The organism is Candidatus Chlorohelix sp., from assembly GCF_037138995.1.
In the GTDB taxonomy this organism is placed as follows: domain Bacteria; phylum Chloroflexota; class Chloroflexia; order Chloroheliales; family Chloroheliaceae; genus Chlorohelix.
Genome location: NZ_JBAXHI010000024.1, coordinates 1 through 57,671, shown reverse-complemented (window position 1 = coordinate 57,671; position 57,671 = coordinate 1). Strand labels below are relative to the sequence as shown.

General features: G+C 46.2%; 53 protein-coding genes (1 of these 53 running past the window's edge). 36 read left to right on the top strand and 17 right to left on the bottom strand.

Annotated features, from left to right (window positions below; genetic code table 11):
• Nucleotides 1–108, top strand: the 3' end of a protein-coding gene (rplL, locus tag WCK19_RS11930) for a 50S ribosomal protein L7/L12 (RefSeq protein ID WP_342397611.1). The gene continues 285 nt to the left of window position 1, outside the view; 108 of the gene's 393 nt are visible here — the last part of the coding sequence; its start codon lies off the left edge, out of view; its stop codon occupies nt 106–108.
• A 63-nt stretch (nt 109–171) separates the two neighbouring features.
• Here rplL and WCK19_RS11925 read toward each other — a convergent pair whose 3' ends face one another.
• Together WCK19_RS11925 and WCK19_RS11920 are read right to left on the bottom strand one after the other, a co-directional pair.
• Nucleotides 172–681 (bottom strand): hypothetical protein, encoded by a 510-nt coding sequence (locus WCK19_RS11925; RefSeq protein ID WP_342397610.1) that lies wholly within the window; start codon nt 679–681, stop codon nt 172–174.
• A 199-nt stretch (nt 682–880) separates the two neighbouring features.
• A complete protein-coding gene (locus WCK19_RS11920) occupies nt 881–1,183 on the bottom strand; it encodes a hypothetical protein (RefSeq protein ID WP_342397609.1) in 303 nt (100 codons plus the stop codon).
• Nucleotides 1,184–1,577: 394 nt separating this feature from the next.
• On the opposite strand from WCK19_RS11920, the gene WCK19_RS11915 reads away from it, so the two are divergent.
• The 3 genes from WCK19_RS11915 (at nt 1,578) to WCK19_RS11905 (ending at nt 4,960) form a co-directional block, all read left to right on the top strand.
• Nucleotides 1,578–2,690: a BMP family ABC transporter substrate-binding protein gene (locus WCK19_RS11915; protein ID WP_342397608.1), complete on the top strand. Its 1,113-nt coding sequence runs from the start codon at nt 1,578–1,580 to the stop codon at nt 2,688–2,690.
• Nucleotides 2,691–2,776: 86 nt separating this feature from the next.
• Nucleotides 2,777–3,925 (top strand): ABC transporter permease, encoded by a 1,149-nt coding sequence (locus WCK19_RS11910; protein ID WP_342397607.1) that lies wholly within the window; start codon nt 2,777–2,779, stop codon nt 3,923–3,925.
• Between the two features lie 3 nt (nt 3,926–3,928).
• The gene (locus WCK19_RS11905) at nt 3,929–4,960 is read left to right on the top strand and encodes an ABC transporter permease (RefSeq protein ID WP_342397606.1); all 1,032 of its coding nucleotides are present in this window, start codon (nt 3,929–3,931) and stop codon (nt 4,958–4,960) included.
• On the opposite strand, the gene WCK19_RS11900 is transcribed toward WCK19_RS11905, so the two are convergent.
• Nucleotides 4,950–5,348: a zinc ribbon domain-containing protein gene (locus WCK19_RS11900; RefSeq protein ID WP_342397605.1), complete on the bottom strand. Its 399-nt coding sequence runs from the start codon at nt 5,346–5,348 to the stop codon at nt 4,950–4,952. The two genes, WCK19_RS11905 and WCK19_RS11900, sit on opposite strands and share 11 nt — an antisense overlap.
• A 105-nt stretch (nt 5,349–5,453) precedes the next feature.
• Here WCK19_RS11900 and WCK19_RS11895 point away from each other — a divergent pair, with 105 nt between their 5' ends.
• The 3 genes from WCK19_RS11895 (at nt 5,454) to WCK19_RS11885 (ending at nt 7,535) form a co-directional block, all read left to right on the top strand.
• Entirely contained in the window at nt 5,454–5,831 is a 378-nt protein-coding gene (locus WCK19_RS11895) for a response regulator (protein ID WP_342397604.1), read from the top strand.
• Between the two features lie 77 nt (nt 5,832–5,908).
• Complete coding sequence (locus WCK19_RS11890) at nt 5,909–6,970, top strand: DMT family transporter (protein WP_342397603.1); 1,062 nt, start codon at nt 5,909–5,911, stop codon at nt 6,968–6,970.
• 145 nt (nt 6,971–7,115) lie between these two features.
• Nucleotides 7,116–7,535 carry a CoA-binding protein gene (locus WCK19_RS11885; RefSeq protein WP_342397602.1) on the top strand — a complete coding sequence of 140 codons (420 nt, stop codon included), beginning with the start codon at nt 7,116–7,118 and terminating at the stop codon, nt 7,533–7,535.
• A gap of 92 nt (nt 7,536–7,627) precedes the next feature.
• Here the strand turns inward: WCK19_RS11885 and WCK19_RS11880 are convergent, their stop codons facing one another.
• Both WCK19_RS11880 and bchG read right to left on the bottom strand, forming a co-directional pair.
• Nucleotides 7,628–8,185, bottom strand: coding sequence for a DUF1997 domain-containing protein (locus WCK19_RS11880; RefSeq protein ID WP_342397601.1), 558 nt, complete (start codon nt 8,183–8,185; stop codon nt 7,628–7,630).
• Between the two features lie 528 nt (nt 8,186–8,713).
• Nucleotides 8,714–9,670: a (bacterio)chlorophyll synthase gene (gene bchG / locus WCK19_RS11875; protein ID WP_342397600.1), complete on the bottom strand. Its 957-nt coding sequence runs from the start codon at nt 9,668–9,670 to the stop codon at nt 8,714–8,716.
• 511 nt (nt 9,671–10,181) lie between these two features.
• Between bchG and WCK19_RS11870 the strand changes: the two genes are divergently transcribed.
• The 3 genes from WCK19_RS11870 to WCK19_RS11860 are packed head-to-tail and all read left to right on the top strand — an operon-like array spanning nt 10,182 to nt 14,573.
• Nucleotides 10,182–11,750 (top strand): IS701 family transposase, encoded by a 1,569-nt coding sequence (locus tag WCK19_RS11870; RefSeq protein ID WP_342397599.1) that lies wholly within the window; start codon nt 10,182–10,184, stop codon nt 11,748–11,750.
• A gap of 44 nt (nt 11,751–11,794) precedes the next feature.
• Entirely contained in the window at nt 11,795–14,101 is a 2,307-nt protein-coding gene (locus tag WCK19_RS11865; RefSeq protein ID WP_342397598.1) for an ATP-binding protein, read from the top strand.
• A 4-nt stretch (nt 14,102–14,105) separates the two neighbouring features.
• Entirely contained in the window at nt 14,106–14,573 is a 468-nt protein-coding gene (locus WCK19_RS11860; RefSeq protein WP_342397597.1) for a response regulator, read from the top strand.
• 250 nt (nt 14,574–14,823) lie between these two features.
• On the opposite strand, the gene WCK19_RS11855 is transcribed toward WCK19_RS11860, so the two are convergent.
• From WCK19_RS11855 to WCK19_RS11840, 4 genes are read right to left on the bottom strand one after another with little or no spacing between them, the layout of a single operon-like run.
• On the bottom strand, nt 14,824–15,843 hold the full coding sequence (locus tag WCK19_RS11855; protein WP_342397596.1) for an efflux RND transporter periplasmic adaptor subunit: 1,020 nt from the start codon (nt 15,841–15,843) through the stop codon (nt 14,824–14,826).
• Nucleotides 15,840–17,123 (bottom strand): glycosyltransferase family 4 protein, encoded by a 1,284-nt coding sequence (locus tag WCK19_RS11850; protein WP_342397595.1) that lies wholly within the window; start codon nt 17,121–17,123, stop codon nt 15,840–15,842. Before WCK19_RS11850 ends, WCK19_RS11855 begins: the two co-directional genes overlap by 4 nt.
• 5 nt (nt 17,124–17,128) lie before the next feature.
• Nucleotides 17,129–17,758, bottom strand: coding sequence for a DUF2085 domain-containing protein (locus WCK19_RS11845; protein WP_342397594.1), 630 nt, complete (start codon nt 17,756–17,758; stop codon nt 17,129–17,131).
• A 5-nt stretch (nt 17,759–17,763) separates the two neighbouring features.
• On the bottom strand, nt 17,764–18,447 hold the full coding sequence (locus WCK19_RS11840) for a TlpA disulfide reductase family protein (protein WP_342397593.1): 684 nt from the start codon (nt 18,445–18,447) through the stop codon (nt 17,764–17,766).
• Nucleotides 18,448–18,565: 118 nt separating this feature from the next.
• Here WCK19_RS11840 and selA point away from each other — a divergent pair, with 118 nt between their 5' ends.
• The 17 genes from selA (at nt 18,566) to WCK19_RS11755 (ending at nt 37,886) form a co-directional block, all read left to right on the top strand.
• The gene (selA, locus tag WCK19_RS11835) at nt 18,566–19,975 is read left to right on the top strand and encodes an L-seryl-tRNA(Sec) selenium transferase (RefSeq protein WP_342397592.1); all 1,410 of its coding nucleotides are present in this window, start codon (nt 18,566–18,568) and stop codon (nt 19,973–19,975) included.
• Nucleotides 19,976–20,181: 206 nt separating this feature from the next.
• Entirely contained in the window at nt 20,182–20,346 is a 165-nt protein-coding gene (locus WCK19_RS11830) for a hypothetical protein (protein ID WP_342397591.1), read from the top strand.
• Nucleotides 20,347–20,510: 164 nt separating this feature from the next.
• Entirely contained in the window at nt 20,511–20,708 is a 198-nt protein-coding gene (locus WCK19_RS11825) for a hypothetical protein (RefSeq protein WP_342397590.1), read from the top strand.
• A 255-nt stretch (nt 20,709–20,963) separates the two neighbouring features.
• Complete coding sequence (ilvB, locus tag WCK19_RS11820; protein ID WP_342397589.1) at nt 20,964–22,700, top strand: biosynthetic-type acetolactate synthase large subunit; 1,737 nt, start codon at nt 20,964–20,966, stop codon at nt 22,698–22,700.
• A 61-nt stretch (nt 22,701–22,761) separates the two neighbouring features.
• The gene (gene ilvN, locus WCK19_RS11815) at nt 22,762–23,286 is read left to right on the top strand and encodes an acetolactate synthase small subunit (RefSeq protein WP_342397588.1); all 525 of its coding nucleotides are present in this window, start codon (nt 22,762–22,764) and stop codon (nt 23,284–23,286) included.
• An 84-nt stretch (nt 23,287–23,370) separates the two neighbouring features.
• Nucleotides 23,371–23,757, top strand: coding sequence for a hypothetical protein (locus WCK19_RS11810; RefSeq protein ID WP_342397587.1), 387 nt, complete (start codon nt 23,371–23,373; stop codon nt 23,755–23,757).
• 108 nt (nt 23,758–23,865) lie between these two features.
• Nucleotides 23,866–24,858, top strand: coding sequence for a ketol-acid reductoisomerase (gene ilvC, locus WCK19_RS11805; RefSeq protein ID WP_342397586.1), 993 nt, complete (start codon nt 23,866–23,868; stop codon nt 24,856–24,858).
• A 68-nt stretch (nt 24,859–24,926) separates the two neighbouring features.
• Nucleotides 24,927–26,567, top strand: a complete 1,641-nt coding sequence (locus WCK19_RS11800; RefSeq protein WP_342397585.1) for a 2-isopropylmalate synthase — start codon at nt 24,927–24,929, stop codon at nt 26,565–26,567.
• Between the two features lie 85 nt (nt 26,568–26,652).
• Complete coding sequence (gene leuB / locus WCK19_RS11795) at nt 26,653–27,765, top strand: 3-isopropylmalate dehydrogenase (protein WP_342397584.1); 1,113 nt, start codon at nt 26,653–26,655, stop codon at nt 27,763–27,765.
• A gap of 279 nt (nt 27,766–28,044) precedes the next feature.
• Nucleotides 28,045–29,673: a citramalate synthase gene (gene cimA / locus WCK19_RS11790; protein WP_342397583.1), complete on the top strand. Its 1,629-nt coding sequence runs from the start codon at nt 28,045–28,047 to the stop codon at nt 29,671–29,673.
• Nucleotides 29,674–29,833: 160 nt separating this feature from the next.
• A complete protein-coding gene (locus WCK19_RS11785) occupies nt 29,834–32,383 on the top strand; it encodes an HDIG domain-containing metalloprotein (protein ID WP_342397582.1) in 2,550 nt (849 codons plus the stop codon).
• Nucleotides 32,384–32,387: 4 nt separating this feature from the next.
• Complete coding sequence (gene ybeY / locus WCK19_RS11780; RefSeq protein WP_342397581.1) at nt 32,388–32,879, top strand: rRNA maturation RNase YbeY; 492 nt, start codon at nt 32,388–32,390, stop codon at nt 32,877–32,879.
• A 2-nt stretch (nt 32,880–32,881) separates the two neighbouring features.
• Nucleotides 32,882–33,286 carry a diacylglycerol kinase family protein gene (locus WCK19_RS11775; RefSeq protein WP_342397580.1) on the top strand — a complete coding sequence of 135 codons (405 nt, stop codon included), beginning with the start codon at nt 32,882–32,884 and terminating at the stop codon, nt 33,284–33,286.
• A 3-nt stretch (nt 33,287–33,289) separates the two neighbouring features.
• Complete coding sequence (locus WCK19_RS11770; protein WP_342397579.1) at nt 33,290–34,522, top strand: glycosyltransferase; 1,233 nt, start codon at nt 33,290–33,292, stop codon at nt 34,520–34,522.
• 236 nt (nt 34,523–34,758) lie between these two features.
• On the top strand, nt 34,759–35,394 hold the full coding sequence (locus WCK19_RS11765; RefSeq protein ID WP_342397578.1) for a zinc ribbon domain-containing protein: 636 nt from the start codon (nt 34,759–34,761) through the stop codon (nt 35,392–35,394).
• A 12-nt stretch (nt 35,395–35,406) separates the two neighbouring features.
• Nucleotides 35,407–36,093 carry a YggS family pyridoxal phosphate-dependent enzyme gene (locus WCK19_RS11760; RefSeq protein WP_342397577.1) on the top strand — a complete coding sequence of 229 codons (687 nt, stop codon included), beginning with the start codon at nt 35,407–35,409 and terminating at the stop codon, nt 36,091–36,093.
• Between the two features lie 32 nt (nt 36,094–36,125).
• Nucleotides 36,126–37,886, top strand: a complete 1,761-nt coding sequence (locus WCK19_RS11755) for a GAF domain-containing sensor histidine kinase (RefSeq protein WP_342397576.1) — start codon at nt 36,126–36,128, stop codon at nt 37,884–37,886.
• Nucleotides 37,887–37,948: 62 nt separating this feature from the next.
• Here WCK19_RS11755 and WCK19_RS11750 read toward each other — a convergent pair whose 3' ends face one another.
• Complete coding sequence (locus WCK19_RS11750; RefSeq protein WP_342397575.1) at nt 37,949–39,532, bottom strand: hypothetical protein; 1,584 nt, start codon at nt 39,530–39,532, stop codon at nt 37,949–37,951.
• Nucleotides 39,533–40,435: 903 nt separating this feature from the next.
• Between WCK19_RS11750 and fabF the strand changes: the two genes are divergently transcribed.
• From fabF to WCK19_RS11715, 7 genes are all read left to right on the top strand, one after another.
• Entirely contained in the window at nt 40,436–41,944 is a 1,509-nt protein-coding gene (gene fabF, locus WCK19_RS11745; protein WP_342397574.1) for a beta-ketoacyl-ACP synthase II, read from the top strand.
• A gap of 6 nt (nt 41,945–41,950) precedes the next feature.
• Nucleotides 41,951–42,337 (top strand): antibiotic biosynthesis monooxygenase, encoded by a 387-nt coding sequence (locus tag WCK19_RS11740; protein WP_342397573.1) that lies wholly within the window; start codon nt 41,951–41,953, stop codon nt 42,335–42,337.
• A gap of 52 nt (nt 42,338–42,389) precedes the next feature.
• The gene (locus WCK19_RS11735; RefSeq protein WP_342397572.1) at nt 42,390–43,430 is read left to right on the top strand and encodes a nuclease-related domain-containing protein; all 1,041 of its coding nucleotides are present in this window, start codon (nt 42,390–42,392) and stop codon (nt 43,428–43,430) included.
• A 5-nt stretch (nt 43,431–43,435) separates the two neighbouring features.
• A complete protein-coding gene (locus WCK19_RS11730) occupies nt 43,436–43,942 on the top strand; it encodes a PaaI family thioesterase (RefSeq protein ID WP_342397571.1) in 507 nt (168 codons plus the stop codon).
• 1 nt (nt 43,943) lies between these two features.
• Nucleotides 43,944–44,987, top strand: coding sequence for a DNA polymerase III subunit delta' (gene holB, locus WCK19_RS11725; protein ID WP_342397570.1), 1,044 nt, complete (start codon nt 43,944–43,946; stop codon nt 44,985–44,987).
• Between the two features lie 143 nt (nt 44,988–45,130).
• Nucleotides 45,131–46,063 carry a stage 0 sporulation family protein gene (locus WCK19_RS11720; protein WP_342397569.1) on the top strand — a complete coding sequence of 311 codons (933 nt, stop codon included), beginning with the start codon at nt 45,131–45,133 and terminating at the stop codon, nt 46,061–46,063.
• 2 nt (nt 46,064–46,065) lie between these two features.
• On the top strand, nt 46,066–46,602 hold the full coding sequence (locus tag WCK19_RS11715; protein ID WP_342397568.1) for an NUDIX hydrolase: 537 nt from the start codon (nt 46,066–46,068) through the stop codon (nt 46,600–46,602).
• A gap of 66 nt (nt 46,603–46,668) precedes the next feature.
• Here WCK19_RS11715 and WCK19_RS11710 read toward each other — a convergent pair whose 3' ends face one another.
• The 7 genes from WCK19_RS11710 to WCK19_RS11680 all read right to left on the bottom strand — a co-directional run bounded on the left by WCK19_RS11710 (nt 46,669) and on the right by WCK19_RS11680 (nt 54,469).
• Nucleotides 46,669–48,711, bottom strand: coding sequence for a hypothetical protein (locus tag WCK19_RS11710; RefSeq protein WP_342397567.1), 2,043 nt, complete (start codon nt 48,709–48,711; stop codon nt 46,669–46,671).
• Between the two features lie 124 nt (nt 48,712–48,835).
• Nucleotides 48,836–50,284: a DUF512 domain-containing protein gene (locus WCK19_RS11705; RefSeq protein ID WP_342397566.1), complete on the bottom strand. Its 1,449-nt coding sequence runs from the start codon at nt 50,282–50,284 to the stop codon at nt 48,836–48,838.
• A 69-nt stretch (nt 50,285–50,353) separates the two neighbouring features.
• Nucleotides 50,354–51,889, bottom strand: coding sequence for a site-2 protease family protein (locus WCK19_RS11700; protein WP_342397565.1), 1,536 nt, complete (start codon nt 51,887–51,889; stop codon nt 50,354–50,356).
• A 26-nt stretch (nt 51,890–51,915) separates the two neighbouring features.
• On the bottom strand, nt 51,916–53,127 hold the full coding sequence (locus WCK19_RS11695) for a 1-deoxy-D-xylulose-5-phosphate reductoisomerase (protein WP_342397564.1): 1,212 nt from the start codon (nt 53,125–53,127) through the stop codon (nt 51,916–51,918).
• A gap of 194 nt (nt 53,128–53,321) precedes the next feature.
• Nucleotides 53,322–53,702, bottom strand: a complete 381-nt coding sequence (locus WCK19_RS11690; protein ID WP_342397563.1) for an XRE family transcriptional regulator — start codon at nt 53,700–53,702, stop codon at nt 53,322–53,324.
• Nucleotides 53,686–54,075 (bottom strand): type II toxin-antitoxin system RelE/ParE family toxin, encoded by a 390-nt coding sequence (locus tag WCK19_RS11685; RefSeq protein ID WP_342397562.1) that lies wholly within the window; start codon nt 54,073–54,075, stop codon nt 53,686–53,688. The genes WCK19_RS11690 and WCK19_RS11685 overlap by 17 nt, the downstream gene beginning before the upstream one ends.
• Entirely contained in the window at nt 54,023–54,469 is a 447-nt protein-coding gene (locus tag WCK19_RS11680; RefSeq protein ID WP_342397622.1) for a type IIL restriction-modification enzyme MmeI, read from the bottom strand. Before WCK19_RS11680 ends, WCK19_RS11685 begins: the two co-directional genes overlap by 53 nt.
• A 320-nt stretch (nt 54,470–54,789) precedes the next feature.
• On the opposite strand from WCK19_RS11680, the gene argS reads away from it, so the two are divergent.
• Both argS and WCK19_RS11670 read left to right on the top strand, forming a co-directional pair.
• Nucleotides 54,790–56,526: an arginine--tRNA ligase gene (gene argS, locus WCK19_RS11675; RefSeq protein ID WP_342397561.1), complete on the top strand. Its 1,737-nt coding sequence runs from the start codon at nt 54,790–54,792 to the stop codon at nt 56,524–56,526.
• A 142-nt stretch (nt 56,527–56,668) separates the two neighbouring features.
• Nucleotides 56,669–57,671 (top strand): AMP-binding protein (locus WCK19_RS11670; protein WP_342397560.1); only part of this gene is annotated, 1,003 nt, incomplete at its 3' end.

The window sequence follows — 57,671 nt, the reverse complement described above, 5'->3', positions numbered from 1 at the left end:
CTAGTTGAAGCTGCTCCTAAGGCAATTCTCGAAGCCGTTACCAAAGAAGCCGCTGAAGCCGGTAAAGCCAAGTTGGTTGAAGTTGGCGCTAAGGCAGACGTGAAGTAATTTCGCCTCTTCTGGAATCAAAACCCCCTTACCCCCCTATACAGGTAAGGGGGCTTTGCTTTTTTATAAAGCTACTAAAATCAGCATTGAAAAAAGTAAAATAGCCTCACTCCATTGAAATAGTTCCAAGCGATTACGTACCTGTTTAAGGCTAGTTTCCACCTCTTCTTTAGTTGGCAACATATGAATATGATCCATTGCTACCATCAACGAAGGAATTGACCCATTTGCCATCATCCATTGGGGCATCAGCTTGGACAACCTATCCCAAGCAGGACTTGCCAGAAATAAGCCATTTACAAATAGCAATAAATAAACCAGAAACTCTCCGGCTTCTATCGTAATATTGCCAGAACTTATGACAAGCTCCAGCGTTTCGCTCAAAACTAACACCACAGAACCTAAATGTAATAAAACTTCATAACGCTTAATAAGGCGGCTTACACCTAGCGCTTGCGAGGGAGAAATGGAAAGAATAGACCAGACTGTGTTAACCGCTATAATTGATCCAATCGCACCACCCGCCAGCGCCAGAAATCCGGTATAGTGCAGAAAAATAGCAAAACTGTGCATAATGGTGGCTCAAAAAAACTTTCTTTAGAAATCCAATAAAATAATATCAACATCAATTCCATATTATATTAAGGAAATAAATTTAAAGAAATATATATAGGACTAATGGCTAGAATTATGATGAAAAAGCTTGAAATAAAAAACAAGGGGTTTAAATCCCTTGCCTGAAATCGTCTCCATTGCAAGCACCGTTTAAAACTTAGTGGTTCTCATTCTTGATATCGCGTTTCGCCAAATGCTTGCTGTAATTTTCCACATAAGCTACAAGCCGCGTCTCAAGCGCCTTCAATTCTCTAGAGCCTAACACTTGAATTGCTGTTTCAAGGTCATCACTTTCAGCCAAATACATAATTTGAGGACCTTCACCGGCTATCTTCAGCCAACCGTCAGTCACACTCATATCGAGTTTTCCCAGCAAGGGGAGAAATTCGTTTGAGATAAAGTCTTTATATTCCCGCTCTTTTTCCGAACGGATATCCCACAAGAAAAACAACGTACTCATCGCACAAACTCCCCTTATCTGCTACTACCTAATAACAAATTTCGTATCAGGATTTGATAATAATTATAATGACAAGTAGAAAGAAAGCAAGTGGATTTCTATTTGATATTTTGCGTCCGCTAAAGGGGCATGCTATAATCCCCATAAATGATAAGGGATAATGCGGTTGTGTTAAGTAAATTCCGCTCCTCTCTTGCTACCCTATTATAGAGGTTCTTAATAAAGCGATAAATATCTACCGTGATTTGCGGATGATTTTCAGATACAATCTCCTCGTTTCAATGTGGAAGTTTGATTTATACCTCGCTAACTACCTGATACGCGCTTGTCGCGTCCGATGCCCGGCGGTTCTGGGCAACTGTTTTGTATATAATCCAGGAGGAGCATTTAATCAATGCGAAATTTCAGAAAGTTAGGGTTACTTGTAGCTTTTATAACGCTACTAAGCGTTTTATTAGTTGCTTGTGGTGACAATACCGCTACTCCGGTACCGGCAACAACTGCCGCTGCGACTAAAGCTGCGACTACTGTCGCTGGCACTACTGCTGCTGGCAAAAAGCTCAAAGTAGGACTGGTAACAGATGTCGGTCGTGTAAATGACAAGAGCTTCAATGAATCTGCATGGAACGGTGTGTTGCAGGCTCAGAAAGAGCTTGGTTACGATGTTAAATACGTCGAAACCACCGATACCAAAGATTATGCTAAAAACATCAAAACTTTCGTAGATGACAAGTATGATGTTATCGTAACCGTAGGCTTCCTTATCGGCGATGCTACCATCGAAGCTGCCAAAGCCAACCCAACCATCAAATTCATCGGCGTTGACCAAGGGCAAGATGCGAAAAACCCGATTGCCAACCTTGCCGGACTCATCTTCGATGAGGACAAAGCGGGCTTCTTAATCGGCGCATTGGCGGCAGGCGTAAGCAAGAGCGGCAAACTCGGCGCGGTACTAGGTACCAAATCTGTTCCTCCCGTCTTCAAGTTTGGCGAAGGCTATAAAAACGGCGCCGCTTACCTCTGGGCAAATAACCCCAAACTAGTCAAAGCCGGCAAAGCACCTGAAGTAACTCTGACCTACCACCCAGACGGCGACAATGCTTTCAGTGACCCGGTATGGGGTTCACAACAGGCTGCCGCTCTCATCTCTGCCGGTAACGATGTTCTCTTCGGCGGCGGAGGCAACACCGGCAACGGCGCAGTTGAAAGCGCAGCCGATAAAGGCATTTACGCAATCGGTGTTGATACCGACCAGTATTACACCCTGCCGAAAGCTGCATCACGCTTGATTTCTAGCGCTACCAAACTCATCACCCCCGGTGTATTCGGCTTGCTGAAAGCCGTCGGTGATGGAAGCTTCAAGGGCGGAAACAACGTTGGACCTGTTGGGCTTGCTCCTTTCCACGACTTGGAAAAGGATGTTCCTCAAGAACTGAAAGATGCGCTCACTGCCATTGACAAAGGTCTTAAGGATGGTTCCATCAAAACGAATGTGGTAGTCAGCTAAGCTGATTTTCTCTTCATTTTTGAATTGGGAGGGCGGTTTAATAGCCGCCTTCCACAGAATACCCCTCACATTTTGCTGGAGAAAGAATGGCTTCACCTGCCGTAGCGTTTGAAACCGAAAAAAGAAATATCCTGGCAAAAATATTCCGCCAATTATTTATCCCACTGCTGGGCATAATAACCGCTCTGATTGTAGGAGCGTTAATTATCTTTATATCGGGTTTCAGCCCGTTACAGGCTTACGGTGGTTTGTGGAAAGGCTCATTTGGCGACCTAGAAGCAATAAACGGTACGCTCGCCACCGCGACCCCGTATATGTTCACTGCATTGGCAGTAGTCTTTGCCTTTCGCGCAGGGCTGTTTAACATTGGAGCGGAAGGGCAAATAAAAATCGGGGCGATTTCCGCCGCTTGGGTTGGAATAAACGTTGGTGGCTTACCCAGTTTTCTTGCCATCCCTCTCACGCTGGCGGGCGGATGCCTTGGCGGAGCGTTATGGGGCGCAATACCGGGCGCACTCAAAGCTTGGTCAGGAGCGCATGAAGTAATTACCACCATTATGCTAAATTATATCGCCACCTTCATTACCTCTTGGCTAGTAGGCGCAGACGGACCCATGAAAGCCCCCGCTCGCATGAGCCAGAGCGACCAAATCGGCGAGAACGCCCGTATCGGCACTATCGTGGCAGGGCAACCGCTACACTGGGGTCTGGTAATCGGTGTCACAATGGCGTTAACGGTCTGGTTTATTCTCTACAAAACACCGCTCGGCTTGGAAATACGCACGGTAGGCGCAAACCCAAGCGCGGCACGCTATGCGGGTATCAATCTGAAATTTATACTGCTGGCTACAATGGCAATCGCCGGGATGTTAGCGGGTATGGCAGGCTCGCTTGAAGTAATGAGTAGCCCCGGTTTCCGCTACCGCTATAATGCCGCCTTGGGTTCGGGCTACGGCTTTGACAGCATCGCCATTGCGCTACTTGCCAAAAACAACCCATTGGCAGTAATTGCCGCTGTAATTCTCTTTGGTGCGCTCAAGCAGGGCGCAAGCCAAATGCAATTTGACACAGTCGCGGCAGATGGGCGACAGTTACCCGGCGACCTGATTTTAATGATACAAGCGTTGGTAATTCTCTTTGTAGCCGCCGATCAGGTATTGCGTTGGTTGTACCGAATCAAAGCTCAGAGTGGTGAGAGCGTAGTATTAACACGCGGTTGGGGTAAGGCAGATTAGAAGATGGCACAAACAGCCCTGAAAATTGGCAATAATTTAAAAGTGTCGCGCTGGTTACGCAAATACACCATCTGGATAGCGCTGGCAGCGGTTGTTCCGGCTGTGTTTATCTGGCGTTCGGCGGTGGGACAACAGCCCGTAATTGACACATTTTCGGTAATCATTTTCACACTGGCATTTTCCACTCCCATAACGCTTGGCGCATTGAGCGGCACTTTCTCCGAACGTAGCGGCGTGGTGAACATTGCGATTGAAGGCATGATGCTTTCAGGCGCATATTTCGGCGCACTTTTTACTAAAATAACCGGAGAAATTTGGATTGGCTTTATTGGGGCGATTCTTGTAGGTGGCTTACTGGCATTATTTCACGGGGCGCTCTCAATCTATTTCAGAGTAGATCAAATCATCAGCGGCACGGTAATCAATATTTTCGCCTTTGGTTTGACGAGCTTTCTTCACAGCCTTACAAAAAAAACGGCAGATGCTACCCCTTCAAAGCTCCCTGCTATCAGTTTTAAGGTGGAAAACACTTCTTTCACGCTAGGGTTTGTCACAATCCTTGGCATAGTTGCCATCTTTGTCGGGCATTATGTGCTGTTCAAAACGCGCTGGGGCTTGCGTACCAGAGCGGTAGGCGAAAATCCTAAAGCCGCCGATACTGCCGGAGTAAACGTTTTTAAAGTACGCTACATAAACGTGGTAATTAGCGGCATGTTGGCAGGTACGGCAGGGACATATTTCTCGCTACAGGTGCTAGGCGGTTTCACCGAAGGTATGACGGTAGGCACAGGCTTTATCGCTCTGGCTGCCATGATTTTCGGCAATTGGAATCCGCTAAACGCTTGGGGAGCAGCATTGATTTTCGGCTTGTGTATCACCGCTGATAGCATGTTGCAAAGTTGGTACGGTAACATTACATGGCTACATACCATCACACAGGCTATTCCCTACGTAGTTACAATTGTGGTAGTAGCAGGAGTTATCGGCAGAAGTCGCCCACCAGCATCAGTTGGCGTGCCGTACACTAAGCAATAGAGCCGTCCTCACCTGTGGGTGCGTCATAATCCCCGATAACAGAGTCAGGCTCTTCGCCCGATTCTATGCGAGACATGGCTTCGTCAAATTCGGGTCCGATGTCCTCTCCCGCTTGTTGGGCAAGCTGTCGGGCAATATGCGCCACGCTTTGAGGGTCCTCCCCATCTACCCCTGCCAACATGTGGTCAATTTCGTAAAGCTCGTTACCTTCGTTGCTACTCCCGCGCCTGACCGCAAAACGTGAAAACATGCGCGATAAGGCTTTATTGCCGCATTTTGGACAAGCCAAATCGGCATTCTCACTAGTTTCAGGGGCGGCAGCAATCGAACGGAAAAACAAATTCGATTTAGACTTACAGACTCCACAGCGGTATTCATAAATAGGCATAGATTTACATCCTCTTAATAAAAAACTTGACAAATTTAACATTAAACTATAACATAATAATACAACTAATTAATAATTTCTAAATTCCAGATAATGTAAAATCCAATGCATAAGATTCTAATAGTTGAAGACGATTCAATTATTCAAGACCTTGTAAACGCCACGCTTGGCGGTGACAATCGTTATACCCTTCTACAGGCATATGATGGACATACAGGTTTGGAAATTGCCAAAAAAGAAAGCCCAATTCTGATTCTCCTCGACCTCGATTTGCCTCGCCTTAACGGGTTAAATATCTGCCGCACATTAAAGTCCCATCCAGATTACGCCCATATCTATATTCTGATACTTTCTGCTATGACTCAAGAGAATGATATAAAAGCCGGATTAGATGCCGGCGCTAATGACTATTTTATTAAACCCTTCAGCCCGCTTGCTCTTCTACACCGTGTGGACGATATTCTCGATGGCAAATCAAATTGACACTAGTCTTTTCAGTAAGATAAAATTCTCCCAGCTAAAATAATACCACACAGGGGTTTGGAGGATTATTCCCAATCATGACAAGTAAAAAAATGAAACAGCCTAACCTATTCACCCTGCTTGAGCAGGTGCCGGGTCAGGTCTGGATGACGCTGGCAATGCTAAGTTTCGCTGCCGGTAATGTGTACGACCAAGCCGCTACCCAAAATATCAACCGACCCGGCGCATTAGCTGCCGCTACCATTCAAACGATACCTATAATAATCTATGCCTTAGCAGTTTACTTGATAGTAATCAGGCGACGGCGCAGCAACACAGCACATGTCGAGACCACTGAGGTTAAGCAGTATCGGGGGCAAGGGCGTTGGCTTTTTATGCTGGCGGGCGTTTTTACCCAAATCGGCACTGCCGCCTTTTTTCAAGCGTTGATTGTCAGCGGCTTTCAAGGCTTGAACATCACCCTCCCCTTCGTCCAAACTTGGGAACTAATCGCCATTATTATGGGCGTGGTATTTTTAAAGGAGAAAGCCACCCGCTATATCTACGCCGGAATGATAATAATGGTTATCGGGTTGGCGGGCGTGGCAATTGCTACCCATTCGCAAGAAAACCCCTTTCTGTCTAAAGATTGGTGGTGGGCTATTCCTTTCGGCTTGGGCGCAGCATTTTGCTGGGCAAGCGCGGCAATCTTGGCTAGAGGAGGCATGAATCGGGGCGTATCAGCGTTCGGCGGATTGGCGTTACAATATTTTGCAGGCGCAATTGGGGCGTTTCTCCTGATGTGCGTGCTAGGCAACGGCAAGTTCGAGCTACTCACTTTCAATGAAATTGGACAGCAGTTTACCTTGAGCGAACAAGTGTGGCTTTACCTACTGGGTGGCGCAATAATCAACGGGATTCTGGCAACCGGCTTCTTAACCTTTGCCTTGCGAGTTGCGCCTGCCTACAAGGTGCTACCTATCAACGCGGTGTATCCAGCGCTGGCGGTATTACTGAGTTGGTTGGCGCTAGGCGACCGCAATCGCCCCGATTTGTGGGCGTTTCTCTCATTGCTGGTAGTGGCAGCAGGTCTAATCTTCACACAGGTTGGTCCGATAATCCTTCCGGCAAGAGCAAGACCGGGCATAGCCAGAAAATAGCTTCGCCCGTTTGCATATAGGCTTATATTATAAGCAATACTTTCGCCCAGAACAGAAAAATGAACCTAAATTTAGACAAGGGGCTTAAACCCCTTGCCTGTCCTGTAGTCACAACTAGTATTAATGCACTTGGAGTATAGAAAATATGAGTGCAACCGAATTGACAATGGACGAAATTGTCCAAGAAGCGGTGGATAACAAAGTGTGGGCATTGGTAGGCGCAAGTTCCAACCCCAACAAGTACGGCAATGTTATCCTGCACAATATGACGAACGCAGGTTATACCATCTACCCCATCAACCCCCGCGCTACCCAAATTGACGGCATTACTTGTTACCCAAATCTTTCGGCATTGCCCGAAAAACCGACAGTGGTAGATTTTGTCTTACCCGCCAAACTTTCGCTACCCTTTCTGGAGGAAGCGGCAAGGTTGGGTATCAGAACGGTCTGGTTTCAGCCCGGCGCAGAATCGATGGAAAACATCGCCTATGCAAAAGAACTAGGCTTACAGGTAGTCTATAACGCCTGCTGCATGGTAGCAAAAGGGCGGAGGCATTGGCGTTAATCAAACCAATTGCTACCAGTAAGCTGAAGTCCGGCAGTTTCTGTTCGGTTAAGGAACTAAAAGCAGGGTTGGCGAAACCTTTCAAATGGTTCTTAAGTCTGTTGCTTTTGGCGCAACCAAATCGGAAAATCATTTACCAGCTTACTGACATAATTCTTACTGGTTTGGTCAACAAATTCCTGTAGCATTCTTTGTCCTGCTGACTCAAGAATAATTGGCGGTAGCAGTTTGAACATATCAATCTGGCTAGAATCAAATCCAAGATTTACTTGGCTGATAATACGGGTATCGCCGTTCTCTTTCGGCATTATATCAATGTTAGCTCCGAAAGTGCCTACAATATAACCATGTGGCAAAGCATCAATCAATGCGGTTGGTTTAAAAAATGAAATTGTGCGATTCGCTGAATCTATTCTAATTTCAACATCCACCACCACGTTCATCTTAAAAGCTAATACAGGCATACTGCAAAACAGCCGTGCTTGTCCGCTATTCTTACGTACTTGTATGCGGCTAATATTTGGTATATTGACCAGTAACATTTTTATATCGCTTAGGTATTCAAAGATATAATCGGCTTTCGCATTTATGGTATAAGCATGTTTAACCTCGCTTCTTACCAAAAATTTGTTTGCATCGGGAGAAGACATAGCTTATGTGTCCTTCCTAGTTAGGACTAAAAAGTGAGATTTATTATGTTTTTAAGAATCCAATTGATAAACTTTTGGTTATTTTGCCAAAACCAATTCTAGGGTTTTGAGATTGCGAGCAACTGCCTTCCAGCCAATTTTGTTGCTATCCAAAATAGCCTTGAGTATCTCAAATCCCTGACCTTCCTTACTCCATCTTGCTTAATAAAACTACGGGTAACAATGCTTTTAGGTTTTCTACAACGCCATTTATTAAACTAACTGTAGTTTATATAGGTTATTTTGCTTATTTTTAGTATAGCATAACGCCTCAACAAAGTAAATTAATTATATACTACCTGCATATAAACGATTAAAAATATATCTATATGCAATTATAGAATTTAAAAATGCAGAATTTTCAACTCATAAAGAATTGCATGAGATATTATAAGTAGCTTTGTAGGAATAGAATGGTGTTTGCTAAAGGATATAAAAAAGGTAGCTTGATAAATGCTACCTTCTCACATTGGGATTCTAAATAGGGGATTAAAGGGACAAGTAACCGCCAAAGCTTAGTGCCGCCAAAAGAGGTATCACGGTGATTAAGCCGTTCCCGGTTAGAAGATATTTCTTGTATTGGCTATGGTTGGGAGTGGCATAAAGATCGCGCTGTGCCTTGAACTGTACCAACAGAGCAACCACCTGTAAGATACCAATCCAGAGATGCCCAGTTGCAATCAAGTAAATGGCAAAGAAAAGCTGTGAGACATCAATGAAAGCATAAGAGATTTTTAGAGCATTATGTACTCCGTAATTTACCGGCAAAGTACGTAAGCCCAGCTTTCTATCACCCTCAATGCTCTTGATATCGTTCAAAATCAATAATCCAGTAGAAACAAAAACGTTTACAAGCGCCGTAATTAGCACTTCCCCTTTGAATGGACCAAAAATGAGCAGTCCTGAGAGCCAAGTCATCAAGGTATAGCCAAACCCGACAGAAAGTGGTCCAATCAAACCATTACGTTTGAACTCTACCGGTGGCATGCTATAAAACACGCCTAACAGCAACCCTAGTATGGTCATTATTATTAATATCGGACCACTTTTACTTGTAATAGCCAAAACTATTGAGAGTAAGATTGCAAGAATCGCGGCTAGGCTGAAATTCAGGATAGCTCCTCGCAAAGTAACCAACCCTGCCGGTATCGGTCTAGTTGGTTCGTTTATTGCATCAACATCGCGGTCAAAGAAATCGTTGATTGACTGGCTAAATCCGATTAAAAGTGGACCTACCAGTACCAGACCAGCAAAAGCCAACCAGAAAGTTTTCCAGTCCCAGAGCATAGCGCCACTAGCAAGAGCACCACTGATAAATCCTTGCGGACCCGAAACCCAAGTAACAGGGTCGAGAAGGTCAATATGCCCACGAAGAGTAGAGCGGACGTTCTGCGGCAAAATAGTTTGCGCCCGGCTATTCTTAGAGAGAGATTCTGATTGTCTCATCTTTACTTTAAATCCTATCTGATACTTTTTACTAAGATTTATCTTGATACTACGAATATCATACGGATATTCATATTTTGGAATAACCTTTGAGGCATAAATTTGAGCAACTCCTAGACCAGTTTACAATTATAAACTCACCTAAAAATTGCCATGTATAGAGTGAGACCAATGCTTTACATTATAACATATTGTCCAATTTTGCGAAGTAGGCTGAAATATACAAAAAGACAATTAAATATTACTAAGTGTTATGTTAAACTTTGTCTTACGCATGTGCTATGCTGAAATACGATTCTAGTTCTTATGCTAAGTGTAGTTGTAGTAATATGTGGGTGTAAAAACCTTATTTGCAGCTTGAAATTCACTTGCAAATATAGTTAGACAAAGGTAATATCGTTAAAAAAGGATCGTAAATGTAATTTTATGAGGTTGATAAGTAACATTTATACCCATAAAAGGTGTCTAGTGGTTGTATTTTGAGTTAGCTGAAGTTGATTGTAGGTTACGTATGGAAAGATATTCTCCTTCTCAAAGTATTCTAGTAGTAGAAGATAGCGATGAAGATTATGAGGCTATTTTATGGGCTTTTAAAAAGCTTGCAGCGCCTCAAATTGTTCGTCGTTGTGAAGATGGGGATGATGCGCTGGATTATCTGCACAAACATGGTAAGTATTCTCATGAGCTAGACCCTAGCCTAATCCTTCTCGACCTGAACCTACCCGGTACTGATGGCAGAGAAGTGTTACAACAAATAAAGCAAGACCCCAAACTCAAGATGTTGCCAGTGGTGGTGCTGACCTCTTCTTCTAATCCTCAAGATATTGATCGCTGCTATATAGAAGGGGCAAATAGTTATTTACACAAACCCGTTAATCTGGAGGGCTTTGTTAAATCTCTTAAGGTTGTGTTGGATTATTGGTTTGGGGCAATGGAACGGGTGTTTGAAGGGTACAAGAATTACCGAGTAGAACAACAACCAGCCTTTACTGATCCTATGTTAATAGAATTGCACTCCAGAATATCGAAATTCTTCTTGCGCTCCGAAACTCGCGCACAGGTGCTTGCTTATATTAAGGCGTTACTGAGCGATGCCAAACGCAAGAATTGCTGGCAGTTGGCATCGCAAGCGGGCGATAGCAACCCTGCCAAGATGCAGCGTTTGCTAAGCCATGCCCAATGGGATGCTGAATTGGTGAGAGACCAATTACGTGATTATATGGTTGAGCGGTTGGGACATCCCAATTCCGTTTTGGTCATTGATGAAGTCTGCTTTCCAAAGAAAGGTATTAAATCTGCTGGTGTGGCACGTCAGCTAAGTTTTCAAACAGATACTATTGAAAATTGTCAAAAAGGGGTTTTCCTTATATATAACAGCCCCTTGGGTAATGTTATTCTCGACCGCGAACTTTATCTGCCTCAAGAATGGATTAGCGATATCCAACAGCGCAGTTATGCTATGATTCCTGAAAATACGGTACACCATAGCAGACCTGAATTTGCGCTCCGCATGCTCGAAAGAACCGTTTCGGCAGGAGTACCTTTCCGTTGGGTTGCCGGTAATATAATTTACGGCAATGATAAAATTCTGCGTCAATGGCTGGGAGAGAAATCTATACCATTCCTCTTCGAAATAAATCCTGAAATAATGGAGTTGACTAGTGTTCCGCTGGAAATTACTGCTAATGGTATGGATAATTACCTTTCTTCCCTAAATTCTTCAACTTGGACACAGCTTAACTACAAGCAAAAGTTCTTTGGCTATGATTATTACGATTGGAACCTTATAAAAGTTGAAGGGCTACAAAAAAATAATGGCTGGTGTTACTGGATGTTAATTCGGCGCAAAGCCGAAACGCCCAATGAATACCGCTATTATCTGGTATTTGCTCCATCCTCTACTACTCTGGCTGATATGGTTCAAGTTGAGGGACAATATCGGCTCAATGAGAAAATCTGGAAGTTGGCTAAAAGCGAGGTGGGATTGGATCAATACGAGGTAAGATATTGGCACGGTTGGTATCGGCATATTACCCTGGCGATGGCAGCATACGTTTATTATGTATCCACTAACAGCTAAAATTGTAGAGCTAACTCAAAACATTTGAATAGAAGAAACGTTATATGGATAATGAACCTAGCCTAGAATCATTAATAACAAGTGATAATGTTGACCTGACAAATTGTGATAGAGAACCGATACATATACCGGGCAATATCCAACCTCATGGTGTGCTACTGGTACTTAAAGAGCCTGAATTAACTATTATACAAATCAGTAGTAATAGTTACCAACATCTTGGACTTCACCCTACTGAATTGTTGAACAAACCTATAAGCGTTATTCTCAAAAAAAACCAACTTAACTATCTACAAGCCAGCTTGAAGCGGGAGAATTACGAGAATAATCCCCTTTATATTTTTACTCTTAAGGTGCAGGGTCAAGTTTTCGATAGCCTGGTACACCGCATTCATGGCGTACTGGTTTTAGAACTAGAACCTTCTAAGTTTGTGAAAGCGGGTAATTCCCCTGATTTATACAACCACGTCAAATCTATGTTTTCTAGTTTATCCAGCAATATGACTGTACGCGAATTCTGTCAGGTAGTGACCGAACATGTTCAAAATCTTACTGGATTTGACCGCGTGGTAGTGTATAAGTTTGATGATGAAGGGCGCGGGGAAGTTTTGGCAGAATCTATTGGCGAGGGTATAAGCTCCTTTCTAGGCTTGCACTATCCTGCCTCGGATATTCCTAAACAAGCCAGAGCGCTTTATATGCTGAATTGGCTGCGCCTGATATGTAATGTTGATTATACGCCCGCGCCCTTAACCCCAATCTTGAATCCAGTAACTGCTAAGCCGCTTGATATGAGCTATTCAGTATTGCGTAGCGTTTCACCGATTCACATTGAATATTTGAAGAATATGGGCGTAAAAGCCTCGATGTCCATTTCTTTAATTCAAAATAATCACTTGTGGGGCTTAATTGCCTGCCATCATGAGTCGCCAAAATTTGTACCTTACGAACTGCGAACCGCTTGTGAATTAATGGGGCAAATTATCTCTCTCCAACTCTCTACCAGAGAGGAAAATGAGGATTTTGAATACAGGCTTCAAATTAAAGAGGTACACGCCCGACTAATTGAGCAGTTATCAATGCAAGAGAATTATATAGATAGGTTGCTTAATTATAATCCAAACTTATCCAATCTTATTAATGCAGGTGGGGTAGCGGTTTGCCTTGATGGCTCTATTTCTAAATTGGGAGAAACTCCCGATAATGCTCAAATTGCCAAATTAGTTAATTGGCTTTCTGATAGTGTTACCGATGATATTTTTTCTTCTAATTGTCTGTCTAAAGAATATTCGGAAGCGCAAAAATTTAAAGATATTTCAAGTGGCTTATTGTCAGTTGCTATTGTACGTTCACAGAAACATTTTATTTTGTGGTTTCGCCCAGAGATTATTCAAACGGTAAATTGGGGTGGTAATCCCAACAAACCAATGGAAATATCTGACGATGGAGAGCGTTTGTTGCCGCGCAAATCTTTCGAATTGTGGAAAGAAACTGTCCAACTAACTTCTCAGCCTTGGCTTGACTGTGAAATAAATGCAGCACGCGAACTAAAAGATGCTATTGTAAATATTATTTTACTGCGACAAGCCAATGAACTGGCACGACTCAATCGCGATTTAGAGCAAAGTAATATCGAACTGGATGCTTTTTCCTATATTGCCTCACATGACTTAAAAGAACCCTTGCGAGGTATGCATAATTATTCCAATATTTTGCTCGCGGATTACGCTAACCAAATTGATCAGGACGGTAAGGATAAACTAAAAACACTAGCGCGTCTTACCCAGCGCATGGAAGGGCTTCTAGATTCTTTGTTGTATTTTTCAAGAGTGGGAAGGATAGATTTCTCAGTAAGTGTTATAAATCTGGATGAAGTAGTACACCAAACATTGGATATACTGAGTGCGCGATTGGAACAGGATAAAGTCGAAGTGCGGTTGCCGCGTCCTCTGCCTATAATCAAATGCGATAAAGTAAGATTGGGCGAAGTATATAATAACCTAATAAGCAATGCTATCAAATATAATAACAAGCTGAAAAAATGGATTGAAATCGGTTATTTTGCGCCCGGTGAGCAAACCAATTCAAACCAAAAACTAGCCGATTACGATAATTCTTATATATTCTACGTAAAAGATAACGGTATTGGCATACGCGCAAAACACTTAGAATCTATTTTTCAGATTTTCAAGCGACTGCATGCTAGAGATCAATTTGGCGGTGGAACAGGCGCGGGGCTTACAATTACCAAGAAAATTATTGAGCGGCATGGAGGTGAAATTTGGGCAGAATCAGAATTTGGTGAAGGCAGTACCTTTTATTTCACTTTGCATTCAAGGAAATTAAAGTAATCACATGTACACTGACGAAGTGATACCTACACATCATTCAATATTATTGATTGAGGATAGCGAGGAGGATTACCAGACAATTCTATGGGTTTTTAAGAAACTAGCGGTTTCTTATCCGGTTTATCGGGTCGTAGATGGCGAGGAAGCGTTGGATTTTCTCAATCACAATGGCAAATATAGTTCCCAACCGCGATTACCTCCTCCTTCAATTATCTTGCTTGACTTAAATTTACCGGGTACTGACGGACGCGATATTCTTTATTCACTCAAACAAGATGAAAAACTCAAATTAATCCCGGTAATAGTTCTGACTACCACCAACAGCCCAAAAGACGTAGAGACCTGCTACAGAAACGGCGCAAATAGTTATATCCTGAAGCCAGTAAATCTTGAAAGGTTTCTACAAATGTTGAAAATATTGCTCGAATATTGGTTTGAAACAACAATTTTACTGGGCGATTTTGTCATATAAGGTGTTTTGCAAGCAGACATTCATATAAAAGAAAAGCGAGCGGTTTTTCCGCTCACTGATGTGCTTTGAAAGCTACTGCTGCGATATTTCTTGTCTTACCTGCTCAACACCACACGCATAGTGCGGAGAACATTTACTTTTATTGCCATACATTAAAATTTACTAATATATTTTAGGATTCGTATAGAGATTTTGTAAGTCAGGATTATCTTTATCTTTATATAGGGGATTTCCTTACAAAGTGATTGTTTTAACGAATGATACTTATTTTATCTCCTGCACTGATACCTCTTACAATCTCAGTTTCCGTCCCACTAGTTATTCCAATTTCTACTGGCGTTTTCTCGATGCTTCCATCAGGTTTGATTAAATTCACATATTTTCTGAGACCAATAGACTCTAGACCTCGCAATGGAACCAGCAAAACGTCATTCTTGCTAAGGCTTGTGATAGTAACGGTAGCTGCCATTCCAATCCGGATTTTAATATCAGGCTTTTGGTTGAAAGAAATTATTGAAGAATAACTGGAAGAACCTTGTCGCTGTGTAGAAAGAGACGCAATGCTTGAAACTTTGCCATCAAAGGCTTTACCGGAAAAAGCATCCAGATTTATCACTACAGGCTGTCCAATTTCTGCATTTGGAACGTCTAATTCGTCTATATCGGCGCGTATCTGCAAGGCGTTTAAATCAGAAAACTGAATGAGCGCACCGCTTAGTGATTCCCCTTCCTGTGCATTAACCATTAATACAGTGCCGTCAAAAGGGGCATAGAGACGCGCCGCTTCCAATGCTTGCCGAGCAGTCGCAACCTGAAGCTCTGTCAGTTCTACTTGCCGGGCAGCAGCATAACCACCTGAATAGGATTGTGGCTCTGGCGTAGGAGCGGGAGTGAGAGTTGGCGTATTGCTGGCACGCTCTTGCGCTGCGCTCAGGTTGAAACGGGCTATATCACGTTCTCCTTCGGCGCGTGCCAAATTTCTTTCCAGATTTGTGGTATCCAGTTCTGCCAATAACGTGCCAACAGGCACAGTGTCACCGGGCTTCACGTAAATCTTGCGGATTACTTCCAAACTACGAAAAGAAAGTTGTTGAGAACGAGAGGATTCTACCCGCCCGGTAGCGCGAACGGTAGCAGTAATTGTACCGCTGCGAACTGTATAGATAGTGGTTGAAGCGCCTTTTGGTTGAGCAACGGTAAAATATACTACTACGCCAAGCAGGCTTAGCAAAACTGCTATTACCAGAACCGGAATCAGATAACGCCTCATCTAGCCTCAAGTGTATGGTCGTATATGGCTTTTACCTTGCCGTAAACAATATCGGCGGTGTAGTGTTCTAGCGTTTTCTTTCTTCCTGCCGCCGCCAACTTTGCGGATAAACCAGTATCTTCCAGTAAGGCTAAAATGCTGTGTGCTATCGCCGGTATATCTCCAAACTCCTCCAGCAACCCATCTTCTTGATGGCTTACCAGACCGGGAACGCCCCCTGCTGCTGCGCCCACCACCGGCTTGCCATTTAGCCATGCTTCCAGATAAACTATTCCAAAGCTATCGGTACGGCTTGGCATAGCAAAAACATCACCCGCTGCAAACAAGTCGCGCTTTTCTTCTGGGGAAATAAAGCCTAATACTTTGGTGCGAGCTTTATCTTCAGCGGGTAATTCATCATAAAACTTCTGGAAATGGCTCATCACCGGACCAGCAATAACCAGTGTGGCTTCGGTTTTCTTTTCCTTCCAGAGCAATTGCATTGCTTGTACCAAATGCACCGTTCCCTTGTCAAAGGCAGCAGTACCCTGATAAAAAACAATGGGCGTTTCAATGTTATGCTTTTGCCGGAATGCTTGACCATTACCGCCCAGTATGGTGGATGGTTCTATCCCCGGTCCTACAATATGCACCTTTTCGCCCGGTACACCAAGACTAACCACATAATCACGTTCAAGGAAAGTCATAGTAATTACCGCATCAGCTTGATTCATCCAGTGCATTTGGTGTCGCATGGTGTAATATTTGCGAACCTGCGGGTTTTTTGGCTCTCCTAAATGCACATGCGGCGTAAACACAAAAGCCGCCCCGGTGCGCTTCACATTTTGCCATGAATCGTAAATTATACTGTCGAAGGGCGCGTTTACGGCATGCACAAGGTCATAATTAGCTTGCCGGAGGGCATGACCGAGCGATGGTATCAAAGGAGTCATTCGGCAGGCTTGTTGCAACAATGGGACGGCGACACCAGAAGGTATCGGCGACGCGCTCAACATTGTAAGCAGCCTACGCCAAACCGGAAAAAATAGGGGTGATATAACTGGCACTCTTCGCACCTTGAAACGTTCAACTTCCACACCATTGATTACTTCGTGGGAAGGTCGCCCAATGGTACGCTTGCCGCTGCTCCAGAAGTGTTCAAGGTCCCAAGCATCGGTGGTATAAATAGAAACCGCTGCGCCGGGTTCGCGCTCCACCAAACGCTCAACGATTTGCTGGATGTAAACTTCTGAGCCGCCAATAAAGGGGTAATAGCGCGGAAGTACATGCAGATAACGCAACCTGATTAAGCCCTCGTTTCCAATAGCCTAGCATTGAACCGCGCTTTTAGGCGGCGCATACCAATTTCAATCTGAGGATAAATATACCAGACAGTGCCGATAGCGAATAGACCTCCGGTTAGCAAACGCAATTCCCAAGCGCTTTGTCTCCAGCCAAAAAGCTGAGTAAAGGCATCTAGCAGCAGCGGCAAAGAAAACAAGCCATATTGCCACAGCTTAAGTGGCTGCAAACGGTTTCTGAGGATATGGAATATTAGCCCGGTCAACCCCAACACCGTATAGATTGCCAAGCACCGCTGACATAAGCCCATTTGATGCCCTTCAATGGAGAAAGAGTGCGAGGGTTCCTGTACGCATAGCAAACTGCACAACCCGTTTACCGGAACGCTCAGCCAACGCCAACCCTGCTGCTCGGCAAGCGGTACCGCCAAAGCTAACCCGACCATCCCAATATTAAAAGTGTTAAGCGCCGTTAGCCAACGTTGCGACATAAAGCGCAGAAACCCGGTAAAACCTTCAACAGTGTTCTCGGAAAGACGTTGCCGCCACTCCGGTATATCATCCCGAATATATGCCATTTTTTCAGGGTCGAGCTTAATATTTTTTTGCCTGTTCTGAAATTTTGGTTCGGACATAATACTTAGTTACCACTGGCTAAAGCTTTTTCGTAAAACGCTTTTATCTCGGCTGCGCTTAACTGTCCACGCTGAATCGCTACAATTTTACCGTTCTTATCAAGAAAGTATGACTCCGGGAATTTTGTCACAAAATAACCGCCAGCTACCTCGCTATTCTTATCGAGTAGTACCGGAACTGTGACACCTCCATTGTCCTTGAAAAAGGATTTGATAGTGCTATCGTCTTCCTTCTGGTTTACGGTTAAAACAGCTACGGAACTATCGTTTTTATGCTGCTTGTAAAAATCATTAATATCTTTGATTTCGTCTTGGCAAGGAATACACCAAGAAGCCCAGAAATTCACAAAAACAACTTTGCCGCGAAATTTGCTGAGTTGTACCGGATTCCCGCCTAATTGACCTAGCACAAAATCAGGCGCAATATCATTTTCTTTCAATTCTTCGGTGGGCAGCTTCTGATTGGGAATCAAGCCCGCTTTTTGAGTAACACCATCCATTGTAATGGTATCGGGTCCGCGTAGTGCGGTAGCAAGCATAATGTAGCAGCCAAACAGAAAGGCTATACCGAAAATAGAACCCAATGCAAACCGTGCCAGCCTTGCAGCAGTAGAATCAGGACGGGATGAACGAGGATTAGCTGTGGGATTTGCCTGTTCTTTTTTATATTTTTCTGCGATATTTGCCATTGCTTATTGCCCCTTTTTCAAAAATATAGGATTGACTTCTTCTTTAGTTGAGTGTAGCATTTTTAAGATACCGACGCAATTATTGTGACAATTCATAAATTTAGATTTTGATTAATACATGACTAATACTTCAAATGAGCCTTCGAATCCCTATCGTTTGCTGCCTGCAATTGACAAGCTATTAACTTCAGCACAATTACGTAGGCTGATAGAAGTAGAAGGCTTGCCGCGTGATTTTATAACCACTATAGCGCGTGAGAGACTGGAGTTAGCACGGCAAAATATTCGGCAAGGTGCCACACCTCTCACTTCACAGCAATTGTTGGATGAAATCGAAAGTGTGGCAAAAAATATCAGTAACGGAAATTTGCGCGAAGTTATAAACGCTACCGGAGTAATTGTACATACCAATATAGGACGCGCTCCGCTTAGCGTTGAAGCAGCGATGGCAGTGAGTAAGGTTGCGGTAGGCTATAGCAACCTTGAATACGAACTGGATACAGGGGAACGTGGCAGTCGCATGAGCCATATTTCAGATTTGATAGCGCGGTTGACTGGAGCGGAAGCAGGGTTGGCAGTAAACAATAATGCGGCAGCGGTCTTCATGGTTCTTTCTGCTTTCGCACGGGATAAAGAGGCGCTGATTTCACGGGGGCAAGCGGTGGAAATCGGTGGTTCTTTTCGAGTACCGGATGTTATTGCTCAAAGTGGCGGTAGGTTGGTTGATGTAGGTACTACCAACAAAACCTATCTTAGAGATTACGAAAATGCAATTACTCCCAATACAGCAGTTATATTGCAGGTACACAGTAGCAACTTCAAGGTTATTGGTTTTACCCATTCAGCCAAACTGGAAGAATTGGTGCAATTGGCAAACGCGCACAACCTGATTGTGGTAGAAGATTTAGGCAGCGGCACATTACTGGATACTGCTCAATACGGCTTGTCGCATGAACCTACCGTTCAGGAAAGCATTAGCAAGGGCGTGCATCTGGTAACTTTTAGCGGTGATAAATTGCTTGGCGGCCCACAAGCCGGAATAATTGCAGGGCGCAAGGACTTAGTCGAAAAACTCAAAAACCATACACTCGCTCGCGCGTTGCGGCTCGATAAAATGACAATTGCAGCTCTCCAAACTACCTTTTTGCATTATCTAAAGGGTGAAGCGGAACGGAAAATCCCGGTGTGGCAAATGATTTCGATGTCGCAAACGGAAATATTACAACGTGCCAAAAACTGGCAAGCGATTCTGGCTAATTGCTGGGAGGGCGCTACCATTGTGGAAGGGCTTTCTACGGTGGGAGGAGGTTCTCTACCGGGCGAAACTCTGCCTACTTATCTATTGGCGTTGCCCGCATTACAGGGAAAGAACGCCGCAATGCTGACTTCCGCCCTGCGACAACAGCACCCCGCGATAATTTGCCGAGTTGAGCGCGAAACACTATTACTAGACCCTCGTACCGTATTACCTAATCAAGACGAAATACTATTAGGCTCTTTGAAAAAGAAAGGCTCTATCACATCATAAAATCACTTGGGCTTTTCGACTTCTATAAATGCTCTTAACTGAAAAGGCTTTTAAGAGATTAAATAATCTATATAGAATGGCTATAGGCAAAATCATTCAAAATTAACTGAAATACAACTTGACAAGTTCTTCAATAATGTGTTAAATTTGGGAAAGTATTTAATTTGCTAATTCTTTTCAGAACCTTCTGTTGGGGAGATGCCATAATGGCAAAAGAAAAAAAGGCTAGCGCACAGGTAGCCGAAAAAATTGAGAAGAAAACGAAAAAAGGTGGGGGCTTCTTCCGCTTCCTTTTTATCCTCGCAATCCTTGCCCTTCTTGTAGTATTCCTACGTAAGCAGATGGGTGGTTCTGGGGAAAAATCTAGTTAACTGAAACAGGAAAAATCAGAAACTAAGAAACCTCCCCCCAAAAGGGAGGTTTTTTCACAAATAAAGCATTTGTTATTAACAATAAGTAATAACACTTAAGAATATAAGAGAAACGGGCGTTCGCCCGATGTTTTGAGGAAAGGATAATTGCAGTGATGTATCGTATGAATGAACCAATGCAGGGGAGGGAACGCCAGATGGCGAACCAAGCCTGTTACACTCGAATGGCTAACCAGCCTCAAGCTTTTGCAATACCCACTGCTACTTCCCTTAGCCTCATTAATCCCCTTATTCTTCTACTTATTAGCCTTATTATTAGCCTTAACGGTCTCCTACTCGTTCTTAGCCCGCTTGGTCTTTAGAAAAATACTAGGTTAGGTAAAGGCAAAGAAGCGTTACCTTAATCACCCGGTATTCGATTAAAGAGCCAAGCGGTGCCAAATAAATTTCCGGTAATATAGCTCACAAAATAATAATCGCAAAGACGCGAAGACACTAAAACTAAATAATTGTATTTGTTTGAAGACAAATTTTGATCGCAAGGGCGCGTTTCAAGCCGATAAAAGGCTAATAAACGTCGTTATTGTTATGTTAATCTGAGGAGGAAGAGGTAAAAAATGGCTACCACCACTTCAACACAGCAACAGGCTGATGTTCGCTTCACACAACGCGAACTTGACGGTGCGCGTATTCTCTGCGAGTGCTTGATTGCAGAGGGCGTACAGGTTATATTTGGCTATCCCGGTGGTGTGCTTTTGCCGCTCTATCATGTATTTAGCGAATATCCTGAAATCCGGCATATACTCGTAAGGCATGAGCAAGCAGCAGCGCACGCAGCAGATGGCTACGCCCGCGCCACCAACAAGGTAGGGGTGTGTATGGGTACCAGCGGACCGGGCGCAACCAACTTGGTTACAGGGATTGCTACTGCTATGATGGATAGCGCACCGGTAGTAGCGCTTACCGGGCAAGTAACACGCAGCTTGATTGGTCGTGATGCTTTCCAGGAAACTGACATTACCGGTATTACCTTGCCAATTACCAAGCATAACTGGTTGGTAATGGACACTGCCGATTTGGCAACAACTGTCAAAAAGGCATTTCACATTGCTGGTACCGGACGACCCGGACCTGTTCTAGTGGATATTCCTAAAGACGTATTTACCAGCAAAACCTATTTCACCGGGTATCCCACCGAAATAAAAATGCGTGGATATAACCCTACTGTTTTCGGTCATGCTCGCCAAATCAAACAGGCTGCCAAACTGATAAATGAGGCGCAACGCCCTGTACTTCTGGTAGGGCATGGTGTAACCACTTCCGAAGCCTATAACGAACTGATGGAACTAGCAGAACGAGCCGAGATTCCGGTTATTAGCACCTTACAAGGTTTGAGCAGTTTCCCAACCGCGCATCCTTTGAGCTTGGGTATGCCCGGTATGCACGGTAACTTGCATGCCAATCATGCTATCAATGAGTCGGATGTACTAATTGCGATGGGTATGCGTTTCGATGACCGCGTAACCGGAAACTTGAAATCCTTCGCCCGTAACTGCAAGATTATCCACATTGATATTGACCCGGCTGAAATCGGTAAGAACGTGCCTGTCCATATCCCGATTGTAGGCGATGTGAAAAAAATATTGCAGGTTTTGAACTTGCACGTCAATGCCGCCAAACATACGGAATGGCTGGAAAAAATCACCCATTGGCGCGGAAAAGACGCAGCACGCCGCGACAACGAAATGGCGCGTCTGGGCGTGCTACCTCCTCAATTCATCATCAAAACTTTAGGTGAGGTTTTAGGCGGAGATGCGGTTATTACCACCGACGTAGGGCAGCACCAGATGTATGTGGCGCAACACTTCAACTTCCGCAAGGCTAATTCCTTGATTAGCAGCGGCGGTTTAGGTACGATGGGCTTTGGCTTGCCAAGCGCGATGGGCGCAAAAATGGCTTTGGGAGAGAATGTGCCAGTGTGGACGGTAACAGGTGATGGCGGTTTCCAAATGAATATGCAGGAACTTGCCACCTGTGTACAGGAAAAAATCAACGTCAAAATAGCCATACTTAACAACGGCGTGTTAGGAATGATTCGGCAGTGGCAGCAGGTGTTCTATGATGGACGCTACCATAGCACCCCAATCACAGGACCAGACTTCGTTAAACTGGCGGAAGCCTTCGGCGTGCGTGCTTGGCGCGTAACCCACCGCGATGAAGTAGCTCGCACCATTCAAGAAGCCAACGATTGGGACGGTCCGACGTTGATTGATTTCATTATCCCGCAAGGTGAAAACGTATTCCCAATGGTTCCTCCGGGTGGTTCAAACCTGGATGCTATTACCGAAGCTTAATTAACTCTATCCCCTCACTTGCATGGGTGAGGGGGATACTGGAATATATAAGGAAGCCAGAATGCCTACTATAACTGCAAAGCCCGGAATTAAGCATACGTTGGTTGTGCTGTTGGAAGACGAGCCGGGCGCATTGAATCGGGTGGTGAGCATGTTCCGAAGACGCAGCTTCAACATTGAAAGCCTGAGCGTGGGACATACCGAAGAAGCCAATCTTAGCCGTATGACCTTGACCGTTGCCGGTGAAGACAATGAGGTCGAGCAGATGGTTAAACATCTTTACAAGGTACTGGAAGTAGTTAAAGTAACCGATGTCACCGCCGAGCAAAGTATTATCCGTGAAATGGCGCTAATAAAAGTCACCGCCGACAAGCCTGAAAGCCGGGCTGAAATTATGCAGTTTGCCGAAATCTTTAAAGCACGGGTACTGGATGTAGCCCCCGATAGCATAACCCTTGAATCTACCGGACCGGAAGATGAAGTTGATCGCCTGTTCAGTCTGTTAAGGCGTTATGGTATCAAAGAAAGCGTTCGAACTGGCAGCGTAGCCATGTTGCGAGGATCCTCTGTAGCAGGAGCAATTTAAGTTAAGAAACTGGCAGTTGTGAGGACTACCGATTTCAAACAATAGTTTCAAAACACTGTGTAGTATGAGAGGAGTTCGAGAAAAATGGGATCAACCTACGCAATCACTCAGGTGAATACGCTGGAAGCTGAAAATGCTTTGGATAGATTTATTAAGGGCGAACTGCAGGACGCTCTTAGCCATATTCAGCAGCTCAATGCTTCTGTCTATTATTCTTGCAGACTCGATAACATCGAGAACAAAGGTCGTCGCATTATGATTGTGGCAGACGCAAGCGAGGATTTGGTTAGAATATGTATCGAAGCCGCCTACGAGTTATACGAAGGTGATACTCATTTCTTCGTAGAACGAATCGGTACTTCCAATCGAACCGAAGCTCAAGAACGTGTACCAAACCTGATGCAACGGGCATATGATCGATTAGTTACTTGGAAACCATCACACGACAATATCTGGGATAACGTTTACTAGGTTCGGGTTGTGGATTCAGGTTACGGAACCAACGGGCATGAAGGCAGTTTTATTTATGAACGGTAATAAACCTGAATGCCAATAGCCGAAACCTTTGAGGAGGAGATAATGGCGAGGCTCTATTACGACAAAGATGCGAATTTTGACCTTATAAAAAACAAAAAGGTAGCAATTATCGGTTACGGTAGCCAAGGTCACGCGCATGCGTTGAACTTGCACGAAAGCGGTTGTGACGTGCGTATCGGTCTTTACAAAGGCAGCAAAAGCTGGGAAGAAGCCGCAAAACATCTTCCTGTTAAAACCGTGGCGGAAGCATCGGCGGAAGCAGATGTTATCATGATACTTCTGCCCGATCAGACCCAACGTGCGGTTTACGAACAGGACATCAAGCCGGGCTTGAAAGATGGCGACACTCTGATGTTTGCTCACGGCTTTAACATCCACTTCAACCAAGTGTTGCCGCCCTCGTTCGTGGACGTATCAATGATTGCGCCCAAAGGACCGGGACATTTGGTACGCAGCGTGTATGTAGAAGGTGGAGGCGTTCCAGCATTGGTAGCAGTTCAGCAGGATTACACCGGACAAGCCAAACAGCAAGCGCTGGCTTATGCGCGTGGTATCGGAGCGGCTCGCGCCGGCGTACTTGAAACCACTTTCAAGGAAGAAACCGAGACCGACCTCTTTGGAGAGCAAGCGGTATTGTGCGGTGGTCTGGCAGCCTTGACCAAAGCCGGTTTTGAAACCCTTGTAGAAGCCGGATACCAACCGGAGGCAGCTTATTTTGAGTGCTTGCACGAGCTTAAGCTGATTGTGGATCTGATGTACAAGGGCGGGCTGGAATATATGCGTTTCAGCATCAGCGATACCGCTGAATATGGCGATTATACCCGCGGACCGCGCATCGTAAATGATGAAACTCGTGCCGAAATGAGGCGGATATTGCGAGAAATTCAGAACGGACAGTTTGCCAAAGAATTTATTTTGGAAAATCAGTCCGGCAAAGCTTCCTTCCAAGCGCTGCGTAGAGTGGAGAGAGAGCATCCTATTGAGAAGGTCGGCAAAGAATTGCGTGCAATGATGAGTTGGTTGAACGCAAAGTAACAAACACAAGGTAATAGCGCTCTGGTTCTTTTCAGAGCGCTTTCGCCTGTAAATAAATGGAGGATAAGATGAGTAGTCAGAGCGGAGAGAGCGGGGTAGTGAGCCACGATAAAGCCAATCGTGTAATCATTTTCGATACCACCCTGCGCGATGGGGAGCAATCGCCCGGCGCAACTATGAACGCGGATGAAAAAATCGAAATTGCCAAGCAATTGGCGCGTTTGGGTGTGGATGTAATCGAAGCCGGTTTTCCGATTAGCAGCGAAGGCGATTTCGAGGCGGTAAAGCGCATTGCACAGGAAGTAAAAGGTCCCACTATCGCTGGTCTCGCCCGCGCCCGCGCTCAGGATATTGACCGCTGCTGGGAAGCCGTCAAACATTCCGACAAACCCCGTATTCACGTTTTTATCTCCAGTTCGGATATTCATCTCCAACATCTTTTCAAACTTACCCGTGAAGAAGCGTTGGCGCAAACTCGCGAAATGGTAGCACACGCCAAACAATATTGTGACGATATTGAATTCAGCGCACAGGATGCGACCCGTTCCGAGCTTGATTATCTTTGCCAAATGATTCAAGCAGCGGTAGATGCCGGCGCTACTACCGTGAACCTACCAGATACGGTGGGCTATACCACTCCTAACGAATACGAGAATATGATTTTGACAGTCAAGGCGCAGGTAAAAGGTATCGAGAACGTTATTATCTCGGTTCATTGCCACAACGATTTGGGAATGGCAGTTGCCAACAGCCTGACTACCCTTCGCGCTGGCGCAAGACAAGTTGAATGCACTATCAACGGTATCGGTGAACGCGCCGGAAATGCCGCGCTGGAAGAAATCGTGATGGCGCTTAACACGCGCGGCGATTTCTTTAACCTGTGGACTGGCGTAGATATAGGGCAAATCCAGAAAACGAGCCGGATGGTAAGCTCTTTTACCGGTATCATGGTGCAGCCCAACAAAGCAATTGTAGGTTCAAATGCCTTTGCCCATGAGAGCGGTATTCATCAGGACGGTATGTTGAAAGAACGACGCACCTACGAAATCATGGATGCCTCCGCAGTAGGCGCAGGTGATACCAATCTGGTATTGGGCAAGCATAGCGGACGACATGCTTTCAAGAAAAAGCTGCAAGATTTAGGCTACTATTTGGAAGGTGAGGAATTAAACCGCGCTTTCTTTGAGTTCAAACAATTGTGTGACCGCAAGAAGTCTGTCACCGACCGCGAACTTGAGGCATTGGTGATTGATCAGGTTCAGAACGAGAATAAAACTATGTTCCGACTTGAACAAATTCAGGCTACCTCTGGCGACAAGTCTATTCCTACTGCAACTGTCAAATTAGTTGCGCCCGATGGTACGATTGTAACCGACTCGGCTACGGGAGACGGGCCGGTAGATGCGGTTTGCGCTGCTATCAATCGCATTACCGGTGTACACTGCGTTCTCAGCGAGTTCAATATTACCGCTATAACCAAGGGCATTGACTCAATGGGTGAGGTGGCAATCAAGGTATCATACAAGGGACGCACAGTTAGCGGACATGGCGCACACACCGATATAATTGTGGCTTCAGCCCGCGCTTACCTGCAAGCGGTTAATCGTTTTGTGGAAATGGGCGAATTTGCTGATGAATCGGGCGCAGACCCCTATCGCCGCGATGAGTTCGGACCGCTTGCCGGAACGAGCCGCGCTTTCGGAAGATAACAAACTAGAAGATACAGGAACTGCTACCATCAGACTAAGCGATTCCTGTATGCTGCATTTATATTTCTAATACAAGGATTGTTCAATGAACTTCAAGATTGCGGTACTACCCGGTGACGGAATAGGTCAGGAAGTAACAGAAGAAGCACTTAAAGTTTTTGAGGTAGTAGCCGAGGAGTTTGGGCATACGCTGGATACCGAATTTGGATTGGTGGGTGGCGCTGCTCTTGATGCAGAAGGTGTGCCAATCTCAGACTCAGCGATGGAAATGTGCAATCGCGCCGATGCAATTCTCTTTGGCGCGGTAGGTTTACCTAAATTCGACAATGCGCCGATGGACAAACGCCCGGAATTGGCTTTGTTCCGGCTGCGTAAGGGTTTCGAGCTTTACGCCAATCTTCGCCCGGTTAAAAACCTGCCGGCTTTGCAAAACGCCAGCAACCTGAAACCGGAAGTGCTGGCAGGCGTTGACATGGTGGTGGTGCGCGAATTAACCGGAGGACTGTATTTCGGGAAACCAGCAGAACGCTACACCGATGCCGAAGGACGCAAAGCCATTGACACCCTGCCCTATAGTGAGCAGGAAATCAGCCGCATCGTGCGAACTGCCTTTGAATTGGCACGGCAGCGCAACGGCAAGAAACTTGTTACCTCAGTTGATAAGGCAAACGTATTGCATACCAGCCGTTTGTGGCGTGAAGTAGCCACTGAAGTAGGGCAAGAATACCCCGATATTGCACTAGAGCATTTGTTAGTGGACGCTACGGCAATGAACCTGATTCGCAAACCCTCTGCCTTTGACGTGATTGTAACTGAAAACATGTTCGGCGACATCCTCACCGATGAAGCCTCGATGTTGGCAGGCTCGATGGGTTTGCTGGCAAGCGCCAGTCTTGGAACGCGCCGCAATGAATACGGCGGGCAATACGGCATGTATGAGCCGATTCACGGCACAGCCCCCGACATCACCGGACAGGGCATTGCCAATCCGTTAGCAGCGATTGGGTGCGTGGCAATGTTGCTGCGTTCTACCTTTGGTCTGGAAAAAGAGGCTTCTGCAATTGAGGAGGCTATCGAGCAAGCCCTTAATGATGGCTTGCGTACTCCCGACCTTTATCAGACCGGCACTACCAAACTTAATACTATCCAGATGGGTGATGCTGTAGCTGAGCGAGTTCGCGCTAAAGTCACACGCTAAAATAAATAATTTTAGTATAAAGGCAGGGGGCTTTAGCCCCTTGTCTGACTCAAGCAAAAGACCTGATAGAGAATATGTAGCACGAAATAGAGGCAAAATGCTTAGAGAAGTTGAAAAAGGAAATTGTTTAGCGCCGATCATCCCGCTAGAAGCCTTGAGTAGGGCTTTTAGTCCGGTGGTCGGCGCGGAAATTGGCTGATTCTTACATTTAATTGTGACCCTAGGGGAATTGTAAATTTATCACTCAGCCTGACCCGGCTGGAAATGGAGAATCAGACAATGTTGGAAGATAAACGAATAGTGGTTTACGATACAACCCTGCGTGACGGCAGTCAGGGCGAAGGCTTGAGCTTTTCGGTAGAAGATAAGCTAAATCTGGTAAAAAAGCTGGATGAAATGCTCGGTCTTGCCTATATAGAAGCGGGCTGGCCCGGCAGCAACCCTAAAGATGAGGAGTTTTTTGCACGGGCGGCAGCAGGCGAATTGCAGCTAAAAAATGCAAAACTCTCCGCTTTTGGCAGCACTCGCCGCGCCAATGTTTTGCCGGAAGATGATAACAACCTGCGTTTGCTGATTGAAGCCAAAACGCCGGTAATAACAATTTTTGGAAAAACTTGGGATTTGCATGTAATTCGCGCTTTGGGTACTACCCTCGAAGAAAATCTGAAGATGATTTCGGATAGTGTCGCCTACTTGAAAAAAGCCGGACGTGAGGTAGTGTACGATGCAGAGCATTTCTTTGATGGTTACAAAGCAAACCCGGATTATGCGCTGGAAACACTACGCCAAGCCCACGCTGCGGGCGCAGATTGGGTGGTGCTGTGTGATACTAACGGAGGTTTGCTGACCGAAGAAGTGCCAGTAATACTTGCACGAGTGAAAGAGACTATCCCCAATGCCCGTTTAGGCATTCACGTGCATAACGATGGCGATTTGGCATGTGCCAATACCCTTACTGCCGTTCGGAACGGCGCAGAGCAAGTGCAGGGTACTATCAATGGCTACGGTGAACGCTGCGGTAACGCTAGTCTGTGTTCTGTATTGCCCAACCTTGAATTAAAGATGGGCTACCACTGCTTGCCAGAAGGCAATCTCGCAAACTTGACCGAAATCTCCCGATATGTGGCAGAAGTGGCGAATTTGTCGCACAATAATCAGTTGCCGTTTGTGGGTCGCAGCGCCTTTGCCCATAAGGGTGGAGTGCATGTAGATGCAGTTATGAAGGATCGCCGCACCTATGAGCATATCGTGCCTGAAAGTGTTGGGAATAGCCAGCGCGTCCTAATCTCGGAACTGAGCGGGCAAAGCAATGTTTTGCATAAAGCCTATCAGCTTGGCTTGCAGATGCACAAGGGTGATGCCGAAGTAAAAGAAGTAATCGAACAGATAAAGCAACTTGAAAATCGCGGATTCCACTTTGAAAATGCTGAAGCAAGCATCGAATTGATAATGTGGCGCACTCAACCGGGTTACACCGCCCCATTTGAGTTAAGGGATATGTTGGTATTATCAGAGCGGCGTGCCAGCAGCAGTGAAGGCTTGCTAAGTGAGGCAACAGTCAAATTGCAAATTGCTGGAAATATGTTGCATACCGTTGCAGATGGAAATGGACCAGTTAATGCGCTGGACGCGGCGTTACGCAAGGCGCTTGTAATATATTACCCTCAACTTGATGCAGTACGATTGACTGATTATAAGGTGCGGGTGGTAAATGAAGATGGCACTGCCAGCGGTATCCGAGTGACTATTACCAGCACCGATGGGCATGAAATCTGGCAGACCGTTGGTAGTAGCACTAACGTGATTGAAGCTAGTTGGTTTGCGCTGGCAGATAGCCTTGAATACGCGCTGGTGTACCATTTATTCAAGCAAAATCAACCGGAAGCATCCGCGCTACAAACAGTTTAACCTAACAACTTCTTTTTGATAAAAGCCACGACGTCGCTAACTTGCGGCGTCTTTTTATTGTGTTGTAGTTTGCCTCATGTTACGATAAAATAAGGCTGCGTCGGGATAAATTGAAGTCGAAAATGTAACCAAATAAAATTTCCAAAATCTAGGTAAAAATATGAGCTTATTGAAAAAAAGTAAGCAGAAACCCGACCAGCAGAAAAAAACTAAATCACCTTCCAAAACAAAGAGTAAGCAGAATCTAGCAGAAAAGGATACCGCTGAACTTAAATTTACCCCAAATATTAAAAGAAACGGCTCAAAAAATATCTGGCTAAAATTGCTAATTAATCTTACAGATAGATCCTTGTTGGCGCGTCGCTTGACCGCGTTTATCTTTGCTTTTTTCAGCCTCACCGGTATAGCTATTGCACTGCTATGGCAGGTTGATGTAAAAGCGGTTTATAAGCAATCCGCCGGTGAGGTAGCGCTTGATGACGTAGTAGCACCGCGTAACCTCAGCTATAGCAGTAAAATCCTAACGGATGAGGCGCGTGAACTCAACGCAGATAACCCAACCAACAACGTTTACAAGCGTGACGAAGTAAGCATCTCCAACCAGCGGAATGCGATGCTGACTGTACTTGACCTCATAACTGCTGCCAGAAGTACCGGTCCGCTGGCTTTTGCCTCTATGAAGATTCAGTCCCAAATCGTTAATGCACGCTTAGCAGAAGAGGACCTGAGTGCGCTTGCTTCACTTAGTGCAGGTGATTGGGATAGTGTATCCGCAGAAGTTCGCAGCACCTTCAATACTGTTATGAGCCGCCAGATTATACCCGGCAAACTCAGCGAGGAACTAAATCGGCTAAATCTTGAAGTCAGTAACCCTTCCAGTTTACCCACAACCTTTGCACAGCTAAATATTCAAGACCGTCGTTTGGTAGTAGCTTTAGTCCGCCCCTTTATTGTTTCCAACGCAATCCTTGATATAGAAGCCACCAAACGAAACCAGATTCTGGCAAGAGAAAGCACCCAATCGGTTACTCAGAATCTTACAAAGGGGCAAGTTATAGTCAGAAAAGGCGAGCTAATCCAACCTATCCATGTCGAAAGCATGGAACGTTATGGACTAAGGAACAGCCTAAATGAATGGACTTATATTTTCGGAGTGGTTGGGGTAATTGCGCTTTTACTCTTTCTGTTATGTAGCTATATAGGCGTAATTTATAACACCCTATGGAAAAATTACAAAATATTAGGCTTCATAACCTTTTCTATGATATTGGCGGCTATCGGTATTCGTTTACTGGTGGACACTTCCGACCATAGTTTGCTGCCATATCTTTTACCCATCGCCGGAATCAGCATGTCGGTTACTACGTTGATAAATATCAATGTAGGGCTAATGGTGGCGTTAATACCTGCGTTGGTAGCAGGGTTGGAAGGAAAATCGCCTGAGCTAATGCTGGTATATTTCTGTGGCGGTCTGGTAGGAGCGCTAACCTTATGGAAAGCTGAACGTACCATATATTTCGCCTTTGCGGGAGTTGCCAGCGCAGGCATTCAATTTCTGGCAGGTCTTTTCTACACGCTTATTCTAGGCAATATACAACCGGGCAATATCGGTCTATTGCTAATCTTCAGTTTGGTAAACGGGCTATTAAGCGCGAGCCTTGCCTTCTTTACTTTTAGCGTATTGGGAAGGGCGCTTGGTGTAACCTCTCCAATTGTCCTAATGGAACTTTCACACCCCAACCAACCCTTGTTACGTCAGTTGATGCGAGATGCGCCCGGCACATACCACCACAGCATGCTGGTAGGTAGTTTGGCGGAACAGGCTGCCGAACGATTAGAAGGTGATTCTTTACTGGCAAGAGTAAGCGCATACTACCACGACATCGGCAAACTTGAATGTCCTAATTACTTTATAGACAATCAGGGCAATCGTCCCAATATTCATGACACGCTTGACCCGCGTGAGAGTGTGCGAATAATAAAACGCCACGTAGAGTATGGCATAGAATTAGCAAAAGAACACAACTTGCCAGAGCGGGTAGTGGACATCATTCAACAGCATCATGGAACCTGCGTTATCAGCTATTTCTATAACAAGGCACTGCAAATGGGTTTGGATATGGAGGAGTTGGATTTTCGTTATCCGGGACCTAAACCTCAAACCAAAATCGCGGCATTGGTTATGCTGGCGGATGGTTGTGAAGCGGCTGTACGCGCCAATGTGCAAAGTGGGCGAATACTCACCGGCAAAACGCCAGAAGTGCAGGTAATCAAACCTGAATCGGACTTAAAAAAGTCGCTTAGCATTACTGAAGTTGTAAATAAAATATTCGATGACCGTGTTAAGGATAATCAACTTGATGAATGTGACCTGACATTGCGAGAAATCGAGCGCACCCGACAGCAATTCATTGAGCAATTAACCAGCATTTACCACCCTCGCGTAGATTATAATGAACAACTTGATACTAAAGTTGGAGCAGAAAACAAAATAGTTACAGCTACGGTGATAGAGTTGTCCCCTGATAAACCTGTTCCCACCCTTACTGAAGGAGCCGCCGATAGCGGTTATATTGAAAAAGAATCCACTATGCCGCCTGAGATAGATAACCCAAAAACAAACGGTAATAATAACCAACGTAAAGGTACAGGGGGAATTGGTGGAGCAGGACAGCGCATAAATCGGGTACAACAAAATACAGAAGAGTAAAAAAGTGATTTCTTTAAGTGAAAATTTCTTGATACATTGTGATATAGCCGAGCAATTTGAAACGCAACTGAACCACACGGAAGTAATTGCTGCCGCTACTGCTGTGCTATACGCCGAGGGTCTTGAGAATCAATCTATCGAATTATCGGTAGCAATTAGCGATGATGAGGAAGTGCGCCAACTCAATAATAGCTACCGCAACGTTGACAATACTACAGATGTATTGAGTTTTGCGGCAGAAGAATCGCAGGAAAATAGCATTTTTGCGCTCCCTCCTGACGCACAAGCAACCCGCTATCTGGGAGACATTATCATCTCATATCCGCAAGCGGAGCGACAAGCGCCTGAGTTTGGAAATAGCGTCACTCGCGAAGTGCAAGAATTGGTTATTCATGGCGTATTCCACTTACTAGGCTACGACCATGAAAAAGATGCCGATCGTGAGGTAATGCGAGCTAAAGAAGAAATTGCCTCGAAAACTCTGGACGGAAAGTAGAAATGAAACAGGCAAATAAGCCTAGCGCTCCTCAGGTTAAGCGTGCTACTTTTTTCAAAAGCTTTTACTATGCTTGGCAAGGTATCTGGTATGTTTTACGAACGCAGCGCAACATGCGGGTACATCTGTTAGTAGGCATAGCTGTTGTAATAGTGGGTTGCCTACTTGGTGTTACCTTAGTGGAATGGGCTTGCCTGCTAACAATTATGGCGCTGGTTTACAGCCTCGAAATGGTAAATACTGTTGCAGAAGCCATCGTGGATATGCACACTCTTGAATACCATCATTTGGCAAAAGTGGCAAAGGATGCGGCGGCAGGAGCGGTACTGGTATCAGCAATGTTCTCAGTTGGGGTAGGGCTGGTAATTTTCTTGCCTCACTTACTACATTGGTTTTTTGGCGGGTAAATAATGTCACGCAAAATTCTGATTCTGACCCCTCAAAACCCTTTCCCACCTGACCAAGGGGCGCCAATTCGCAATTATAACTTTATCAAATATCTTGGCGCAACCGGCAAATACAACATCGCCTTACTCAGCTTTGTCCGCCCTGAAGAAATCGAAGAAAGTCACGAGGCTGCCTATGCCGAACTTTCCAAATATTGCACACGAGTAGAATTTGTAGCACACCCTCCGGTTCGCTCGAAAATAAAGCGAGTACAAAGCCTTGCGCTGAATCCTTTACCTGATTTGGCATTGCGTTTGGTTTCATCCCATTTTCAGGAAAAGCTCAACCGCTTGGTTACAGAATTTAAACCGGATGTTTTACTGTGTGAGGCGTTGGAACTTGCGCCATTCGTGCATGAGCTTTTCAAAAATTCGGGTATTTCGCGCCCAAAACTGGTTTTAGATGAGCATAATGCTGAGTATTTATTGCAGAAACGCGCTTATGAGAGCGACTTCAAAACAGGCTTGCGCCGTTACCCTACCGCGCTTTACAGCTATATCCAAACACAACGTTTGAATAAATATGAATCTGAGGCTTTGGGCTTCTTTGATGCTGCAATTGCAGTGAGCGATAATGACCGCAAGGCACTGCTCAGTCTATCCCCAGATGCACAAATCAAGGTAATTCCAAACGGGATAGACCTTGAAGAATATGCACCTGACCCTACTGCCGTAGAGTTGCCAAAACGATTGGTTTTTACCGGTTCAATGGATTTCAGACCAAATGTGGATGCGGTGGTTTGGTTTGCTAATGAGATATGGAGCAAAATTAGGCTGGCAAAACCCGAAGCAACCTTCTACATAGTCGGGCGCAGACCCGCTCCAGCAGTACAAGCGTTGGCGAACTTACCCGGAATCACTGTAACCGGGCAAGTGCCGGATGCGCGTCCATTTGTGCGGGAAGCAGAGCTATACATCGTTCCGATGCGAATGGGGGGCGGTGTGCGATTTAAAGTGCTGGAAGCGTTGGCAATGGGCAAAGCGGTATTAACTACCACGATGGGAGCAGACGGCATACCGATAACCCCCGGCAAAGAGGCGCTAATCGCTAATAATCCGCAAGAATTTAGCGCAGCAACAATACGCCTATTGCAAAACCCTTCTTTGAAAAATGAACTTGCCACAAATGGAAGAGCGTTTGTTGCAAATCATTTCGACTGGCGCAAGATTACACCATTACTCGATGAAGCGCTATAGTTTTGTTTCAAGCTGTTTTATAACCGAGTTAGGATTTAAAAAGGCTAGGCTACTAGGTTTCCCACTACCTATTAAAATTATTGCAATAGCTTAAGTGCAATGTTATTATGCGAGTATGAATCGTTCATGTGATAAAAATGAATAGTTCTTCGGACAAGAACTATTCTGCACAATGAGCGCCTGTCGCATCAAAAATTGATTATAATCGACAGTTCCTGCAAAAGGAGATAATAAGCATGCCTCCAATTCCATTCACCCGTAATTACTCTGATCATAGTACAGATGTCGGTTTCCAGTTTGAATTTTTCTGCGACCGCTGCGGCAACGGTTTTATGAGCCAGTTTCGAGCTAATAAATTGGGAGCAGCCGGTGAAATTGTACGTGGGTTAGGCAATGTGTTTGGCGGAGTATTTGGCAGGGTTGCGAGCGGTTCAGATGAAGTGGATCGTCTAACACGTGGAAAAGCGCGAGATGACGCTTTTAACGTTGCTATAACTGAGTTGAAGCCGTTATTTAACCAATGCCAACGTTGCGGAACTTGGGTCTGCAAAGAAGTTTGTTGGAATCAGGAAGTTGGCATGTGCGTCAACTGCGCTCCTAAAAAAGAGGGCGAAATAGAGGTTGCCAAATCAGAGGCTTTTGTGCAACAAATCCGTGAAAAGGCAATGGCTACCGATTTTGTCAGCGATGTAAACCTGCAACAAAAGCAGGTGGTAACCTGCCCTAGCTGTGGCACAAATACGGGTGGCGCAAAATTCTGTCCAAATTGTGGCTATAACCTTGTACCGCAAGAACAGTTCTGTACCGAATGTGGCTCAAAAGTCCCCGCGGGAGCTAAATTCTGCCCTAGTTGTGGCAAGAAAATGGGTTGAGCCTGAAGAAAAATGTCGGATTCCCTAGCAGATAAACTGGAACGAGTTAGAAAGCGTATCAGCAGAGCAGCGCTTCGAGCGGGGCGCAAGCCTGAAGAAATTACGCTGGTTGGCGTTACAAAAACAGTCAGCCGTGAGATGGTTGAAGAAGCCTGCCGCCTAGACTTGTTAGACTTCGGCGAAAACCGGATAGGCGATGCCGAAGAAAAGTTTACCCCACTGCCTTATACTCCCGGTACGGCACGATTACACCTTATTGGACATTTACAAACCAATAAAGCCAAACGTGCCGTTGCCCTTTTCGACATGATTCATTCGGTGGATAGCCTTCGGTTAGCCGAAGTATTGGATCAACATTGTGACGAACAGGGCAAAATTATGCCGATTCTACTGGAGGTTAATATTTCAGGAGAGTCCAGCAAACATGGTTTCAATGTGGTCGAACTTGAGTCTCAAATCGAGCGGCTATTCGCTTTACCCCATTTGCAGCTACGTGGTTTAATGACTATGGCTCCGTATGTAGCTGCACCCGAAGAAACCCGCCATGTTTTTAAAGGATTAAGCGTTCTATTTGATAAAATTAGAAATGATGTTACAATTCCACATTGGAAGGAACTTTCGATGGGTATGACTAATGATTTTGAAATAGCAATTGAAGAAGGGGCAACACTAGTGCGGATAGGGCGAGCCATTTTCTAGGCAAGTTTGCTCATTTTGCGCTAGATTTTCAGATGTTCAACACCTCGCATTTAATTGAATATCTTACAAATCTGCCTTTGCTACAGGTTCCCAGTTCCTTACTGCAAGCCTCTCTTAACGAAGGATTAAGAATTGGTCGTACCGATACGGGTATGGTTATCTTTTTCGATTACGATGAAGGGCGAGAAGCAGGCGGTGAGGTGGGTTTATTGCGCTATTTTTTAAGCATTAAAGCTGCTAAAGCGCAAAGCCAGTTGAATCAGGAAATTCCCATTTCCGAGCAGAACCCTCTCAGTAGTTGGGTTCCCAAGTTGCCCACCCTTTACGAAATGTCATTCTCACAAGAGCAGACCCGGCGTATTCTGACGCTGCCGCTAGGCAATCCCAACTCCATACAACCTATGGGGGTGGTGCTATTGCTAATGCCTCGCACCGATCCGGGCGGCACTATCAGCCTTACAATAAGCACTTCCGACTTACCTAATTTGGTGGCATATTGCCGCGCTACCGCAAACGCTTGGTCGAGCTTGCGTTCCCTTACTAATATGTCGCGCCGCCTCGAAGATTTAGTATTGTTGAACGATGTAGCAACTGCTATTACCCAAAATCGGGATCTCTCCGATCTGCTACGGCAAATTATGGACACCACCGCCCAGATGTTACATTCGGATGCCTGTACCCTAATGCTCCTAGACCGCGCTACCAATGAACTGGTTTTCAGTATCCCAACCGGAGAAGCAGGAAATGAACTGAAACAGATGCGACAGCCTATGAGCGAAGGCATTAGTGGCTATGTGGCAAGAATCGGAGAACCGGTTATCGTAAACGATGTAACCAAAGATCGTCGCTTTAATCAAAGTGTAGATAACAAGACGGGTTTCCGTACTCGCTCAATTATGTGCGCCCCCATGATTGTACGTGAAAAAACAATCGGCGTAATTGAGGTCATTAACAAACAAGATGGCGGTTCTTTCAACCCCAATGACCTTGCTTTGTTGTTAACACTGGCAGCGCAATCCGCAATCGCTATTGAAAATGCCCAGCTTTATTCCGATCTTAAGGATGAACGAGATAAAATCATCGCTAAAGAAGAAGAAGTGCGCCGTGAGTTAGGGCGTGATTTACATGATGGTCCCGCACAGGTTATGGCAGGTCTGGCGATGCGCTCCAATTTTATCAAAAAATTGTACCAAGCAGGCAACGAGGAAACCCGTTTACTCAAAGAATTGACCGATATGGAGAGAGTGGCGCAACAAGCCGCCAAAGATATTCGTACTATGATGTTCGGCTTGCGACCGTTAATGCTGGAAACTAAAGGGCTTATTCCTACCCTTGAAGCTTACGTGGAAAAATTGCAAACCGAGGGTTGGGAAACTCACCTCATTGTGGAAGGTTTTGGGGAAACTGAAACCGAAAGCGCACTTCGCCTACCCTACAATACGGAGGCGACCGTTTTTATAATAATACAGGAAGCTATTAACAATATTCGGAAGCACGCTCAGCCAAATAATGTCTGGATAAGCTTGTCTCACAATGATATACAGACCATTGTAACCGTCCGGGATGATGGCAAAGGTTTTGATAGCGAAGCGACTGCAAAAAATTACATTGAACGTGGGAGCTTCGGTTTGCTCAACATGCGTGAACGGGCGCGTTTAATCAATGCTCAATACGAACTTTCCTCCAAGTTGGGGCAGGGAACTACCATTAAACTATTAATTCCCAATAGCGCCATGCCACAGGTAACTACCCAACCGCTTATGGTTACAATGCCTAGCATTATCGAAAAATAAAAAATGCTCTCAACTCGTTTAAGCAGAGAGCATCTTCGGATTATACTTCCTAATTATACTTCCTAGTTCAGCAGACTGTTAGCAACCAAAGATAAAACTCTGCGCCTTGCTTTATGCAGGTTTCCAAAAGAAAAAATACTATTCTCGCGGGTTTTGCCCGAATTTACCGTCGCCAGTTGAGGCGCAGGATGCGCTTTTTCTTCCAGCAATGGCATGTATTTGTGATAGCCTAGCAATGAAGCCATTGCTTTTAGACTTTGGGAAGGCGCAGTACAGCGATACTCGTAAGCTCCTGTAACTGGAGATTCTTCTATTACCAGTTCGGATGGTTCCGGCAGCAAGCAATGATGAACACCGCCGATACCCGAAAGCATATCCTGATAAGCCCCAGTCATAAAGACTCCGATGGTCAATGTTTCACCCGGATAGAGTTCCGGCAGCATTACGGCATCGTCCTCTTCTCCTGATTTATATACATCATCAGAATCGCAGGTCATACCGCTCAGCCACACTTTACGCACCGGACGATCAAAATGGGTTAGAGGTAAGATGATAAATTGCTGCTTAAGCGCCCATGTATCCGGCAAACTGGACATGAGCGAGCCATTGATTACATACCAGCTTACATCCGATTTATGGGAGGACTTGACTAGTTCCACTTTGTAAAGGTCAAATCCATAAGCTGCGGCAGTATAACGCCCAAATTCGCCATAAATATCGGGATGCGGGATTTCGTACTGAGCGCACATTTCCATAATTCCGGCGGTTAGCTCGTTCGCAAACGCCTGATAATCAAATTGAAAATCAAGGCTGTAAGGTACAGGCATTCCGCCGCCAAAATTGAAAGCACGCATAGTAGGATAGGTCAGGCGTAGGTCACAATAGTTGCGGAATGATAGTAATAACGCCTTTACCCAATCCTGACGATCTATACACTGAGTATCAATCATGGCATGGAACATAACCGGAGTTAAGCCGGGAGTCTGGCTTATTGCAGTAGCCACTTTACCAAGTTCGTGGCGCGGTATTCCAAAACGGGAGGTAACTTTTGAGAAATCGCCATCAGGTAGTATGCTTTTATCTACGCGCAGGCGAATACCTACTTCATAGTTCAAGCCTGTGCGCCGTAGCGTCTCAATTTCATCGAAAGATTCAATAATTGGAATAATATTCTTGAAGCCTTCGCGCTTCAAATTCGCAATATTTTCCACGTATTGTTGGGTTTTAAAGCCGTTGCATAGTATAACGCGATCAGAGGGTAAATTACCTGCTTTCCAATGCAAACGCGCCATCATAATATCCATAGGGGAACTGGTTTCATAGTGCGCCCCAGAGGTTAAAGCAGTGCGAATCAAATCTTCATATTGCGCCGCTTTGCTGGCATAGCAATATGTAAACTTACCTTGATACCTGTTATTGTGGAAAGCGCGAGCAAAATAGCCCTGCATGTTGGATATCTGAGTTGAAATAATCGGATTATAACCGACTTCCAGAGGCGACCCCCACTCATGGGATAGGTGGGTAAGATCTATATCGCGGAAGAATAAACGGTTGCGCTCAATATGTAGAAACTCGTTCAGTCTTGTATTAGTAATCCCGAAACGGCTACGCAAATGTTCGTAGAAGTTCTGGGTGGTATTGATCATTCTTTATCGTACCTCTTTTCACAGCACACTCCCGCTAACCGGCAGTGGTAGAAGGATGACGGACAACAGGGTCGTAAAAATGAGCATCTTTGCGCTCAGTTATTCCAAAATGTGAATGAGATAACATACAATTACCTTTCAGGTTGTATTCGCCCAATTCCGGCAGCGTCAGAGCAACTAAGACCGACGCTTAGGGTAGCCCATAGGACGAAGAAGTGGCTCGTTAAGCACAGCTATGACAAGAAGCACCCATTAACCAGAATATTCTTGTGCAAAGCTTGTTGAGGGTATTAACCCAAATTTCTTGTTATTTGCCTAACACTGTATTCTATCATATTCAATTTGGGTATTACAATACTTTTTATATGAAATTTTATTAAGATAAGCGGTCGATTATCAATTCTTTTAAGTTATTGCTAAAGCCAAAAAAGCAAAAGGATGGTGCAGATGGGAAACCTGCTAGGTGTTCCCTTAAACTCACTTCCCTTTCCTTCTCTGTGATAAACGCGACAAGGTTCGACCTAAAAACGTTTCTTGCAATGCACTGATAATGGGGCAGGGCTGATACCATTGGCAAACTACCCTCAAATTAAGGGTCGCCTCTTGTGGAAGAAGTCTATTGCCCTCAATTGTCCCCCCATCCGAACCCAAACCCGCCCCGCTTCTTCCGAAATCACCGTGAACCTAATCATACCGAACGGCATTAATATTGTTTGCTAAGGTGACTTGATTATGCTAAAGTAACAGCCATACTTGATACCATAATCTTTCTGAAAACTCCAAAATGTTATATTGGAAGATTTCGGAGAGTACACCTTAAACCTCCAATAATTCGGCAATTCCGAATAATTACAGGGTAGGGGTAAAAAAATTTCTAGCAAAGGAGACCGAGGCGAAAGCCTTATGGACAACGAACGCGGTAAATGGCGAAACCTTAACAAGACTGAAATAAATGAGCTTAAAAGTCGCCTAGCGCAAGTAGGACTTGATATGGCGCGGCTCGAAAATAAACGCGATTATCCTGAAGATAATGATATAAAAAGTAAAATTGATAGTTTACTGGACGACATCCTCGGAAAGATGAGTGGAACCACCACTATAATTGATACAGAACCCGCAGTAGTATTAACCGGCTCTGGCGAGAAAGAAAAACGCCGTGTAGTAGTTACCGGACTTGGCACTATCAACCCTCTAGGCTATAGTGTAGAAGAATTTTGGGCAGGGCTTCGCAAAGGGCAAAGCGGTATTGCCCCTATGACGCTTAGTAAAACCGATGGGTATCCTACCAAAATAGCCGGAGAAGTAAAAGAGTGGGATCCAAAGAAATATATAGATACTAAAGATGCCCGGCGCATGTCCAGAGCCAGCCAATTTGCTGTTGCTGCCAGTTTTCAAGCTATCAAAGATGCGGGCTTAAAAATAGAACATGATGTAGCCGAAGATTATGGGGTTTTACTTGGCGTAGGTAATTGCGCCTTTCCCGAAGTTGAACAGGGCGCACGTACTCTACTGGAAAAAGGCGGTATGCGCCTTAGCCCCTTCTTTATACCCATAATTTTGCCGAACATGTCCAGCAGTCAGGTTGCTTTGCAAGCGGGCATAAAAGGCTATAACGGCACGATAGTAACCGCTTGCGCCAGCAGCACCCAATCTATCGGAGAAGCAGCAGAAGTAATAAAGCGCGGGGATGCCGAAGTAATGATTACCGGCGGTTGTGAAGCTCCTATCAGCGAATTAGGACTCGCCAGTTTTAGCGTTATGCGAGCGATGAGCAGCAAATATAACGAACGACCTACTCAGGCAAGCCGCCCCTTTGACCGAGAACGAGATGGGTTCGTTCCAAGTGAAGGCGCAGGCATTGTAGTTCTGGAAAATCTGGAACATGCGCAGGCAAGAGGAGCGCGAATTTATGCGGAAGTAATCGGTTTCGCCGCCACCAACGATGCGTACCACCTGACCGACCCCGACCCCGACTCCTTCGGCGCAGTCAGAGCAATGCGCCGCGCCATTCATCGTGCCGGATTAGCTCCACGCGACATAGATTATATCAATGCTCACGGTACCAGCACCGAAAAAAATGATAAAATGGAAACCGTAGCAATAAAAAAGGTCTTTGGAAATTACGCCTACCAGATTCCAATCAGCAGCACCAAATCTATGATTGGGCATCTATTGGGCGGTGCCGGAGGCGTAGAAGCTATCGCGACTATTACTATGATGCAGGAAGAGTTGATACATCCTACTATAAACCTAGACAATCCCGACCCAGACTGCGACCTTGACTATGTACCAAATCGCGCCAGACCGTTTAAAATCAACATTGGAATGAGTAATTCCTTTGGGTTTGGCGGGCAAAACGCTTGTCTAATCTTCAAGAAATATACACCTGAGAGTCCTGAGGCTAAGAGGTGATTCCAAATGGCAGAAGGTCATTTTTACACGATTGTTATCTGGGAAGTACGCGCCGGAGCGCGTGCTAGTGACCTAGAAGAATTAACCAGAAACGGGATTTTACCCCAGTACAAGGAAGTGCCGGGAGTGCTATCCGTAAAGCTTTTCCGTATTCAGGAAGGCGAAGATGTCAATAAATTTATGGCTATGACGATTTACGAAAGTCGTGAAGCCTACAATAATTGGTGGGCTAAAGGTGGGCAAGCGTTACTTGCCTGGCAACAGCAAAACAAGGCAGTAGTTGAAAAATGGGTGGATACCGCCACTCCTGCCCGCCGCCATAACATGACTTTATTGATTGATGCCGAATTTCCGCCCGGCACGCCTAAAATCAACTTTACCCCAGAAAATTAAAGCAATCGGCGGGTAGTTGCTTTCTATATCAAACTAAATCGGGAGTCTGGCTGTGTTTGTTGTTACCAATAAAGCCGAATTAAAGAAACGAATCCGCAATAATCGCATAATGTTCTGGGGGGGTGTAGCAGGGCTGGTTGGCTCTATGCTAACCCTACTAATAGTCGGTAGTAGCCCACAGGGCGCTTTTTTTATCATCATCTTCGGCTATCCTTTGCTCTTTCTAGGAATTTTTCTAAGTAAACGTGGCTCTTATAATAATCGTCGTCATGCTATCGGTGGTTATAGGCTCTTATCCGAAGAACAGGATATTGAAAGACAGCTTAAAAGCACACCTCCCCGCTACCACCTTTACAACTACCTGAATTTCGCCGGAATCTCAATCGAGCATATGCTCGTCACACCGCAGGGCATCATCCTTATTAATATGAAGGGGCAACAGGGCAGACTAAAAGCCGGGCGCGACCTTTACCGCATGAAACGAGGCTTTGTAAATTCTATCGGAGCTATCGGCGAACCCGGTATCGGAAATCCAAGCCAAGAACTGAGCCGCCAATGCAAACGGCTTCGCACTTGGTTCGAGCAAAAAGGTTTTGATATTCCCACCGATGGAATCGTGGCGCTAAATAACCCCCGCGCCAACATTGAAAGCGTTTCGGAAATGAGTTTCCCGGTCTGTATGATTAGTGATTTGCGCGAAGCGGTAAGGCAATGGCAAACCGAGTTGAGCATGACAGCAGAGGAACAAATCGAAATAGAAAAACTGCTGGTTGGGCAACTACTGCAAGAAGAGCAGGCAGAAGCATTGGAATTGCTGAATATGCCCGCCCATAAGCGCATCCAGTTGGAACGTGAGCAGGAATTAGCTACCGAAGCCGCTCGTATTACCAAAGACAAGAGAAAAATAGAGAAAAAACCGGGTGAGAAAAAACCCGGCGCAAGCGCAGTACCACAACCCGGTCAGCGGGTTGGCTTGAACGGCAAACCGCTTCCACCTAAAGCAGTCGAAGAAAAACCCCGCAAGGCAGCGGTAGAACCTTTGAAAAAACCGAATCCGGGCGCATTCGGAGACCCTGCTAAGCGTAGGAAATAGTTTAAGTGATAAACAACCTAGAGTCCGGCGAAGTTTCGCGTCAACCCGCTTCAGATTTCTGTTTTGTGTGTGGTAGAAATAATCCTGCCGGGTTGCGGCTGGATTTCTACAATAACAAAACGCAGGTCTGGACTGAATTTACGCCAACGGAATACTACCAGAGTTGGCCCGGTATCTTACATGGTGGCATCATTACCACCCTTTTAGATGAAACCATTTCTAGGGTAGCTTTCCTTTATGATAAGTGGGTTTCAACCGGAAAGCTCGAAGTAAAATTCCGCAAGCCGACCCCATTGGGTCAGAAATTGCGTATCAGCGGCGAATTGGTGCGCGATGCTGGACGGGCAATGGAAATGCGCGGTAGAATCCAAGTCATTGAAACAGGCGAGATTACCGCCGAAGCAAGCGGCTTATTCGTGCGCTTACCCGATGCAACCCGCCACGAAATTATCAAAGCAGTGGGCGGGGATTTCGCCGAATGGGAAGAGTGGCTGGCAAAAAACAGGCATTGATATGATTGGACACGGTTGGGCAGTTAGTTTCCTGCAAAATTGCATAGACACCGAAAAAGTTACCCATGCCTATCTGGTACGAGGTCCGGCAGGGGTTGGCAAATTCAGGTTGGCGTTAGATTTTGCCCTCGCCCTTGCTTGCGAAAACCCCCCTGCAAAAAAATACGGCTTGCGCTATTGCGGGGAGTGTCGCCCCTGTCGCCTCATCGAAGAAAACAAACACGCCGACGTTACTACTTTCGGGCTGGACTGGCAAACCCGCAGCGAGGGAGTCAAAGAGGGTAACGCCGGGCAAAACCTGAAAATAGACACCGTGCGTTATATCAGCCATAAAGTTAGTCGCCCCCCCCATGAAATAAACTGGCGTATAATGATAATTCGGGACGCGGAGACATTTCAAAAGGCTGCCGCCAACGCTTTCCTCAAAACACTGGAAGAACCGCCCGAACGCGCCGTTTTGATTTTGCTGGCGGATAGCGATCGCCCAATGCTCCCCACTATCGTGAGCCGTTGCCAAGTCGTAGATTTGCGCCCTGTGCCACGCGAGGAAATTGCCCACGCCTTGCAAAGCGAAGGGGCAAGCAAAACTGAGGCGCATATGCTCGCGGCATTGTCTGCCGGAAGACCCGGCTGGGCATTGGATGAGTATAAAGACTCCACCAAACAGCGTATCAACGACCGCGATGAAGCCTTGATGCACCTTGAAAAACTTCTACCCGCCGACCGTCTTATAAGGCTGTCCTTTGCCGACAAGCTTACCTACCAGTGGCAAAGCGGGGGCAATAAGCGTAACTCGGTGCTAGTAATGTTAAATATCTGGTTGGGTTGGTGGCGAGATTTGGCGCTGGTACGCCAGAATCTAACTACGCATGTATCCAATGTGGATAAGCTGGATACCTTAAAAGAGCAAGCAGGGCGTTTCTCGCCCATCCAAATAAAAAATATGCTTTTAGGCATCACCCACGCACAGGCTGAACTCGAAGCAAATGTGATGCCGCGCCTTGCTCTAGGCGATTTGTTCATCAATAAATTGCCAAAATCATAACGTTCCGGGTTCGTAGTTGGGTAGCACAGGATAAAGGGCGACTCAAGCGTCGCCCCTACCGGAATGGGTTCGGGTTCGGAGCGTTCGGGGGGGCTTCTCAATAACCCTCGTTCGATGAGATGTGGTGAAACGGGGGGAAATAAATGACAACTCAAGATATACAAAATCAAAATAAAGATACTTTCCGCACTGTAGCGGTGCGTTTCAAGCCTAACGGCAAACTCCAATACTTCGACCCCGGAGAGCTTGAATTAAAACCCGATGATTGGGTGGTAATTGAAGTTGGGCGCAATACTGAAATGGCGCGAGTAGTTTTGCCTCCGCGCAGTATCGTTGCCAGCCAACTTGCCGAGCCGCTCAAGCCCATCTTGCGCATCGCCAACGAGGATGATATAAATCGACAACTCAGCTATCGCGCCCGTAACAAAGACTCGCTGGTAAAATGCGCCGAGCGGGTTAAAGTTTACCTCATCCCAATGCGCTTGGTAGAGTGTGAATGGAACTACGATGGCAGCAAGGTAACTTTCTTTTTTACCGCCGATACACGGGTAGATTTTCGCCAACTTGTGCGCGACCTTGCCAGCATCTTCCGCACTCGCATTGAGTTAAGACAAATCGGGGTGCGCGATAAAGCCAAACTGGTGGGGGGCGTGGGTAAATGCGGTGAAACGCTGTGCTGCTCTACTTGGTCATCAGAATTTCCTCCGGTCTCGATAAAGACCGCCAAAGATCAAGATTTGCCGCTCAATCCCTCGAAAATAACCGGGGTATGCGGTCGTTTGCTATGCTGCCTCAGCTACGAACACCCGATGTACGAAAAGATGAAAGAGAATATGCCAAAAGTGGGCGACAGGGTGTGCGGGGCGCATGGTAGCGGCGCGGTAGTAGGGCGCAATATTCTCAAACAAACGGTAACCGTAACCTTTGATAATGGGGCTTTTAGCGAATTACCCCATAGAGAACTGACAATCGAAGAAAAAGAACAATCCACTTTAGTTGCCGGATATGATGCAGATACCGACACCGTTTTCGAGGTGGAAGACCCCGAAGATTTGCAATTTCTGAAGGAAGATTAAGCATGGAAAATTGGAAAACACTCTCACGCGAAAAGGTGCTGGAACGCGGCAAGTTTTTGACGGTGGAAGACCACACCGTAGAACTACCCGATGGGCGCACCATACCCCAATGGCCCTGGGTAATCACGCCCGATTTTGTGAACGTGCTGGCAGTAACCGAAGAAGGGCAATTCCTGTGCTTTCGCCAGACCAAATACGCCGTTGAGGGGGTTACGTTGGCAACGGTGGGCGGCTACATTGAACCGGGCGAAGACCCTTTGCTGGCTGCCAAGCGCGAATTGCTGGAAGAGATGGGCTACGAGTCACATAATTGGGTTTCGCTAGGCAAATATATCGTGGATGGCAATCGCGGCGCTGGCATGGCGCATCTTTTTCTAGCGCGAAACGTCAGCTTTTCGGGCAAAGCAGAAAGCGACGACCTCGAAGAGCTTGAAATGATTTATCTAAGCCGCAACGAAATAGCGGACGCGCTAGTTTCCGGCGAGTTCAAGCTGCTAAGCTGGTCACTTACCGTCTCGCTCTCGCTCAACCACGTTTAAACCGCTAGAATCGCATTATGCTATTGGGTGAAATCCTCGCCACCTCCGAACGCGGTTTTATTACTATTACCTAGTAGGAGGAAATAGAACAGAATTTACCGAGGCGGTTCCGGTTGTAGTACAGCGAACCGGTATATTATCTATGTTCCCGTTTGTATTGAGATAATACATTCCCACCTCAGCCCGGTACTTTCCAGCCGGGTTAAAGTTGTTCGATAGTCTTATTGTTTGATCTATTACCATCCACTCGTTGACCTTCCAGCTACTTGTTGGCAACAACCCCGCTTTCGAGTCGGGCAATTCTGCGCCCGATTGTTGCATTCGCCAGCCGTAGGGCATATCATCGCGTTGCGTCACTACACTACCATTTTCATCCAGAAGATGAAGGTACAATATATAATCCCGGCTTACAGGCTTAAGGACATTCCAATAACTTGAGATGGTCAAAGCCCCATTTGCCGCATTACGCCCGTAGCTAATACCCTCTATCTTAAAACTTTCTCCAAGAGTACAATCGGTTTGATGTTGCGGTAAAAGAGGATAGGGGCGCGGTCGCCACACGGCGATACCGTCGGGAAATATAAGACTGTAATTTGCGTTGAGAGCTTCCCAACCGGAGTCTGTAAAGCGGCGTGAACCCAACCCCAACAGCGCCACACTAAAGCGGCGGGCTTTCAAATCCGCCAGAAACTTTGACTCATCCCACTGCCCCTCACGAGCCTGCAACGCCATATGGTACAGGTCATCATAGATAACAGGGCGACCAGTTTTCATCTGCAAATAAATGTCTTCCGAAAGAATGTCGCCGGGCGCATTGTTGATTTCATTCGTTAGCCCTTGGTACATTTCCAACCGGGTTTGTGAGGGCATATTTCCCTGAGAGTAATATAAATCACCGGGCGGATAATTCAAAAATTGCCAGAATACCCCCGCCACAAGGGCGATTGCCGCAACCCATCCCACCGCTCGGCGCGTTCCTGTCTCTCCGGTCAAGCCAACCAACCATGCTATTGCACAACAGGTCGCTGCTATTATAGGGGGGAAAAAATTCAAAGCATGATTATACCCGCTCTGATATGACCCGACCGTTATCAAGGTAAAAGCGCCACCCGCAAACCAGATGGTAACCAATTGTGGCGCATACCACTTGCGCTTTCTCCAATTTACTATTGCCCGCGCAAATTCTACTGCCAACGGCAAGAGCGACGCAATTACCAGAGTGAGATGGTCGGGAATTATCCGCTGTGTCAGCCTTCGCCAAAAATCGTCAGCGATCCATGGAACCTGCTGAGCTTCAAAAACATAAAAATAGAAGCGGTGGAGAGTGAGCAAGTCCAATACTAACAGAGGTATCACCAGCATTGCCAGTAATGCCACACCAAAACGCCAAGATTTTCTCCAACCCTTTAAAAGCAAATATGCAATTGCCACTCCACAAGCGGCAAGCTCATTTTGTTTGGTATAAAAAGCTAAAGCCAACAATATAGCAGCGCCATACATGCTGACCTTGCTTTCATTCTTCTCATCCCAACGCCCCACCAACCACAGACCAGCCATAGCTAAAGCCATCGCCAGCATATCCTGTTTATAAAAAGTACCCCATATCTGAGTGGGATTGATGGATAGCCAAATAAAAGATGCTGCAATCCCAGCCATAATGCCGTTGAAATTACTTACCTTGAACAGGCTGATTGCCTGCCAGCGGGTGAGCAACCCAAGAAATACGCCGATAGCTAGGGCTGAAGCAAAAGAAATCAGCCTTCCTCCCAGCATGCCAATGCCAAAAACCTTTAGAAAGATGGCACACAGCAGATAATAAAAAGGTGGATAAGGAGCGGCAATAAACCTATCAAGGGTGGCTTGCCCATAGATATTTGTTCCTTTTGACAATTTCCAAGCAGCATCGAGGTTAAAACCCTCGTCATAGTCAATCTGCCATTCCCAGTTCAAAACCGACCATGAATGGGAAAAGAAACTCCCAAGTCTTGGAAGCAGCAACAGCAGCAAAGCCAGCCAAAGTAACTGAGAAAGTTGGAATTTGAAAGACCGCACTTTTTGGTAAAGTGTTTTATGCGTTTGCTCTGATTTATCGAGAGAAGGTAGAATCAAGTTATTATTATCCCATACTATTTTTTGCCCCGTAATTATAAGATACGTTTCCGTATTTTGCATGCGGGCTATTTAAAAATGCAATATCTCAATATGTGGAGAAAAAGAGGAGTTTTAGAGGGCGCTAAATCGGTACAACCTTTGAAATATGGGTGCGGATAGATTCCCAAACCTCGCTCATGTAGCTCGCCGTAACTACTTCACGCCCGGTTGCCTGTGCAATGTCGGCGGGGGTAAGGTCATCGAGAAAGCGTCCACCATAGCCTTTTTTATCCAACATAACCTGCGGCAAGAATACCAACTTGCCAACCTCATGCCCATTGCGTGCAAACTCCAGCAAAGCCTCGCGAACATCGCGCCCACTCAGCAAGCCCGCCACCGTAATAGTAGAGCCAAGCTCAGGGTTTTGCACCGTCAGCAGATTAATCCTCAAGCCCTCCACCCGGTTAAGCCGCTCGATGATGGGCTGAAAAGTGGGGGTAATTAAGCGAGCCGTCACCAGCGTAGCGTTAAGCGGCTGAGAAAGCGCGGCGGGCAATTTCTTTTCTGTTTTCTTCCAATCCTCTAGGAAGCGGCGCACCAAGCCGACCCCGTTCTCAATCTGTTCAAAATCTTCGTAATGGACGCGACCCGGTACTTCTTGTCCACACAACAGGTAAAACTCATCGGAAAGATAGAGCAGTGCAGTACCTTTTTCTTTCTTGAAACGCTTCTGGTAAGCGTGCGCCAGCGCAATAACTCTTTCGGCTTCATCGGAGCGATAAGTCCGCATTGGCAAGCTAGCGGTATTTTCAAAGCCGCGCCCATGCGCCCGAAAACTACGCCGCCTATCGCCTTCATAGCCATCGCCGCCAGCCAAGCCCACCGGCACAACCCCAATCGTCTGTATCGTAGGGTAAAGCCTCGCCAAATCATCAATGGTCTTTTCCAAATGCGCCCCATCATTCACGGTTGGCACAATGACCACCTGCGTATGAACCTGAATACCGTCCTCGCCTAAGCGTCTGATTTGTGCGAGAATATCCGGCGCATTGGAATTGCCCAACAAACGGCGGCGCATCTCAAGTTCGCTGCTGTGAACCGAAACATACAGGGGCGTTAAACGCTGCTCAAAAATCCGCTGCCAGTCTTCCTCTTTGAGATTAGTTAAGGTCACGAAACCGCCATACATAAAAGAATAGCGGTAGTCATCGTCTTTTATATAAAGACCGGGGCGAAAGCCCTTTGGAGTGCGATAAACAAAGCAAAAGGGACAATCGTTATTGCAGACGCGGATACCGTCAAAAGTTGGCTCGGCAAATTCTAGACCAAGCGGCTCACCTTCACGGTTTTTCAAGCGCACCTCAAGCCGGATAGATTCGCCGTTGCCGTTATCACGCGCAAGATTCAGGCGAGCGCGTGCGTCCACCGCGCCAAACTGGTAGTCAATCATATCGCGGACAGGCTTACCGTTAATCGCCAACAAGCGGTCACCCGCTTTTATTCCGGCGCGTTCCGCCACCGAGTCGGCAGCAACCGCGATTATTTTATCTCTTTGGCTTTTCTTGCCAGAGTGATGATTCGATATATCCAACTTCAAAAACCTTATCTATATAAAAAAGGGCGCATCGGAATGCGCCCGGCTTCATCACCGGATTAAGTCCTAGCTGAAACCTGCCCCAGTAACAAGACGTGCAATATCGTTCCATGTAAAGACTAGCATAAGTGATAGTAACGCCACCATCCCTACCAGATGCACCATCCCTTCTTTATCGGACGGCACGCGGCGGCGCGAAATCATCTCTATCAGCACGAAAATGAGCCGTCCGCCATCCAGCGCGGGTAAAGGCAGTATATTCACAATGCCCAAGTTCACCGAAAGCAACGCCATCAGCGAAATCACTGCCATAAATCCGCCCGTATCAACAATCTGGTCGGTTATTTGCGCCATACCCACGGGTCCGGCAAAGCTCTCCAAACCGATAGAGCCGTTGAAAACCCCTTCGATGCTACGCGGAATCAAGCCAATGGCGTAAGTGGTTTGTCCCCACCCTTCGCCCACCCACTCAAGGGGATTGAGCGAAACATGCCGCATTTGGCTAATCGGCAAGCCCTCTACAATGGTGGAAGGGCGCGGCGAACGATTATTTACCCCGCTGGTATCAGTATAATTCGCGATTATGGTAATTGCTTTTTCCGCTTTACTCTTGGGGTCAATGTAGCTGATTTTTACATCTTGCCCTTGATTGGCGGTCATTATTTTTATATATTCGTTCGCGGTACTGACCTTCTGGTCATTCAGCGCGATAATTTGAGCGTCCACCGGCAATTTCTGGCTAGAGGCATCCGATTCAATATATACGTAATTTACATATAATTTGACCGCCAAAGTGCGGGTTAGGGTCTCGGTTTTGCCGTTGGTAACACGTTGCACCGTAGCTTCAACCGTACTTTTATCCAAATTGGTCGTATAATTCAGCAAATCCAGATTATTGGCAAGGGGCTTACCGTCAAGCATCGTCAGCACATCTCCCGCCTTCAAATCATAGGCTGGCGCGTCTGCCGCAAGCCTCAAGGAGTCGAACACATAGCCCATCTGTACCCCGATTATACCTTCACCATCGGGTGGGTTGGTGCGTCCTTTAATAGTTGCGTTAATGATTTGATTGCCCCGCTTGAAGGTAAAAACAAGCGGTTGGCTGCGATTTAAGCGCGTTTCGATAGACACATCACGGGTATTATCAACTTCGGTAGAATTTACCTTTAGGATAATATCCCCCGGCAACAGCCCTGCCGCTGCCGCCGGTGAGCCGGGTTCAACTTTGGAAATTGCTACCGGTCCGGCGGGAACATCTTTACCGCCACCCGCCAGAATGAAATATATAGCGAATGCCAGTACCAAATTCATAAAAGGTCCGGCGCAAAGCACGATAGCGCGTTGCCATGTGGGCTTTTTCCCAAAACTGTTGGGGTCGTCGCTATCGCCGTTTTCGCCCTCGATTCGGACAAATCCGCCGATAGGTAGCGCGTTTATAGACCATTCCATCCCGTCTTTAGTCTTTTTAGACCAAACTTTGGGCGGAAAGCCTATTCCAAATTCATGCACTTTCATCCCGAACATACGTGCGGTGATGAAATGCCCGAACTCGTGGACAATAACCATTATTAGAAGAATAGGAATAAACCAGAGCCAGTTCATGTCTAACTACCTCTAGCCGCTTCCGCCTACCCGATTGAGGAGGCGGAACCACGACTACTGAAATTATTTGCAAAATGCCGCGCCCAGCGGTCTGCCTCGGCAATATCGTCAAGAGTGGGGTGCGCTACAGGATTATGCGCGTCAAGGCTACGTTCTACCAAATCGGCAATGCCCAAATAAGTAATTTTGCGCTCATGGAACAAGCGCACCGCTTCCTCGTCTGCTGCCGCCAACACGGTAGGATAAGTACCGCCGCGCCGTCCTGCTTCGTAAGCAAGGCGCAAAGCGGGAAAACGCTCGGTATCGGGCAATTCAAAATTCAACTCGCGCAACTTGGTAAAATCAAGGCGCGGATAATCGTTCGCAAGGCGTTCGGGATAGCCCAAAGCATATTGAATCGGCAACCGCATATCGGGCGTGCCTAATTGCGCCTTGACCGAACCATCCACATACTCGACCATGCTGTGGATTATACTCTGCGAGTGAACCACTACATCTACTTTGTCATAAGGCAAGCCAAAGAGCCAATGCGCCTCGATGACTTCCAGCCCTTTGTTAAAAAGCGTCGCCGAGTCAATCGTAATCTTGGGACCCATATTCCAGTTGGGGTGCTTCATGGCTTGCTCAACCGTTACATTAGCCATTTGTTCTTTTGTGAACGAGCGGAAGGGACCACCCGAAGCGGTCAGGATGAGGCGGCGCACTTTATCGTTTGTCTGTGACCAATTTTCCTCGCCATGTTCGTTGGTAAGCCCTTCGCCGGACAGCGATTGCCAGATAGCGCTATGCTCGCTATCAATAGGACGAAGCTGAATACCGCTCTTTCGGGCTTGTTCCGTCACCAGTTCTCCCGCCATCACCAGCACTTCTTTATTTGCCAGCGCAACCTGCTTACCAGCTTTAAGCGCGGCAAGGGTAGGGGCAAAACCATGCTGCCCGCTGGTAGCGACTACCACAATATCAACTTCGGGGTCAAGCGCTAGTTGCACCAGCCCTTCATTGCCATACACTACTTCGGGGCGAGGTTCATAGCCGCTCACATCAAACGATTCTTCGGTTTGACCACCGATACCTACCCGTTTCGGCTTATAAGTAGCGACTTGCTGTTTAAGCGTGTCACTTATTCGGCTGGAAGCGATACTGATTAACTGGAATTTTTCAGGATGGCAGCTTATTACATCAAGAGTCTGTTGACCGATCGACCCTGTACAGCCTAACAGCGCAATTCGCTTGGTCATAATTTCCTTTTTCCCCAACCTCTCCAATATGACAATGAAAATCATCTATATTTGCCCGATTCATTGTTAATTATAACAGATATAACAATGTTAGCTTTGTACAGTATTGCGGTAAAATCAGAGAAGGCGAGTTTGATTCGGGTTGGTAGGGGCGGCAATCGTGGGGAGGGCGTATTCAAATACGCCACTACCAATTAACTGTTTTCTTTTGCCACAGCTTTACGCCGGGTTGCTCGGCGACTCCGAGTCGAAGCTGTTTCTCCCAAATCCTCAAACTGATTGATACGCACAGGCGCGTGTTGCGGAAAGCGTACAATTATGTCAAGCTCGCCGCCCATTGCTTCTACATAGTCGCGTAAAGTGCTGACGTACATGTCAGCGCGTCGCTCGATTTTGGAAACTTCCGCCTGTTTAACTCCCAGTTTCTTTCCTATCATCTCTTGGGAGTGCGCCAACGTCTTACGTAGTTCCCGAAGGCTCAACTCCTCCGCAATCAAACGCTCCGTTTCTCTTTGGATAGCCTGCTGCCTCTCTTGTGGCAGGGTTGCTATAACATCCTCAAGCCTTTTCGCCATTTTCTTTCTCCATCTGTTTTAGATGCCGTTCATACCGTTGTTCTGCTATCGGTATATTTTTTTTGTACCAGCGTGCATCTCCGCCTTTATTCCCACCTATCAGTAAAATCGCTTGCCGTTTTGGGTCAAAAACAAACAACACGCGCCATGGTTCTCCCCGATACGATACCCGCAGTTCTTTTAAATTGGGTAATTTTGAGCCTTTGATTGTGTCCACTTGCAGTCTGCCTAAAGAAGGTCCAAATGTTCCCAAATAACCTGCGTGGGCAAAAATAGAATCCTGTACTCCTTCTTCCTGCTCACAAAGCCACTTTTCAAAGTCAGGGTCTAAAATAAGCCAACATGATACCCTTGTCGAAAATGGCGGTAACATCGGCGAAAAGGCAAAACAACAAGCGCACCAAATACACTTCCAGTTCATGCCCACCATAGCCCGAATCCTTGAGCATATCGTGAAGTTTGCCCATGCGCTCGGACGCTTCGATATTCACCGGGTCTTGGTCTTTAAACTTGCGCTTCTGGTAGCCCGCAATAAAGCCGAAAAGCTCTACCTTACCGGGTAACTCGGACAGCGTAAATTTATGCTCGGCGGTGCTATCTAGGTCGTAAAGCTCAAAGCGTTGGAAATCCGACACCAGCACATATTTGGGTAGCTCATCCTCTTTCAGGTTGGGGAAATAATCCAACGCTTGTTCTTTAGCTTTGGCAAGGGCAACGCCCTCGGATTTATGCTCTACCAGCAAAGTGCCTTTCCAGAAAAGGTCAATAAAGCCCTGCCGATTATCGGGAGTACCTAGTATAGCACGCTATAATAGATTTTTGCTATTGTTAAGCAGCATCAGACAGGGATTATGCGTTTAGCTCAAACTTCTCGTATCGAGATACAGCAAGTGTATCAATTTAAAATAATGTCAGGTTCACTGTAAGGTCATTAGAGAGGGCAGCTATTTTCAAACGCATTTTCCCTGCCAAGCGGTACATAACAGGTTCAAAAGCACCATCAAAGTGTTATAATATTTGAGTTAATTTATTAGCTCTTGATTTTGTCCCGGTTGTGCCGGGCTGCATCCCTTAGAAAGGTTTCTCGATGGAATATGCCCTTGAACGTTTGCGGGTACAGTGCGCCGAATTGCTAGCGGCAACCGGTCTGGTAAAGGCTGATGCAGTTACGCTAACCGACCCCAAGCCGAATATCCCTGCCGACCTAGCTTTCCCCTGCTTTCAAGCTGCCCGTGCGGCAGGAATAAATAATCCGGCTGAGTTCGCGGCAAAGCTCGCGGCGGCAGTACAAATTCCCGCCGATTCACTAATAGGTAAGGTTGAAGCAGCAGGTCCCTTTGTAAATTTCAGCGTAAATCCAAGCAACTTTACAACAGAAACGCTTTCTGAAGCACTAAAGCTAGGCGAAGATTACGGAAAGGGAGATAGCGGAACAGGGCAAACGCTTACTATAGATTTTTCTTCGCCCAATATTGCCCGCAAAATGCACGTAGGGCATTTGCGCTCAACCGTTATAGGCAACTCCATTCGCAATATCCTGAAATTTCTAGGGTATAACGTCATTGCCGATAACCATCTGGGCGATTGGGGTACACAATTCGGCAGTTTGCTGGCGGCACATGATTTGTGGGGCTGGTCAGAAAAGATAAATGAGAACCCCATAGAGGAACTGGTAGAAATTTATGCCCGCTTCCACAAAGCCTCCGAAGAAGACCCCAAACTACGCGACCTTGCCCGTGATTGGTTCCGTCGCCTTGAAGAAGGGGATGTAAAAGCGCGTGAATTATGGAAATGGATGGTTGATATAACCTTGCTGGAGTTTGCCAAAACTTACGCTCGCTTGGGAGTCACCTTTGATTTACAACACGGCGAAAGTTTCTACGAACCAATGTTGGATGAGGTTGTACAGGAAGCGCAGGACAAAGGTATTGCTAAAGTAGAGCCATCCGGGGCAATCTCGGTGGGTTTCGATGAAAAGCTACCTAGCTATCTTTTGCGTAAACAGGACGGCGCAACTCTTTACCAGACCCGCGACATCGCCACCTGTATCTATCGCTGGCGCGAATACCAGCCCGACCGTAATATCTATGTGGTAGGGCAGGAGCAAAAGCTACATTTCCAGCAGGTTTTTGAAACCGTCAGACTGATGGGCTACACCGAAATTGCCGAACGTTCGGTGCATATACCGTTCGGAAAAATCACTGACGCGCAGGGGCAACGCTTCTCGATGCGGCGCGGCACTGCTATCTTCCTTGACGAGGTGCTGGATGAAGCGTTGGAACGCGCTCGTGCCGTAATTGCCGAGAAGATAACCGAAGGAAAAACCGACCTGACCGCAGATGAACAAGAATATGCCAGCCAGATTATCAGCGTGGGCGCAGTCATCTTTAATGACCTTTATCAAGACCCCGGTCGTGATATACGCTTCGATTGGGATAAAATGCTGGCATTCGATGGCAATAGCGCACCCTATATCCAATACACCCATGCGCGTTGTTGCTCTATCCTACGAAAAGCTGAGGAACTGCCGCAGGATGCCAATTATACTTTGCTTTCCAGCGTTGAAGAACAGGCAGTGGTCAAGCAATTAGCCCGCTTCCCGCAAGTGGTAAAACGCGCCGGGCTGGAATTTCTACCAGCGGTTATTGCAGAATGGACATATGGGTTAGCGCGTGAATTTGCCCGGTTCTATCATGAAATTTCGGTGCTAGAAGCGCCCACCCCGGAATTACGCGCAGCAAGATTAGGGTTAGTGGCAGCAGTAGCAACCAATCTTCGGAATGGGTTGGCTTTGCTCGGCATCAAAGCCCCAGAACGTATGTAGCTTTTATTCAAATATTGCGATGGGGCAAACAAAATAATTTAAGCAGGTACAGGCAATTGTTTGTACCTGCCTTCTATTTTCTGATACCATCTTATGTAAAGTAAATCGGGTTATTGGCAGATAAAAATAGGGAGGGGAAAGAATGTTTACCGAAGGAGCAGTAGTCTGGACACCTACCGAAGAATACACCAAAGGTTCGCATCTGGAAAAGCTGATGCTGGCGTTAGGGCTGACTTCCTACGATGCTTTATATGAGTTTTCGGTACAACAGCCTGAGCAGTTTTGGCAAAAAACGCTGGAATTACTCGGCATAGAATGGTTTGAACCCTATCGCCAATTCGTAGATTTAGGCAAGGGCAAGCCATTTCCCGATTGGTTTCTGGGCGGAAAATTCAATTTTACACAAAACGCTTTACGTTGGGCGCACAAACCCGAAAGGCGAGAAAGAGTAGCGTTAGCATGGGAAGGCGAGAATGCGGAAAATCGCACCCTTACTTACGCGGGGTTAGAACGCGAGACGCTAAACTTTGCGGCGGTGTTGCGCTCCCTGGGCGTGCAAAAAGGTGATAGAGTCGGTATCCTGATGCCGATGATGCCCGAAACGGTAGTAGCATTTCTGGCTGGTCCGGCTATTGGCGCAATTATGGTTCCCATGTTCTCCGGCTTCGGCACTGAAGCAATTGTTTCGCGCCTGAGCGATTCGGGCGCAAAGGTGCTGGTAACGGTGGACGGCTTCTACCGCAGGGGGCGACAGGTTCAAACACACGCGCTATTGGAAGAAGTCACAAGGGAATACACCGGATTAGAAAAAATCGTTATCGTGCGGCGGTTAGGTCTAGACGTTCCAATAAACGAGGGGCGTGACCTTTTCTGGGATGATTTGATGGCGCAAGTGGTTGAGCCTGCCCAAATCGAGCCGATGGATTCAAACGACCCTTATCTGATAATTTACACTTCAGGCACTACCGGAAAACCAAAGGGCATGATTCATACCCATACGGGCTTTCCGCTGAAATCCACTCAGGACGTGGCACAGCTTTTCGATTTGCGCGAAGGTGAATGTCTTTTCTGGATTACCGATATGGGCTGGATGGTGGGACCTCTTGTGATTGGCGCGGGCTTGATGCTGGGCGCAACAGTGGTAC

Excerpts from the sequence above, each read along its gene's own strand:
- WCK19_RS11925 (WP_342397610.1), bottom strand. The coding sequence starts at position 681 with ATGCACAGTTTTGCTATTTTTCTGCACTATACCGGATTTCTGGCGCTG.
- WCK19_RS11920 (WP_342397609.1), bottom strand. The coding sequence starts at position 1,183 with ATGAGTACGTTGTTTTTCTTGTGGGATATCCGTTCGGAAAAAGAGCGG.
- WCK19_RS11915 (WP_342397608.1), top strand. The coding sequence starts at position 1,578 with ATGCGAAATTTCAGAAAGTTAGGGTTACTTGTAGCTTTTATAACGCTA.
- WCK19_RS11910 (WP_342397607.1), top strand. The coding sequence starts at position 2,777 with ATGGCTTCACCTGCCGTAGCGTTTGAAACCGAAAAAAGAAATATCCTG.
- WCK19_RS11905 (WP_342397606.1), top strand. The coding sequence starts at position 3,929 with ATGGCACAAACAGCCCTGAAAATTGGCAATAATTTAAAAGTGTCGCGC.
- WCK19_RS11900 (WP_342397605.1), bottom strand. The coding sequence starts at position 5,348 with ATGCCTATTTATGAATACCGCTGTGGAGTCTGTAAGTCTAAATCGAAT.
- WCK19_RS11895 (WP_342397604.1), top strand. The coding sequence starts at position 5,454 with ATGCATAAGATTCTAATAGTTGAAGACGATTCAATTATTCAAGACCTT.
- WCK19_RS11890 (WP_342397603.1), top strand. The coding sequence starts at position 5,909 with ATGACAAGTAAAAAAATGAAACAGCCTAACCTATTCACCCTGCTTGAG.
- WCK19_RS11885 (WP_342397602.1), top strand. The coding sequence starts at position 7,116 with ATGAGTGCAACCGAATTGACAATGGACGAAATTGTCCAAGAAGCGGTG.
- WCK19_RS11880 (WP_342397601.1), bottom strand. The coding sequence starts at position 8,185 with ATGTCTTCTCCCGATGCAAACAAATTTTTGGTAAGAAGCGAGGTTAAA.
- bchG (WP_342397600.1), bottom strand. The coding sequence starts at position 9,670 with ATGAGACAATCAGAATCTCTCTCTAAGAATAGCCGGGCGCAAACTATT.
- WCK19_RS11870 (WP_342397599.1), top strand. The coding sequence starts at position 10,182 with ATGGAAAGATATTCTCCTTCTCAAAGTATTCTAGTAGTAGAAGATAGC.
- WCK19_RS11865 (WP_342397598.1), top strand. The coding sequence starts at position 11,795 with ATGGATAATGAACCTAGCCTAGAATCATTAATAACAAGTGATAATGTT.
- WCK19_RS11860 (WP_342397597.1), top strand. The coding sequence starts at position 14,106 with ATGTACACTGACGAAGTGATACCTACACATCATTCAATATTATTGATT.
- WCK19_RS11855 (WP_342397596.1), bottom strand. The coding sequence starts at position 15,843 with ATGAGGCGTTATCTGATTCCGGTTCTGGTAATAGCAGTTTTGCTAAGC.
- WCK19_RS11845 (WP_342397594.1), bottom strand. The coding sequence starts at position 17,758 with ATGTCCGAACCAAAATTTCAGAACAGGCAAAAAAATATTAAGCTCGAC.
- WCK19_RS11840 (WP_342397593.1), bottom strand. The coding sequence starts at position 18,447 with ATGGCAAATATCGCAGAAAAATATAAAAAAGAACAGGCAAATCCCACA.
- selA (WP_342397592.1), top strand. The coding sequence starts at position 18,566 with ATGACTAATACTTCAAATGAGCCTTCGAATCCCTATCGTTTGCTGCCT.
- WCK19_RS11830 (WP_342397591.1), top strand. The coding sequence starts at position 20,182 with ATGGCAAAAGAAAAAAAGGCTAGCGCACAGGTAGCCGAAAAAATTGAG.
- WCK19_RS11825 (WP_342397590.1), top strand. The coding sequence starts at position 20,511 with ATGAATGAACCAATGCAGGGGAGGGAACGCCAGATGGCGAACCAAGCC.
- ilvB (WP_342397589.1), top strand. The coding sequence starts at position 20,964 with ATGGCTACCACCACTTCAACACAGCAACAGGCTGATGTTCGCTTCACA.
- ilvN (WP_342397588.1), top strand. The coding sequence starts at position 22,762 with ATGCCTACTATAACTGCAAAGCCCGGAATTAAGCATACGTTGGTTGTG.
- WCK19_RS11810 (WP_342397587.1), top strand. The coding sequence starts at position 23,371 with ATGGGATCAACCTACGCAATCACTCAGGTGAATACGCTGGAAGCTGAA.
- ilvC (WP_342397586.1), top strand. The coding sequence starts at position 23,866 with ATGGCGAGGCTCTATTACGACAAAGATGCGAATTTTGACCTTATAAAA.
- WCK19_RS11800 (WP_342397585.1), top strand. The coding sequence starts at position 24,927 with ATGAGTAGTCAGAGCGGAGAGAGCGGGGTAGTGAGCCACGATAAAGCC.
- leuB (WP_342397584.1), top strand. The coding sequence starts at position 26,653 with ATGAACTTCAAGATTGCGGTACTACCCGGTGACGGAATAGGTCAGGAA.
- cimA (WP_342397583.1), top strand. The coding sequence starts at position 28,045 with ATGTTGGAAGATAAACGAATAGTGGTTTACGATACAACCCTGCGTGAC.
- WCK19_RS11785 (WP_342397582.1), top strand. The coding sequence starts at position 29,834 with ATGAGCTTATTGAAAAAAAGTAAGCAGAAACCCGACCAGCAGAAAAAA.
- WCK19_RS11775 (WP_342397580.1), top strand. The coding sequence starts at position 32,882 with ATGAAACAGGCAAATAAGCCTAGCGCTCCTCAGGTTAAGCGTGCTACT.
- WCK19_RS11770 (WP_342397579.1), top strand. The coding sequence starts at position 33,290 with ATGTCACGCAAAATTCTGATTCTGACCCCTCAAAACCCTTTCCCACCT.
- WCK19_RS11765 (WP_342397578.1), top strand. The coding sequence starts at position 34,759 with ATGCCTCCAATTCCATTCACCCGTAATTACTCTGATCATAGTACAGAT.
- WCK19_RS11760 (WP_342397577.1), top strand. The coding sequence starts at position 35,407 with ATGTCGGATTCCCTAGCAGATAAACTGGAACGAGTTAGAAAGCGTATC.
- WCK19_RS11755 (WP_342397576.1), top strand. The coding sequence starts at position 36,126 with ATGTTCAACACCTCGCATTTAATTGAATATCTTACAAATCTGCCTTTG.
- WCK19_RS11750 (WP_342397575.1), bottom strand. The coding sequence starts at position 39,532 with ATGATCAATACCACCCAGAACTTCTACGAACATTTGCGTAGCCGTTTC.
- fabF (WP_342397574.1), top strand. The coding sequence starts at position 40,436 with ATGGACAACGAACGCGGTAAATGGCGAAACCTTAACAAGACTGAAATA.
- WCK19_RS11740 (WP_342397573.1), top strand. The coding sequence starts at position 41,951 with ATGGCAGAAGGTCATTTTTACACGATTGTTATCTGGGAAGTACGCGCC.
- holB (WP_342397570.1), top strand. The coding sequence starts at position 43,944 with ATGATTGGACACGGTTGGGCAGTTAGTTTCCTGCAAAATTGCATAGAC.
- WCK19_RS11720 (WP_342397569.1), top strand. The coding sequence starts at position 45,131 with ATGACAACTCAAGATATACAAAATCAAAATAAAGATACTTTCCGCACT.
- WCK19_RS11715 (WP_342397568.1), top strand. The coding sequence starts at position 46,066 with ATGGAAAATTGGAAAACACTCTCACGCGAAAAGGTGCTGGAACGCGGC.
- WCK19_RS11700 (WP_342397565.1), bottom strand. The coding sequence starts at position 51,889 with ATGAACTGGCTCTGGTTTATTCCTATTCTTCTAATAATGGTTATTGTC.
- WCK19_RS11695 (WP_342397564.1), bottom strand. The coding sequence starts at position 53,127 with ATGACCAAGCGAATTGCGCTGTTAGGCTGTACAGGGTCGATCGGTCAA.
- WCK19_RS11690 (WP_342397563.1), bottom strand. The coding sequence starts at position 53,702 with ATGGCGAAAAGGCTTGAGGATGTTATAGCAACCCTGCCACAAGAGAGG.
- WCK19_RS11685 (WP_342397562.1), bottom strand. The coding sequence starts at position 54,075 with ATGTTACCGCCATTTTCGACAAGGGTATCATGTTGGCTTATTTTAGAC.
- argS (WP_342397561.1), top strand. The coding sequence starts at position 54,790 with ATGGAATATGCCCTTGAACGTTTGCGGGTACAGTGCGCCGAATTGCTA.